This is a genomic window from Micromonospora sp. NPDC049359, assembly GCF_044466585.1.
GTDB lineage: Bacteria > Actinomycetota > Actinomycetes > Mycobacteriales > Micromonosporaceae > Micromonospora.
This window is the reverse complement of sequence record NZ_JBITMW010000004.1, coordinates 1-55,431: the sequence shown is the minus strand read 5'-3', so window position 1 is coordinate 55,431 and position 55,431 is coordinate 1. Positions and strand designations below refer to the sequence as shown.

Sequence of the window (55,431 nt, the reverse complement as noted above, 5' to 3'; positions counted from 1 at the left end):
GACCTCGGTCGAGATGTGCAGGTCGGTGTAGAGGTGCGGGGAGGTGTGGTACGTCTCCGGCGGCTCGGGCATCTCCAGACCGAGGGTCTTGTCGATGATCCGCCAGCGCGGCATGTCGTCCCAGTCGACGAAGGTCACCGCGACGCCGGTCGCCCCGGCCCGACCGGTACGACCGATGCGGTGGGTGTAGGTGTCCTGATCTTCCGGGCAGTCGTAGTTGATGACGTGGGTGACACCGGTGACGTCCAGGCCCCGGGCCGCGACGTCGGTGGCGACCAGGATGTCGATCTTGCCGGCGCGGAAGGCCCGCAGGGCCCGCTCCCGGGCGCCCTGGCCGAGGTCACCGTGCACCGCGGCGACCGCGAACCCACGGAAGTCGAGATCCTCGGCGACCCGGTCGGCGGCCCGCTTGGTACGCGTGAAGATCATGGTCAGCCCACGACCCTCGGCCTGGAGGATGCGGGCCACCACCTCGACCTTGTTCATCGAGTGGGTGCGGTAGACCAGTTGCTGGGTCTGCGGCGACGGCCCGGTCTCGGCGGTGTGCCCGGCGTGGATCGTCATCGGCTGGCGCAGGAAGCGCCGGGACAGGGTGACGATCGGGTCCGGCATGGTCGCCGAGAAGAGCATCGTCTGCCGGTCTTCCGGAAGCATCGCCAGGATCTTCTCGACGTCGTCGAGGAAGCCCAGGTCGAGCATGCGGTCGGCCTCGTCCAGGACGAGCGCGCGTACCCGGTCGAGGCGGAGGTGCTTCTGCTTCTGCAGGTCCATCAGTCGACCCGGCGTGCCGACGAGGATCTCGACGCCCTTGCGCAGCGCGTCGATCTGCGGTTCGTACGCCACGCCGCCGTAGATCGGCAGCACCCGGACGCCGCGCGTCCGGCCGGCGGCGGCCAGGTCCTTGGCGACCTGGATGCCCAGCTCACGGGTCGGGACGACGACAAGCGCCTGGGGGACGCCGTCGCCACCCTCGCTCGGCGCGAAGACCCGCTCCAGCAACGGCACGCCGAAGCCGAGGGTCTTGCCGGTACCGGTGGGCGCCTGGCCGATGAGGTCGACGCCGCGCAGCGCGATCGGGATCGCGTACTCCTGAATGGCGAACGCGCGGGTGATGCCGGCCGCGGCCAGCGCCTCGACGGTCTCGTCGCGGGCGCCGAGGGCGGCGAAGGTGGGTGCCTCCGGTCGGACCGGGGCGGTGGGGGCCAGTTCCTGGCCGTCCATCAGATCTTGAGTCAGCTCGCTCATGTGGATGTGGGGGTGCCCTCTCGTGGGTGCGCCCCGTCATGTCCTCAGGGCGCGGTCGGTATGACGCGGGCCACACGGTCGGGGGCAGACTGCCGAGCCAGACCGGGCCGCACGCGCACCGCAGGCTGGACTTCGATCAGATCGGCGCCCACGGCAACTGCTCTATGCTACCCGAACAGGCAAGCTCACGTCCCGATTCCCGGTCGGCCAGCCGCCACGCGGGGGGATTGAATGTGAACTGCATCACACGCGGTAGCCTGCGCTCGTGTCCACCGCCGGTTCCGCCGTCCCCGACCTGCTCGGCCTGGTCGCCTTCGGTGAACTGCTCGCCTTCGAACGCATGGCCGCCGACGCGCGACTCGCGCCGGACCTGCGCCGGCGCGTCGAGCTGGACCAGATGGCCGCGGCCGAGATCGACAACTACCGCCGGCTCGCCGACCGGCTCGCCGCACTCGGTGTGCAACCGGAGGAGGCGATGGCGCCCTACGTGCGGCCGTTGCAGGCGTACCACGACTCCACCGAGCCGCGGGACTGGGCCGAGGCCGTCACCAAGGCGTACGTGGGCGACACCATCACCGACGACTTCATCAGGGAGATCGGCCACGCGCTGGACGGACCCGACCGGGCGCTGGTGCTCGACGTGCTGCACGACTCCCGGTACGCGGAATTCGCCGCCGCCGAGATCCGGCTGGCCGTCGCCGACGACCCACGGGTGGCCGGCCGGCTCTCCATGTGGGCCCGGCGACTGGTCGGCGAGGCCCTGTCCCAAGCCGGCCGCGTCGCCGCCGAACGCGCCACGCTCACCGTACTCATCATGCGGGCCGAGCGGATCGACGTGCCGGAACTCTTCGCGCGGCTCACCGCCGCGCACACCGCGCGAATGGCCGCCGTCGGACTGAACAACTGAGCGCCACTGGTCGGGCGCGTTCACGCGGTACCGGCCCGCGGCAGGTGGCGCGACGCCGACCTGCCGCGACGGCCGGACCGGTCAGCGGACGGTGAAACCGACCGCCCGGGGCGACGCCTCGGCGATCTCGACGTAGGCGACCTTCTCGACCGGAACGATGACCCGCCGGCCCTTCTCGTCGGTCAGGGAGAGCGTGCCGCCGTTGCCGGCGAAGGCGTCGGTCACGATCTGCTCGATCTCGGCCGGCGACTGCGCGCTGTCCACTACCAGCTCGCGTGGCGCGTACTGCACGCCGATCTTGACCTCCACTGTGCCTCCTCAACTGGGGCGAGAGAACCGCCCTGCGAAGGCTATCCGATCACGGGCCCGGCGGTCAGGCTGACTCACCTTGCAGCGGGAAGCTCGCGATGCCCCGCCACGACAGCGCGGCCACCAACGCCTCAGCTTCGGCCTTCGGCACCTGTCGGCCGCCGGCCAGCCAGAACTGCGCGGCCGTCTCCGCCGCGCCGACCAGCCCGGAGGCGAGCAACTCGGCATGCGACCGGCTCACGCCCGTGTCGGAGATGATGGTGTCGGTGATCGCCGCGATGCAGCCCTGCTCGACCCGCTCCACCCGCTGCCGCACCGCCGGGTCGTTACGCAGGTCCGACTCGAAGACGAGGCGGAACGCCTCGCTCTCGTGATCGACGAAGTCGAAGTACGCCCGGACCGACGCGCTGACCCGTTCCTTGTTGTCGCTGGTCCCCCGCATCGCCTCCTGCACCTGAGCGACGATGGCGTCACAGTGGGTGTCCAACAGCGCCAGGTAGAGGTCCATCTTCCCGGGGAAGTGTTGGTAGAGCACCGGCTTGGAGACCCCGGCCCGCTCGGCGATGTCGTCCATCGCCGCAGCGTGGTAGCCCTGCGCGACGAACACCTCCTGGGCCGCCGCGAGCAGCTGCTTACGACGCGCGGAGCGGGGCAGGCGCGTGGGCCTACCAGCGGTCTGTGCGCCGTTCCCCACAGCCGTCATGGGATCCTCCGAGTTCTTCGTACGAGCCGCCATTTTCCCCCCAGACCGGGGCGGCCCCCGACCGCGTCGTGGAATTGGCCCGCCGCTGTAACTTATCGCCACTCTCCCCACACGGTAGCCTCAGCGAGGGCGACCAAGGAGCGCGCGGTGAGTGAAACAGGGCAACCCGGAGCCGCCACCCCGGGAGAGCACGGTGACGGAGCGGGTCAGCACGACGACCCGGGTCGTTCCGGCAACGGGTGGGCGCCCTCGACGGGCGGGTGGTCACCGTCCGGCGAGAGCGAAGCGGCCGGGGAGCAGGCGCCACGATGGCAGCCCGACCCCGCGTCCGGCTGGCGCAGCACCTCGACGAGGCACGGTGACCTGCCCGCGCCTCTGCCCGGGCTGCCCGGCGCCGCCGAACGGCCGGCCCGGGTCAACGGCCACCACCTGAACGGCGTCCACCAGGCCGAGGCCGAGGGTGACGGCGTGGCCGACGGCGCCAACCACGGGGACGCCGAGATCAACGGCGTGGGTGCGTCGTCCGGTCGGCAGACACCGGTCAGCGCGCCACCCGGACGGACCGCCGAAGACCGGCCCGACCTGGGTGCCGGCCGCCTGGCGGTGCCCGCCCAGCGCCCCGCGCCCCCCGCCGACCAGGGGTCGGGCGAGGCCGACAGCGGTAGTGCCCGGCACCTGACCGCCGACCCCACCGCGCCGCGTGCCGCCCGCTGGGCCGAACCCGGTGTGCCCGGCACCGCGCCCATCCAGGTGCCGCCCGTCGGTACGGCCGCCTCGGGCTTCGAGGTACCACCCGGACTCCACGCGCCGACCGGCGACCGCTCGACCGCCGACGACCGGGAGGCCGGGTCGCGCGCCCGCCGGGAAGCGCTCGCGCCGGAGTCGTCGGCCGGGTCGGGACGCGGCGACGAGTCCGAGCCGGAACGCCCCGCCGCCGACACCCGGCGCGTGGGCGAGCCCTCCTCCGTCGAGCCGGACTGGTCCGGGCCCAGCTGGAACCGCCCGAGCTGGGGCAGCGGGTGGGCGCCACCCTGGTCCCGGCCGGACGGCGAACCCTCCGACCAGCCGACGCGAGACGAGTCCGCGCCGGGTTGGGTCGCCGAGCCCAGCGTGCCGTACGAGCCGGTGCGGGCCGAGCCGACGCGTCCGTATGAGCCACTGGCCGCCGAGCCGCCCCGCGCGTACGACGTCGCCACCGAGGCGGAGGCGGCCTCCGATCGCGGCCGGCCGTCGCGCCCGTCCTGGGCCGGCGAACGTCCGGCCACGACCCCGGCCAGCGTGCCGCCGGAGGCCCCCCGCTCCGAGCCGACCGAGCGCCCGGCCTGGGCCGGCGGGCCCACGTCCGAGCCGGCCGGTACGCCCGCCGTGCCTCGTCCGTCCTGGGCCGCGCCGATATCGAGCAGCGTGTCGACCGACCCGCCACCCCGCGCGAATGCCTCGGACCCCACCCCGACCAGCGGGCCCGGTGCGCCCGCGCCCGCCGCGTCGGCGGCGGCCGAGCGTCCGTCGTGGGGCGGGGGTTCCGTGCCGACCAGCGGTCCGCCGGCTGCCGAGCGTCCGTCGTGGGGTGGCGGTTCCGTGCCGACCAGCGGTCCGCCGGCTGCCGAGCGTCCGTCCTGGGCCGGGGGTTCCGTGCCGACCAGCGCCGCTCATGTGGAGCCGACCAGCGGTCCGCCGGCTGCTGACCGTCCGTCCTGGGCCGGTCCGGCATCGGCCCTCCCGCCGCCGCGTCCCTCGTGGGCCGGCGAGTCGGACCCGGCTCCGACCAGCTTCGGGGCGTCCCGCCCGTCCTGGGCCGGTGCTCAGGCCTCCGACGGCACGCCCGCGCGCCCAACCTGGGCCGGCCCCGCGCCGGTGGACCCGCCAGCGCCGGTCGACCCGCCACCGGCGCCCGCCGGCCCACCGGCGACGGTGGTGGATGCGCCGTCGCAGAGCACGCCGTCACCGGCGACGCCCGTCCGTCCGGCGGCCGAGCGTCCGTCCTGGGCAGGAAACTCGCCGACACCCGTGGCGAACACGGCCGCCGAACGACCGGACTGGTCCGAGGGGCGCATCCCGGCGGCCTCGCCGGGCGATCGTCCGTCCTGGCCGGTTAGCCGGCCGGCGAGCCCCGCTCGTGGCAGCGACGCGGGCGAGGCGGCCCAGCCGGTCCGACCAACCGGGCCGTTCCGGCTTCGGCCGGCGAGCCCCGAGCCACCCGACCCATCGACCGTCGGGCCGGCCCCCACCGCCTCGACGGCAACCGGTCCGGCCGCGGCCACCGCCGGGTCGGGGCGACACGACCGGCCATCCGCGTCCGCCGCTTCCTACGCGGCCCGCCGATCCGCCCCGGAACCGGCGTCGCCGGCCGACGCGGCCGCCAGCGGTCGACGGCCCGACACGCCGGCGGTACTGCCGCAGCGCGTCCCCGCGCAACCGGACGTGCCCGTCGTGCCGGAGCCGCCAGCCGTGGAACCACCCGCCGAAACCCCCGAACTCGCGCGCATCGCCACCCACCTGCGCCGTGACGACGAGCCCGCTCCGTTGCGGGAACGTCCCGAGGGATTCGACGTCAACGCCATCCTGGACGCCGTCCGGGAGGTAGCCGGTGTCCGGGACGCGGCGCTGCGTCGTACCCCGGCGGGTGCGCACAGCCTCCGGCTGGACCTGGCCGACGGCGCGGATCCGGCCGAGGTGAGCCGACAGGTCGCCCGGCTGCTCCAGGAACGGATGGGCCTCGCCGCCGCACCGCAGAACGTGCCCGGCCTGCCCACCACGCCGCCCCCACCGGTACGCCGCCGCGCCGCCGAGACACGACCTGCCGAGCCCCGCTCGGGTGGCGCGAAACCCGCCAACACGCGATCCGCCGAGGCCCGTCCCGCCGAGCCACGCAACAACGGCGCGGAAGCGCGTATCGCCGAGGGCGGCGGCCCGGCGGCGGCCGCGCCGACGAGCCCCGAGCAGCGGACCGGCCCGGACGCCGCGCTCCGGCGGCGGACGGGCGCCCCGCACCGGGGCCGCGCCACGGTCGAGGAGCCCGGCTCGGTCTCGGGTGTGCCCGCCGGCGGAGCCACCGGCAGCCCGGCGACGCTCGGTACGTCGTACTCCGGTGGTCAGGTGACCACGACGGAGTCGGCGCCCTCCCGCCCGCTGGACACCGGCGGCGCGCCGGGGCCGCGCGTGGTCATCGACCACGTGCAGGTCAGCACCTTCGGCCTGGACGCCAATGTGGAGGTACGGCTGCTCGCCGGCGACGGCACCGCGGCCGGGTACGCGACCGGGCCGGCGGTGGACGGCTACGTGCTGCGGCTCTGCGCGGTGGCCGCCGCCGCGGCCGTCGACGAGCTGCTGCGCGGCACCGAGAACGCCGAGCGTGGCCGCTGCTTCGTCGAGCACGCGGCGGTGGTGCCGTTCGGCAACTGCGAGGTGGCCACCGTGGTGGTGCTGCTGGTCTGCGAAGGCTGGGTCGAGCAGCTCGCCGGCTCGGCTCTGGTGGCCGGCGATCCGCGGCAGGCGGTGGTCCGAGCCACGCTGGCGGCGGTCAACCGCCGGCTGGAGGCACTACTCTCCTGAATGGTGCGAGGCAGACTGGAGGGATGAAGCGTGCCACCCTCTGGCCGGACCATCTCCTTGCCGACGCCGGTGTGCCGCCACCGTGGCCGGGCCGGGAGGTGCGCCTCGACGGCCAGGTCATGTACGTGCGGGACACCCCCGCGACGAGCGCGGACGCGGAGCCGGCGCTGTTCGTGCACGGGCTCGGCGGCTCGTCGCAGAACTGGACCGACCTGGCCGGGCTGCTCACCGACCGGTTGGACGGCCAGGCCATCGACCTGCCCGGGTTCGGTCGCAGCGAGCCGGGACGGCGCTACACGATTCCGGCCTTCGCCGACCTGGTCATCAGGTGGATCGAGCACTCCGGTCGGGGACCGGTGCACCTGTTCGGCAACTCGCTGGGCGGCGCGGTCTCGGTCCAGGTGGCGGGGCTGCGGCCGGACCTGGTCCGCACCCTCACCCTGATCTCTCCGGCGCTGCCGTTCCTGGATTTCCGACGGTCGTTGCAGGGCAGGATGCTGCCGGTGCTGGCCATTCCGGGGGGTGAGCGGCTGGTCGCCCGGCGGTTGACCCAGCTCGCCCCGGAGATCATGGCCGAGCAGGTGCTTGAGGCGTGTGTCGCCGATCTGAGCCGCATCTGTGTGCAGCGCCGGGAGGAGGCGTTGGAGGAGATCCGGGTGCGGTACGAGGCGGCGCACTACGCGGCCGCGTACGTCCGGACGTTCCGGGGTCTGGTCTCCAGCTTCCTGCGGGCGTACCTGCCGGGGTCCGGGTCGCTGTGGCGGCTCGCCGGGGCGGTCCGCGCGCCGACGCTCGTGGTGGGGGGTCGGCAGGACCGGCTGGTCGACGTCCGGGTCGCGCCGCAGACCGCCCGGGCCATCCCGGACAGCCGCCTGTTGATGCTCGACGGGGTCGGCCACGTGGCGCAGCTCGAGGTGCCCCGGCTGGTCGCCCGCGCGGTGGTGGGTCTGCTCACCGAAAAGGGGGAGCCCGTCCGGCCGTCCGATCTGGCAGGCTGACCGGGATGTTCAGGTCCGCTCACCGTCATCGACGCTTCGCGCTGATCGCCCAGTTGGTGGCGGTGGTGCTGGCGATCGGCGCGGCAGTGACCGTGGTCGCCGAGGAGCGGGGCGAGCCGTCCGACCGGCTGACCGCCGAGGAGGCCGCCGCCCCGCCGCTGGTGGCGAGGCCGCTGCCGGGGTCGGTGAGCCCGTCGCCGAGCGCCACGGTGGCGGCGTCGCCGAGCGCGTCGCCGGTGCTGCGGATGCCCGGAGCGGTCCCGAGCGCCGGGACGGGCCGCTTCGAACACGACGACCGCTCCGGCCCGGTCCTGGGCCGCGCGGGTGAGCTGCGTCGTTACCGGGTGGCGGTCGAGTCGGGCAGCGACGAGGACGTGGCCGCGTTCGCGCAGGCCGTCCAGGTGGCGCTCACCGGACCGGGCAGCTGGGTCGACAGCGGTCGGCTGCGGTTGCAGCAGGTGCCGGGGGACGCTCCCCGGGACTTCACCGTCTACCTGGCGACGGCCCGTACGGCGGGCCGGATGTGCGCCGCGGGTGGGGTGGACATCCGGATCGACGGGCGGCCGTACACCTCCTGCCGCGCGCCCGGTCAGGTGATCGTCAACCTGGACCGGTGGCGGTTGTCGGTGCCGCACTACGTCTCGGCGCGCGTGCCGCTGTCGGTGTACCGGACGTACGTGGTCAACCACGAGGTCGGTCACCAGCTCGGGCACCATCACGAGCGCTGCCCGGGCTCGGGGCGTCCGGCGCCGGTGATGATGCAGCAGACCCTCTTCCTCAACGGATGCCGGGCCAATCCGTGGCCGTACGTCGACGGTCGGCGCTACGCCGGGCCGGCACTCTGAGACGTATTGCGGCAATAGCAGCCAAAAGCGGAGAATTGCCCGAATAATCTGGCAGGCTTGGCGTCATGACGCCGTCGTCCCCTTACGGCCCGCCCGAGCCGCCCGACCCGCCGGCAGGGTCGGCGTACGAGGGCGCGCGTCCCAGTCTCGTGCGAATGCGCCGTCGCCGACGGCGCACTCTGCTGCTCGGTGTGCTCGTCCTCGCCACCGCCGGCGCCATCGGCGTGACCGTGGCGGGTGGCGGTGAGCCGCCGGCCGACGCGCCGCCCATCCCGACACCGGGCGGCATGGGCGTGGGCGGCGGGGAGGCCCATCCGGCGCCCAGCGACTACCCGTCGGTCGGCGCGGGACGGTTCACCGCCGCCGACTCCGAAACCGCGGTGCACGGCGAGGACGGACCGCTGCGCCGGTACCGCGTCGTGGTCGAGCGCGACAGCGGCCAGGACGCCGGCACGTTCGCGGCGCGGGTCGACGAGGTGCTGGCCGACCCGCGCAGCTGGATCGCCTCCGGCGAGCTGCGCGTGCAGCGGGTCGCCGACGCCCGGGCCGCCGACTTCACCATCTACCTCGCCACCCCGGTCACGTCAGAGCGGATGTGCGCCGAGGGCGGCCTGTCCACCGAGCGCTACACGTCCTGCCGGCTACCCGGCCGGGTGATCATCAACCTGGCCCGCTGGCAGGAGGCGGTGCCCGACTACGGCGCACCGCTGGAGACGTACCGCACCTACGTGATCAACCACGAGGTCGGCCACGAGCTCGGTGCCGAGCACGAGGCGTGCCCCGGTCCGGGCGAGCCCGCCCCGGTGATGCAGCAGCAGACGTACGGGCTGGAGGGCTGCTTGGCCAACGCCTGGCCCTACCTCGACGGCCGTCGCTACGCCGGCGACGCCATCCCCTGAGTTATTCCCGCTCCCGCATCGCGGACCACGTGTCCTCCCTCATGGCCGAGCGGGGCCCCGGCGAGCAACAATGGCGCGGTTCACACCGCCGATCCCGGGGAGTCCACCGTGTCGTTGCCCCCGCTCGTCGAGCCCGCCGGCGAGCTGACCGTTGACGAGATCCGCCGCTACTCACGCCACCTGATCATCCCGGACGTCGGGGTGGCCGGTCAGAAGCGGCTGAAGAACGCCCGGGTGCTCTGTGTCGGCGCCGGTGGCCTCGGCTCGCCGGCCCTGTTGTACCTGGCCGCTGCCGGGGTCGGCACGCTCGGCATCATCGACTTCGACACCGTCGACGAGTCCAACCTCCAGCGCCAGGTCATCCACGGCGTGTCCGATGTCGGCCGCTCGAAGGCCGAGTCCGCCGCCGCGTCGATCCGCGAGATCAACCCGCTGGTCAACGTGGAGATCCACAACACCGCGTTGGACCGGGAGAACGTCCGCGAGATCTTCGCCCAGTACGACCTGATCGTCGACGGCACCGACAACTTCGCCACCCGCTACATGGTCAACGACGCCGCGGTGCTGCTCGGCAAGCCGTACGTCTGGGGTTCGATCTACCGGTTCGACGGGCAGGCGTCGGTGTTCTGGGCCGAGCACGGCCCCTGCTACCGCTGCCTCTACCCGGAGCCGCCGCCGCCCGGCATGGTCCCCTCCTGCGCCGAGGGTGGCGTGCTCGGCGTGCTCTGCGCGTCGATCGGGTCGATCCAGGTGAACGAGGCGATCAAGCTGCTCACCGGCATCGGCGAGCCGCTGGTGGGCCGGCTCATGGTCTACGACGCCCTGGAGATGGAGTACCGCAAAATCAAGGTTCGGAAGGACCCGAACTGCGTGCTCTGCGGCGAGAACCCGACCGTCACCGACCTGCTGGAAGACTACGAGGACTTCTGCGGCGCGGTCTCGGTCGAGGCCCAGGAGGCGACGCTCGACTCGACCATCACCGCCCTGGAGCTCAAGGAGTGGCAGGACGCCGGCAAGGACATCTTCCTCGTCGACGTGCGCGAGCCGGCCGAGTACGAGATCGTGCGGATTCCCGGCGCCACGCTGATCCCCAAGGGCGACATCATCTCCGGTGAGGCCCTCGCGAAGCTGCCGCAGGACAAGCAGATCGTGCTGCACTGCAAGTCCGGCGTCCGCTCCGCGGAGGCGCTGGCCGCGCTCAAGGCCGCCGGCTTCAAGGACGCCGTCCACGTGCAGGGCGGCGTGCTCTCCTGGATCAAGCAGATCGACCCGTCGCTGCCCGCGTACTGACCGGTGAAGCCGGGGCGGCCCTGTCGTCCCGGCTCCGACCCGTCGCGTCAATCGACGCAGATAGCTCCGACCAGACCCGCGCACCGAGCGACGCAGCCATTTCCGGCTGGCCGATTCCCCGAGGCGGGATCGTGTCTGCGCAGGTAGCGTCTCCGCCGTGGTCGACTTGGAAGCCGCGATCGGGTTCGTCGTGGCGCACGGGGACGCGGTGGAACGCGCCCGCCTCTCCTGGCTGCGCAACGGCACGCCCGCCCCGCCGGAGCTGCTGGACGCGGCCGAGGTCGGCCAGTCACCCGACGGCGGCTGGCCGGCGACCTGGGGCGGTGAGGTGGCCTCGGTCGACGCCACCTGTTTCCGGCTCGGCGAGCTGGACGACCTCGGTGCGCTGGGTCGTCCCGCCGCCCGCCGGGCGCTCGACTGGTTGGCGTCCCGGCAGCAGCCCGACGGCGGTTGGGACGAGGACCTCTCCCTGGCCGGCTCGGCGCCCGAGTGGGCCCGACCCGGTGACCCCGAGGCCAAACTCTTCCTCACCGCCAACGCCGGCTTCTGGCTCACCGTCGCCGGCCTGGACGCCCGCGCCTCAGGTCCGCTCGATCACCGGGTCGGTGGGGCGTACGCCGGTGTGGTGCAGGCCGCGGCGCAGTCGATCGTCGCGCGGCTGCGCCCGGACGGGACCTGGCCGTCGTTCCTCGCCGCCGGCTGGCTGAGCGCGGCAGTACTGCACCGCCAGGACATGTTCCAGGAGTCGGCGCGGATCCAGGTGGTGCTCGCCGAACGGATGGCCACGATGTCAGCGGGCGACGTGGCATGGCTGGCGGCCACGCTGCGCCGCGTCGGCATCGACTCCCACGACTGGGTCATGGTGCGCGCCCTGCGGCGGCTCGGCGAGACCCAGCGCAGCGACGGTGGGTGGGAGAGCGACGACGGTCACCAGTTCGACGTGCACTCCACGCTGTCCGCGATCCGGGCCTGCCGGCCGGGCGATCAGCGCACGTGACCGTCGCCGGTGACGACGTACTTGGTGCTGGTCAACTCGGGCAGGCCCATCGGCCCCCGGGCGTGCAGCTTCTGCGTGGAGATGCCGATCTCCGCGCCGAAGCCGAACTCGCCCCCGTCGGTGAACCGGGTCGACGCGTTCACCATCACCGCCGCCGCGTCCACCCGGGCGACGAACTCGCGGGCGGCGGTCGTCGAGTCGGTGATGATCGCCTCGGTGTGTCCGGTGCCGAAGCGGCGGATGTGCGCGACCGCCGCGTCCAGCGAGTCGACCACCGCCACCGAGATGTCGGCCGACAGGTACTCCGTGGCGTGGTCCTCCTCGGTGGCCGGGACGACGGCCGCCGAGTGGGCGACCACCTCGGGGGAGCCGTGCACGGTCACGCCGGCCTCAGCGAACGCGGCCAGCATCGGCGGTAGGAACGCGTCGGCGACGTCCACGTGCACCAGCAGCGACTCGGCGGTGTTGCAGGTGGACAGGCGCTGCGTCTTGGCGTTCAACGTCACCGCGACGGCCTTGCCCAGGTCGGCGGCGGCGTCGACGTAGACGTGGCAGTTGCCCACCCCGGTCTCGATCACCGGCACTGTCGACTCCTCGACCACGGTGCGGATCAGCGACGCGCCACCGCGCGGGATGAGCACGTCGACCAGCCCGCGAGCCCGCATCAGCTCCTTGACCGAGTCGCGCGAACTGGCGTCGAGCAACTGCACCGCGTCCGCCGGCAGACCGGCCCCGGCGACCGCGTCGCGCAGCACCGCTACCAGCGCGGCGTTCGAGTGCGCGGCCGACGACGACCCGCGCAGCAGCGCCGCGTTACCGGACTTGAGGCAGATCCCGGCGGCGTCCACCGTTACGTTGGGCCGCGCCTCGTAGATGATGCCGACCACCCCGAACGGCACCCGGATCTGGCGCAGTTCCAGCCCGTTGGGCAGGGTCGATCCGCGGACCACCTCGCCGACCGGGTCGGGCAGCGCGGCCATCTCACGCAGCGCTCCGGCGATGCCGGCCACCCGGCCCTCGTCGAGGGCGAGCCGGTCCAGCACGGCCGCGCTCAGCCCGGCTTCGCGCCCGGCCGCCAGGTCCGCCTCGTTGGCGGCGAGGATCGCCGGGGTACGCGTCACCAGCGCGTCGGCCATCGCGACCAGCGCGGCATCCTTGACGGTACGGGTGGCCACGGCCAGTTCGGCAGCGGCGTCCCGCGCCCGCTTCGCCTGCTCGACGACGCTCATCGGTCACTCCTCGCGTTAGGAAGGGCCCCTTGTACAACGCTAGGCGTTAACAAGGTGCCCTTGCTTACAGCAGTACGAGGTCGTCGCGGTGGACGACCTCCCGTTCGTACGCCGGGCCGAGCGCCGCGGCGAGTTCGGAGGTGGAACGGCCGAGTAGGCCGGGCAGCTCCACCGCGTCGTAGTTGACCAGGCCACGGGCTACCGGCGCACCGGCGTCGTCGACCAGGTCCACGGGGTCGCCAGCGGTGAAGGTGCCGTCCACGGCGGTGATGCCGGCCGGCAGGAGCGACTTGCGCCGCTCCACGACGGCGGCCACCGCGCCCGGGTCCAGGTGCAGGCGTCCCCGGGGCGAGGTGGCGTGGGCCAGCCAGAACAGCCGGGCCGTCGGCCGTTGCCGCTGCGGGTGGAACAGCGTGCCGACCGGCTCGCCGGCCAGCGCCGGGGCGGCCAGGTCGGCGGAGGTGAGCACCACGGGGATACCGAAGCCGGTGGCGATCCGGGCCGCCTCGACCTTTGTCACCATGCCGCCGGTGCCGACGCCGGACCGGCCGGCGCCGCCGATGGAGATTCCGGCGAGGTCCTCCTCGTTACGGACCTCGGCGATCCGCACCGACTGTGGACGGGTCGGGTCGCCGGTCCAGAGCGCGTCCACGTCGGAGAGGAGCACCAGCAGGTCGGCGTGCACCAGGGCGGCCACCAGGGCGGCCAACCGGTCGTTGTCGCCGAACCGGATCTCCTCGGTGGCGACCGTGTCGTTCTCGTTGACGATCGGCACGGCCCGCAGGTCGAGGAGTTTGCGCAGGGTGCGGTACGCGTTGCGGTAGTGCGCCCGCCGGGTCACGTCGTCGACGGTGAGCAGCACCTGCCCGACGGTGCGGTCGTGCCGGGCGAAGCTGGCCGCGTACCTGCCGATCAGCAGGCCCTGGCCGACGCTGGCGGCGGCCTGCTGGGTGGCCAGGTCGCGCGGACGTCGGGTCAGGCCGAGCGGGGCGAGGCCGGCGGCGATCGCGCCGGAGGAGACCAGCACGACCTCGCGTCCCTCGGCGCCGAGCCGGCCCAGGGTGTCGACGAGCGCGTCGACCCGCTCGTCGGCGAGACCGCCGGTGGCGGTGGTCAACGAGGAGGACCCGATCTTGACGACGATCCGCCGAGCGGCCGTGACTGCGTCGCGCACCCGCCCATTCTGCGTGGTCACGCCCGCGTGGCCCGGTGGCGTTCCCATATGGTGGCGGATTGTGACTCCTGACGAGTACGTCGAGGCCGTGCTGGACCTCGTGGAGCGGATTCCCGAGGGCCGGGTGATGTCGTACGGCGCGGTCGCCGACGCGCTGGCCGAACGCTCGGGTCGCTCCTCCGCGCGCCTGGTGGGCGCCATCATGGCCCGGCACGGTGGCTCGGTGCCCTGGCATCGGGTGGTGACCGCGGGCGGCCGGTTGCCACCGGGGCACGAGCGCGAGGCGCGGGCCCGGCTGCGGGCCGAAGGGACGCCGTTGCGCGGCGCGGGGGTGGACATCGCGGCGGCGGGTTGGTCGCCCGGGGAGGGGATGTGACCCCCGCCATAACGTGAGTAACATTCGGCCCCATGAACCAGCCGCCGGGTGCTGCCGGCCTGCCCGCCACCGGACGGCTGCCCCGACCGGTGCACGTCGGATACGCGCTCGGCTCGCTGGCCACCGGCGCGTTCGGCACCGTGCCCGGCCTGCTGTTGCTGCCCTACCTGACCGACACGCTCGGCGTCGCCGCCGGGGTGGCCGCCCTGCTGGTGCTGCTGCCGAAGGCGTGGGACGTGCTGGTGAACCCGGTCGCCGGCCGGATCTCCGATCGCACCCGGTCACGCTGGGGCGCACGCCGCCCGTACCTGCTCGTCGCCGGTCTCGCGCTCGCCGCGCTCTTCGCGGCCATCTTCGCGGCGCCGTTCGACAAGGGGCCGGCCGCCGCGACGTACGTGGCGCTCGCCTTCCTGGCCACGGCCACCGCGTTCGCCTTCTTCCAGGTGCCGTACATGGCGATGCCCGCCGAGATGACCGACGACCACACCGAACGCACCCGGCTGATGACCTGGCGGATCGCTGTGCTGGCGCTGGCCATCCTGATCTCCGGCGCGGTCGCCCCGTTGGTGGTGACGGCCGGCGGCGACGGCGTGCCCGGACACCGCTGGATGGGCCTGTTCGTGGCGGCGCTCATCGGCGTCGGCGCGCTCGGCGCGTTTCTCGGCACCCGGTCCGCACCCGCTGGTGTGGTCGACGTCAGCGAACCGACGCTGCGTGCGCAGCTCGCCGTGGCCGGGGCCAACCGGCCGTTCCGGGCGCTGCTGATCTGCTTCGTGGTGCAGTCCGTGGGGGTGGCGACCATCCTCGCCGGGGTCAACTACTTCGCGGGGCAGATCCTGCGCGACGACCGGAACGGGCCGACGCTGCTCTTCGCCTGTTTCGTCGGGCCGGCGCTGCTGGTGATGCCGCTCTGGGCCCGGGTCGGCGCCCGGCTGGGCAAGCGGGCCGCCCTGGTCGTCGCCGGGCTGATCCTGGCCGCCGGGGCGTTCGCCCTGGTCGCCGCCCCGGTGCTGCCGCCGGTCGCCGTCTACCTGGTGGTCGCGGTGCTCGGCGTCGGGTACGCCGGGCAACAGGTGTTCGCGCTGGCCATGCTCCCCGACTGCATCGCGTACGAGACGGCACGCACCGGTCGACGGCAGGCGGGCGTCTTCACCGGCCTGTGGACCGCCGGGGAGACCTTCGGCCTGGCGCTCGGCCCCGGCATCTACGGCCTCGTGCTGCAGGTCTCCGGCTACGTCTCCTCCGACACCGGAACCGCCGCCGCCCAGTCCGACACGGCGAGGCTCGGCGTCCTGCTCGGCTTCACCCTGATCCCAGCCCTGCTGATAGCTCCCCCCATCCTCCTGCTCCGCCACTACACCCTCCCCACCCCTGCCCCCACCCTCGGGGTCGATCATGAAGTTGTGGTGGGAGACAAAAGCCGTTAGCCGTTACTAGAAGGGCACCATGACTCCATGATCGACGAGAACACGCTCGGGGCGGGCGCGTTGTCCCGCGACGGGGTCAGCGCGGAACAGGCGCTGGACGAGGTTCGGCGGCTGCGCGCCGGTGACCGGCCCACCCACGGTGGACGGCTGTTCGCCTACGTCTACGACCCGGCGGTGCCGGGACTCGACGACCTCACCGCCGCCGCGCACTCCGAGAGCGCCCACGTCAACGGTCTCGACCCGACCGCGTTCCCGTCCCTGCTGGCCATGGAGAACGCGCTCGTCGGCGCGGCCGGCCGGGTGCTCGGCGGCGGCCCGGGGACGACCGCGCCGGACGTGGTCGGCAGCGTCACCAGCGGCGGCACCGAGTCGCTGATCCTCGCCGTCAAGGCGGCCCGGGACGCGCACCCGGAGATCGCCGCGCCCCGGATCGTGGTGCCGTCGACCGCGCATGCCGCGTTCGCCAAGGCGGCGCACTATCTGCGGGTGGCGCTGGACGTGGTGCCGGTCTCGCCGGACACGCTGCGTCCCGAACCCGCCGCGATGGCCGCCGCGATCGGGCCGGACACGGTACTTGTCGCCTGCTCCGCGCCCTCGTACGCGCACGGGGTGGTGGACCCGGTCGCCGAGATCGCCGCCGTCGCCGCCGAGGCCGGAGTGCGCTGCCACGTCGACGCCTGCTTCGGTGGCTGGTCCCTGCCGTACCTGCGTCGCCTCGGCGAGCCGGTGCCGGCGTTCGACTTCACGGTCCCCGGCGTCACGTCCATCTCGGTCGACCTGCACAAGTACGCGTACGCGCCGAAGGGCGTGTCGGTGCTGCTGCACCGGGACGCCACCGGACGCGCGCCGCAGTACTTCGCGTACGCCGACTGGCCCGGCTACACGATGATCAACCCGGTGATCGCCTCGACCCGCTCGGGCGGGCCGATCGCCGCCGCGTACGCCACCCTGCGACATCTCGGCGACGCCGGCTACCTGCGGTTGGCCGCCACCACCCGGGACGCGGTCGCTGCCCTGGCCGACGCGGTCCGCGCCGTCGACGGGCTACGGCTGATGGCCGAGCCGGAGTCCACGGTGGTCTGCTTCACCGCCGCCGAGGGCGGCCCCGACCTGTTCGTCCTGGTCGACGAGTTGACCGCCCGTGGCTGGCACACCCAGCCCCAGCTGTCGTACGCCGATCTGCCGGCCAGTGTGCACCTCACGGTGACCGCCTCGGTCGCGCCCCGGGTGGCCGAGTTCGGCCCGGATCTGGCCGCCGCGGTGGCAGCGACCCATGCGAGCGGCCCGGTGCGGCTGCCCGCCGAGGTGGCTTCCCTGGTCGGCGTCCTCACCCCCGAGGCGCTGACGCCGGAGGTGGTGGCCGGCCTGGCGGCCGGGCTGGGCCTGGGCGGCGGCGACAGTTCCGGTCCGCTGCCGGATCGGATGGCGGTCGTGAACACGCTGCTCGACGCCGCCCCGTCGGCGCTGCGCGAGAGGTTGCTGGTCGAGTTCGTGGGCCTCCTGCAACGCCCCGACTGGAGTTCGGGCGAGTGAACCCCGGTGCCCCACCCCGACGGGATGGGGCACCGGACATCCTCCTCGTCAGAACACGCCGGGGAGTTGCACCTTGTTGTCCTTCTCGTTGCGGTCGCGCCACTGCCGGTCCTGCGCGTCGTAGTGGGTCACGAAGAAGAACCGGGTGGTCGCATCGGTGCCCGAGCGGCTCGGCACCCGCTGGACGAACGTGTAGCGTCGCGACTCGCCGGCCGGCACCCCCGGCACCAGACACGTCCGGTGGTCGTCGGCCGCCGCGGCCGCCGGGTCACACCTGGACCAGTCACCTGTCGTCGGCGCACCCACGTCGAGGCCCCTGAACTGGACCTGGGCCGCGTCGACCGATCCCGCGTTGGTGACGGTGAGGACGATGGTCAGCTCGCGACCACCGGTGACGTTTACCAGTGTGTGCGTCATGGACAGGCGCAGGTCGGTGAGCCGGGGATCCTTCCCGAACTTCGTGGGGCCGCCTGTCTGCACGAACCGGCCACCCTTGAACCGGTAGGTACGCGTCTGTTCCTGCTTCCAGTACGTCGGGGTGTCGCAGCACGGCTGCAGGTCGGCCACCCGCACGTCGACCGTGCCGGCCGCGGTGAGGGTCACCCCGAGGATGTCCTCGACACCGTCGGTGGTCCGGACGACCCGGCCGAGCGTCACGATGCGCCCGTCGTCATCCCGGTCGAAGGCGACGACCTGCTTCGCCAACGCCTCCCCGTACCGGCAGGCGACGACGGCAACCGTCTCCTGAGCGCCGTCACCGTCCAGGTCGGCGTGGTCCACGGACAGGTCGGTGAGCAACGGGACGAAGCTCTTGTTCGAGGTGGTCGCCAGCCGCACGTTCGTCGTGATGCAGGTGGACGGCGCGGTCTGCGGCCACGTCGGCAGGTCGACACGGGCGGCGAGCAACTGGGCCCGGCTGATCCGGCCGTCCGGGGCGCCCGGGTCGGCAGTGGGTGTGGAATCTGGTGATTGGCTGACCGACGGTGTGGGTGGTGGCGGGGTCGTCGTCGGCGGGGGTGTCGGGTCGACGGACTCCGCCGGTACCGGTGGCGTTCGGTCGCCCTTCAGCGCGGCGTTGGCGACGACCGGCGCCAACACCAGCACGACCGCAGCCGCCGCGACCGCCACGACCCTCGTCCGCCGGCGACGGCGCAGGGTACGTCGGGCCTGGTCGGGACCGGGGCCGACGGCCCGGGCGGTGACGTCCGCACGGTACGCGGTCAACCGTTCGCGCAGCCGCGGGTCGAGATCAGACATCGGACACCCCCTCGGTGTTCTCGTCCAGCAGTCCGGCCAGGGCGGTCCGGCCCCGGTGCAGCCAGGACTTCACGGTGCCCTCGGCCACTCCTTCCTGCAGGGCGATCTGACTGACCGACAGGTCGGCCAGGTAGTGCAGGATGACGGCCCGTCGATGGTTGGGCGGCAGTTGCGTGAGCGCCGCGTCGATGGCCACCCGATCCGGCGTGGGGCCGTCCACCTCGGCTTCGACGTGTCGCTGCCGCAGGAGGTGGTTGCGTGCCGTGCGGAGCCGACGCCAGCGGCTGCGGGCCAGGTTCCAGGCGACCCGGCGGACCCAGGCCACCGGATCGTCGTAGCGGACCAGGCGGTCCCAGCGTGCCAGCGCCCGGCAGAACGCCTCCTGGGCGAGGTCCTGCGCGTGGCCCAGATCCCCGGTGTACGCACACAGTTGGGCCGTGACGCTCCGGAAGTGCGCGTGGTAGAAGTCGTCGAAGGCGATCGCCGCCGCGTTCGACCCTCCGGACGTCAGCACCGCCGGCGGTTCGTTGGCGCGGGCCCCCATCGTTGCTGTCACTGCCCCTCCCCGTTTGCCCGCTGGGCCGGTGCCCCTGGGCGCCGGTAACACTCCGCCGCGAGGCACCTGGTTGCGGTCCGCCCAGCCGCGAATCCGACAGTCGACGAGCGGGCCGCGGCGGACGGGCAGGCCGACGACGGCCGCGCTCGGGTGAGCGCGGCCGCCTCGTCCAGTCGATCCGTGTCCGTGTCCGGGAAGGGTCAGCGATAGCCGAAGGTCGACTCGTTGTCATCGCTGTTGTTGTCCAGCCACGGGTCCATGTCCGGGTCCCGGGACCAGGTCCAGAGTGTCGCTTTTCCCGGGGCCAGGCTGGTACCGGCGGCGACCCGCAGTTCCAGGGTCCGCCGCATCTCGCCGTGCGCAGGCACGGCGCTTATGTGGCAGGACACCAGCACGGTGCTCCCCGTCCCGATGTCGCAGCCCGACCAGCCGTCCCCGACGGGCTGCAGCGCCTTCGGCAGCTCGATGGTGAAGAGCACCCCGGGCGGCGTCCGATCCGCGTCGTTGCGGATCCGCACGGTGACCGTGCCCGATCGGGAGTCGTCCGCCGCAGGGGTCAACACCAGGTCGGTGGCGGTGATCGACAGGTCGGCCGATCGCGGGTTGGGGCCGAAGGTGCTCGGCCCGGACACCTGGTCGAACGCGTCACCGGTCCAGCGGTAGCCGCGCCACTGCCGTTGGGAGTTCTTCATCGGCCAGCCGCCGCCGGGCGCGACGTCGAGCACCTCGACCCGAACCTCGCCGTCGTCGCGTACGTCCAGGGCGGTCACCCAACCCGGCGTGGGCGAAGCGGTGCCGGCCACGCGGCCGAGGGTGACGACCCGGCCGGACGCGTCCCGATCGAAGGCGACCACCTGGAACGGCCCGCGGGTGCCGAACAGGCAGCGCACGAGGGCGACCGTCTCCGTCGCCCCGTCGCCGTCCAGGTCGCCGTAGTCGAGCGCGACCAGCTCGTTGACGCCTTCGCGGGCCGGTTCGGCACCCAGCCGCACCCGCCCAGTGGGGCATTCCGCCGGGGTGGTCCAGGCGGGCAGCGACACCGTCGCGGCGAGCAACTGGGCCCGGCCGATGCGGCCGTTCGGGGCGGCGACGGTCGGGCTGGCGCCGCCGTTCGACGCCGTGGCAGACGGGCTGGCCGTCGCACTGGCGGTCGCGGTCGCCGACGGGCTGGCGGACGGCGCGGACGTGGGATCCACGGGCCCCGGCTCGCGATCGGGGCCGTTCATCGTCGCGTACCCGACGGCGGCCCCGCCGAACAGCGCGAGCACCGTCGCGGTGGTGGTGGCGAACCGGCGACGGCCGCGGCCTCGCGCCGTCCGCCGCACGGCGGCCGGCCCGGGCACCTCGACCTCCTCCAGCACGGTACGGCGGTAGTGGGCGAACTCTTCGGCGAGGTCGAGGATCTCCTGATCAGACATCTCGCACCTCCTCGGTGGTGTCGCGCAGGTGCGTCGCGAGGGCCGCCCGTCCCCGGTGCAGCCAGGACTTGACGGTTCCCTCGGCGACCCGTTCCTGGGCGGCGATCTCGGCGACCGTCAGGTCGGCGAGGTAGTGCAGTACGACAGCCCGGCGCTGCTTCGGCGGCAACTTGGCCAAGGCGGTGTCGAGGGCGACCCGGTCCGGGCTCGGCTCGGCGACGTGTGTCTCCCGTTGCCGCAGCAGCCAGGCCTGCGCGGTCCGCAGCCGCCGCCAGCGGTTGTGGCCGAGGTTCCAGGCGACCCGGCGTACCCAGGCCAGCGGATCGTCGTACCGGGCGAGCCGACCCCAGTGGGCGTACGCCCGGCAGAACGCCTCCTGAACCAGGTCCTGCGCCTGCCCACGGTCACCCGTGTACGCGGTGAGCTGCACCACCAGCGAGCGGAAGTGAGCGTGGTAGAAGTCGTCGAAGACCAGTTCGGCGGTCGCGGGGAGAGGACTTCCCGGCGGGTCGGGGGGCGGTCCGCCCACCCGTACTTCTCCTGTCACAAGCACTCGTCCTCCCCGTGGTGGCCGCAGGCGGCGTGTTCGCCAGCACCGGTCACACACTCTGCTGCGCCCGCCGGTTGCGGTCGGACCCGGTGGGGTTGCCTGTCCGGTCCGTGACAGCCGGCTGTGATTCACTGTGGGGTGAGGAGAGGGGACGTCCGTGCAGCTACCGGCAGTGCTCGGTGAGCCGATCCGGTTCGTGCTGAACTGGGGGCGCCGCTACTCGCTCTGGGTGTTCAACTTCGGCCTGGCCTGCTGTGCGATCGAGTTCATCGCCACCAGCATGGGCCGGCACGACTTCATCCGGCTCGGCGTGATCCCGTTCGCCCACGGCCCCCGACAGGCCGACCTCATGGTGGTCTCCGGCACGGTGACCGACAAGATGGCCCCGGCCATCAAGCGGCTCTACGACCAGATGCCCGAGCCGAAGTACGTCATCTCGTTCGGCGCGTGCTCGAACTGCGGCGGCCCCTACTGGGACTCGTACTCGGTGACCAAGGGCGTCGACCAGCTCATCCCGGTCGACGTCTACGTGCCCGGCTGCCCGCCCCGCCCGGAGGCGCTGCTGCACGGCATCCTGCGCCTTCAGGAGAAGATCGCCGCCGAGCAGTCCGGGATCGGCGGAGTGCCGCAGCGGGACCTGCTCGCCGCGCCCGCCGAGGCTAGCGCCCCACGCTCGGTCGACTCCCTCACCGCCCCACCCGTACGCCCACCCGACGCGGGCTGACGAACGCCGGGGCCGCCGCCCGGACGAGTCCGAGCGACGGCCCTGCCGTGTGGTGATCAGCTGGTGGCCGCGATGGCCAGCGTGGTCTGGGCGGTGTTGTCGCTGGGGTCGGCGTCTGGGCCCGACGGGAACCAGGTGGTCGTCAACGCCAGGGTGATGACGTCCTGAGCGTCGGCCGGGTCGGTCGGCGGGGTGATCACCAATCCGAAGCTACGCACCTCGCCGGGCATCATCCGTTGCCCCGGTACCCAGGAATGGTCCGTCAGGACCGGCCCTTCTGACGGGATGGTGTATTCGATGCGCGACCCGGCGGGCAGCGGACTGGCCTTGATGTCGAGGCCGACGTGCGGCGCGTCCCCCTTGTACCGCACGGTCACCGGCAGGTAGAGGCGGCCGGTGCCCTCCGGGTCGAGGGTCACCGGGCCCACCGAGTCGATGGCGGCGTCCGGCTGGGCGTCCTGGACGTACGGCCGGGGGCGGATCAGCGACCCGGTCGTGGACCGGAACAGCGCGGTGAGCGACCTCTCCGCGATCAGGCCACCGTTGATCGAGGAGACCGCGATCCGGCCTCCGGTCATGCTCATCGGGTACGCCCGCGGGGTGGTCAGCACGTGGAAGTCCAGCGTGACCGTGCGGCTCTCGCCCGGGGCGAGGTAGGCCCAGTTGTTCGAGAGGGAGCAGTCGAACACCCGCCGGTTCTCCTCCATCGCCCCGAACCAGTCGCAGCGGCTGTCCGTGTCCTGGAACGCGCCCGGGACCGGCTCGCGCAGCGTCAGGTAGAAGTAGTCGGTCTCGCTGCCGGTGTTGGTGACGGTCACCGGGAGGCTGTCCAGGTAGCCCCGCTCGGTCGGCTCCAGGATCAGTCTGCCCACCGACACGGTGCCTCCGGCGGCGTCCGCCGGTGCCGCGGCGGCCGGTCCGGCCCCACCGATCGTGGCGGTCAGGCCGAGCAGTGCGGCGGTGAGCAGGGTCCCCGTTTTGCGGAACATGTGTGTCCGGTCCTCCGTGGTCGACGCCCGGCGAGGGACCTGCTGCCGCCCATGGCAGCAGCGATCGGCCGACGTGACCGTGGTGTCCGGGCCCCCGCGCGTGACGCAGACAGCATGATCGATGGGTTCCTGTTCCGCCACCCCGTTCTGCCAGCCCGTGGTGGACCCGGCCGGCTAGCCTGCGGACCATGACCAGCTCAGGGGACCGGCGCTCGGACCACATCACCGAGGTGCTCAGCGCGGAGTTCGGCGCGTCGATGGCGATCGATCCGGCGGCCTTCCGGCGCAAGTTCCGCAAGATGGCCGCGTCGCCGTTCGCCTTCTACCGGGGCAGCGCCGCGCTGTTCTACGCCGACCAGCGCGGCGACTTCGCCGACGACCGTTTCCTCGACGAGCGGACCGGCCGGGTGTGGATCCACGGCGACCTGCACGCGGAGAACTTCGGCACGTACATGAACGCGTCCGGGCAACTGGTGTTCAACGTCAACGACTTCGACGAGGCGTACGTCGGTCCGTTCACCTGGGACCTGCGGCGGTTCGTGGCCAGCGTGGCGCTGCTCGGCTACAGCAAGGCCCTCTCCGACACGGTGATCGACGAGCTGGTGACCGGCTTCGCCCGCGCCTACCTGACCGAGTTGCGGGCGATCGCCGCCGGTGGGGACGACGCGATCGGCTCGATCACCCTGGACAACGCCGACGGGGTGCTGCGTCGGGTGCTCCAGCAGGCCCGCCTCAACACGAGGGTCGACCTGCTCGCCGCGCAGACCACCGTCGACAACTACGAGCGGCGGTTCTCCGTCACCGACGGCGTCTTCGAGGTCGACGCCACGACCCGGGACCGGGTGCTCGCCGCCTTCGAGGACTACCTGGAGACCCTGCCCGCGGCCACCGCCCGGCTGCGTCCAGGGGCCGCCCGGATCAAGGACGTGGTGCTGCGCAAGGGCGTGGGCATCGGCTCGGCCGGGCTGCCGTCGTACAACCTGCTGCTGGAGGGGCACACGCAGGCGCTGGAGAACGACGTGCTGATCTACATGAAGCAGGCGCAGGTCCCGGCGGTGGCCCGCTACAGCACCGACGAGTCGGTGGCCGGCTACTTCCGGCACCAGGGCCACCGGACCGCCGAGTCGCAGCGAGCGTTGCAGGCGCACGCCGACCCGTGGCTGGGCTACACCGAGCTGGACGGGGCGGGTCAACTGGTCGCCGAGGTCTCCCCGTACGCCGGCGATCTGGACTGGGCCGACGTGAACGAGCCGGACGAGCTGACCGGGGTGCTGGCCGACCTCGGCCGGGCGGTGGCCCGGATGCACTCGGTCGCCGACGACGAGTCCAGCCACGACCTCGTGGACTACTCCACCGAGGAGGCGATCGTCGCTGCCGTGGACGCCGACGAGTCGGGGTTCGTCACCCATCTGGTGGACTTCGCGCACGCGTACGGGGTGCGCGCCCGGCAGGACCACCAACTCTTCGTGGACCTGTTCCGCAACGGCCGGCTACCGGGGATCTGACCGGTTCACGAGGCGAACTCGAGCACGACCTTGATGTCGTCCGGCCCGGCGGTGTACGCGTCGGCGTACCTGTTCACCGGCACCCGCCGGGTGATCAGGGAGGAGAGCCAGACCTGGTCGGCGCGCGAAAGAGCCTGCGCTGCCGAGTTCCAGTGCCGCCGGTTGGCGTTCACCGAGCCGAACACCACGTTGTTCTCCAGCACCAGCGCCCGGTTGAGCGCCCCGGCGTCGAAGTCGATGCTCCGGCCGCCGCTGGACACCCCGGCCAGGCAGACGATCCCGTTCGGCGCGGCCTTGCACATGACGTCCAGGACCACCGTGGGCGCGCCGGTGCACTCGATCACCACGTCCGGCTCGAAGGGCAGGTCGTTGACCGGCACCGCGTGGTAGGTGGCGCCCAGCCCGGCGACCAACTCCGGCTTCGGCCCGTCGGTGGCCCGGTCCAGCACGTGGACGGTGAGCCCGCGCTGGGCGCCGAGCAGCGCCGCCAGCAGCCCGATCGGCCCGGCCCCGGTCACCAGCACGGTCTGCGGCTGCCACTCGGCCCGGTGCCCGATCCGTTCGATGTGGTCCCATGCCTTGGCCACCACGCTGGTCGGCTCCAACAGCACGCCGACCTGGGCCAGCGCGGGGTCGAGCTTGACCGCGAACTCCGGTTCGATCCGCCAACGGTCCCGGGCGAAACCGGGCAGCGCCTTGATGCCGTGCTCGGTGTACTGACCGTTGCGGCACATGTCCCACTCGCCGACCGCGCAGTTGGGGCAGGGCACCGGGTCGGGATGCCGGACGATGCCGGCCACCAGGTCGCCGGCTTGCAGGGTGCCGGTCGGGTCGTCGAGCACCCGGCCGAGCGACTCGTGCCCGATCACGAGCCGATCGGCGCCCGGCGGCGCCTCACCGTAGTCGCCCGCGATGATCTCGTGGTCGGTGCCGCAGATGCCCACGGCCAGGGCCTCGACCAGGACAGCGCCCTCCTCGGACGCCGGCTCCGGCTGATCCTCGACGAGGCTCAGCGAGTTGGCTTGCCCGGGTTTCACCGTCACAGCGCGCACGCCCTCATCTTTCCCCGTGGGCGGGACAACCGCCGGTAAAGCCACCAGATCACCGGAGGCCGGTCGCCGCCCGGACCTCGCCTCGGCTCGACCGCCCTCCTGAAACAGACCCTAGGATCAGCGGCATGACGTCAGAAGAGGTCGGCGCTCGGCTGGTCGCGTTGCTCGCGCCGGTCGAGGCGACCGCGTCGGTCTCCGGCGGGCAGCGGTTCGCCCGGGCCACCGTCGACGTACCGCCGGCGAGCTGGTCGGCCGCCGTCCGCGCCGCCCGCGACGACACCGAGCTGGCCTGCGACTTCTTCGACTGGCTGTCGGCGGTCGACGAGTTGACCGGGGGCTTCGACGTGGTCGCGCACCTCTGGTCGACGCGACTGCGGCACGGCGTGCTGCTGCGTACCCGGGTGCCCCGCGACGCGCCCTCGGTGGCCTCGGTGGTGGACCTCTACCCCGGTGCGGCCTGGCACGAGCGGGAGACCCACGAGATGTTCGGCATCGACTTCGCCGGGCACGGTGAGCTGCGACCGCTGCTGTTGCCCCCGGAGTTCGAGGGAAACCCGCTGCGCAAGGAGTTCGTGCTCGCATCGAGGGTGGCGAAGCCCTGGCCGGGCGCGAAGGAACCGGGTGAGTCGGAGGCCGGCGGTGGCCGCCGGCCGATCCGCCCGCCGGGCGTGCCCGCTCCGGGCGAGTGGGGGACGACGCCCACCCCGGCCGGCGCGGGTGGTGTGGGGGAGGGGCCGCGCGGCGGCACCCCGGCCCGACCGGCCGGTGACCGTCCGGCGCGGCCCGCGCCGGGGGCCCGTCCGGCGCGTACTCCCCGGGTTGCCGGCGCCGCCGACGGCCCGGCGGGGTCCGCGCGGCCCGAGCCGGTCGCGGACCCGGCGGCGCGCGACGACGGCGACGACGACGGGGGTACGCGCTGATGCCGCTCTGGGTGGAGCTGGTGCTCCGGATCGGCGGCGTGGTGGTCGCGTTCCTCACCCTGCCGCTGCTGGTCGGTCAGGCCGAGCACAAGGTGATGGCGCACATGCAGGGCCGGCTCGGCCCGATGTACGCGGGCGGCTTCCACGGTTGGGCGCAGCTCGTGGCGGACGGTGTGAAGTTTGTGCAGAAGGAGGACATCACCCCGCGCGAGGCGGACCGGGCGGTGTTCCGGCTGGCCCCCGCTGTGGCGCTGGTGCCCTACCTGCTGGTGCTGCTGGTCATTCCGCTCGGCCCGAACGACCTGGTCGGGCAGCCGTTGGACATCGGCCTGTTCTTCGTGCTGGCCGTCGTCGGCATCGGTGTGGTGGCGGTGCTCATGTCGGCGTGGGCGTCGGCCAACAAGTACAGCCTGCTCGGCGGGCTGCGCGGGGCCGCCCAGCTCCTCGGCTACGAGCTGCCGCTGGTGTTGGCCGCCGCGTCGGTGGCGATGGCGGCGGGCACGCTCAGCCTGTCCGGCATCGTCGAGGCGTGGCAGCCCTGGTGGCTGCTCTGGCAGGCGCCCGCGATGATCATCTTTTTCGTCGCCGGGCTGGCCGAGATCCGCCGCCCGCCGTTCGACATGCCGGTGGCCGACTCGGAGCTGGTGTTCGGTTACATGACCGAGTACACGGGTCTGCGGTTCGCGTTCTTCCTGCTGGCCGAGTACGTCGGCATCGTGGTCATCGCCGCGCTGACCACGGTGCTGTTCCTGGGCGGCTGGCAGGGACCGTTCGCCGACGACCAGCTCGGCTGGCTCTGGACCCTGCTCAAGATCGCCGCCGTGGCCTTCGTGATCATCTGGCTTCGGGTCTCCTACCCCCGCCTGCGCGAGGACCAACTCCAACGCCTCTGCTGGCTGGTCCTGGTCCCCGCCTCCCTGGCCCAACTGGTCCTGACCGCAGCAGTCCGAGTAGCCCTCTAACCCCGCCTCTGCCCCGCCCCGCCCCGCCCCCGCCTCTGCCCTGGCCTGCCCCCGCCCTGCCCGCCCTCGCCCCGCCTCGCCCCGCCTTGCCCTCGCCCCGGCCCCGCCCTCGCCCTCGCCCCGCCCTCGCCCCGCCCCCGCCCGTCGATCATGGAGCTGTGGTGGGTGACAAAGCGCCCGACAATCCCCAAAACCGGCACCACAACTCCATGATCGACGAGGCCGGGCGATGGTCACCCGCGATCTTGCACTTACTGCGGCGGCATAAGGGGCATCCCACTCACATCGACGACAGAAAGTGCAAGATCGGCGGGGCGCGGGGCGCGGGGCGCGGGCGCGGGGCGCGGGCGCGGGCGGGCGGGGGGTTAGCGGAGGGGGGTGTGGGTGGGGTCTACTGGTTCGGCCGGGGGTGGGGGTGGGGTGCCGTCGCCGAAGGGGCGGCCGCCCAGGGCGTCCCGGCCGTGCGGGGTGAGCCAGTTCGACAGGTCGGGGCCGAGCGGAACGATCCCCGTCGGGTTGATGTCGCGGTGCACCTGGTAGTAGTGCCGCTTGATGTGGTCGAAGTCGATGGTGTCGCCGAACCCGGGGGTCTGGAACAGATCCCGGGTGTACGCCCACAGCACCGGCATCTCGCTCAGCTTCTGCCGGTTGCACTTGAAGTGTCCGTGGTAGACGGGGTCGAAACGGGCCAGGGTGGTGAACAGCCGCACGTCGGCCTCGGTGATGGTGTCGCCGACCAGGTACCGCTGATTGGTCAGCCGCTCGGTCAACCAGTCCAGCCGGTCGAACAGCCGGTGGTACGCCTTGTCGTACGCCTCCTGGCTGCCGGCGAACCCGCACCGGTACACGCCGTTGTTGACGTCGCGGAACACCACGTCGTTGACCTCGTCGATCTGCTGGCGTAGGTGTTCGGGGTAGAGCTGCGGGGCGCCCTCGCGGTGGTACGGCTTCCACTCGGTGGACAGGTCCAGGCTCATCTGCGCGTAGTCGTTGGTCACCACCTGCCCGGTGGGCACGTCCACCATCGCCGGCACGGTGATGCCCCGCTCGTAGTCGGGGAAGCGCGCGAAGAACGCCTCCTGGAGGCGCTCGATGCCGAGCACCGGGTCGCGCCCACCCGGATCGAGGTCGAAGGTCCAGCTCCGGGCGTCGTGCGTCGGGCCGGCGATCGCCATCGAGATGGCGTCCTCCAGGCCGAGCAGCCGTCGCACGATGACGAGGCGGTTGGCCCACGGGCAGGCTCGGCTGACCGCCAGCCGGTACCGGCCGGGCTCCACCGGGTAACCGTCCCGCCCGTCCGCGGTGATCCGCGTGGCGATGTACCGCTGATCCCGGGTGAACTCGCCACCCGGCTCGACGTACTTCCCGCCTGTCTGCGCCACGTCGTCCGCCCTCCGGCTCCGGTTGCCCTCACCGCCCATCCTCGCCGAAATCCGGGCCCTCGGCGCGGTACGGGCCAACCTCGGCTGCTCCCGGCGCTGGGCCGCATCTTTTCTGGCTACCCTGCCGTCATGACGGATGTGGAGACGGCGGCCCGGCGGCTCATCGCCGACGTGTGGAACGCGCGTCGGGAGGAGTCGGCGTACGAGCTGATCGCCGGGGAGTGTCCGGGGCTGGGCGGGACGGGGCCGGATGCGACGCTGGCCTGGCACCGCGAGCGCCGGGAGGCCTTCCCGGACCTCCGCTACAAGATCGTCGACGTGGTCGCCGCGGGTGGGCGGGTGGCCGTGCACTGGCGGGCGGCGGGCACCCACGCCGGGCAGTTCGGGCCGGTGCCGCCGACCGGGCAGGTGGTCAGCTACTCGGGGGCGACGTTCCTGCGCTTCGACACCGCCGGCCGGATCATCGACGTGTGGAGCTGCAACGAGCTGCTCCAGCTCCTTCAGCAGCTCGGCGTCGAGATGGTGCCGCCGGCCGGCGGCCTCAGCGGCTCCGCGGCGTGATCCGGCTGATCGGCAGGTTGATCGGGAACGGCTCGCCGGTGTCGACGAACTTCGTCCACCGCCCGGTCTCGGCGTAGACCTCGTTCACCGCGTCGATCCGGTACGTCACGACCTCCAGGTCGCCATCCAGGGTCTCGATCCGCCAGTAGTAGGGGATGCCGGCCTGGGCGTACAGCGCCGGCTTGAGTACCCGGTCGATCGAACGGGTACTCGGCGAGACGATCTCGATGGCGACGACCACCTCGTGCGGCTCGTACCTCGACGGCTCGCGAGCTGCCGCGGCAGCCGTGGTGATCAGCACGTCGGGGATGAAGGAGCGGGTGCGGTTGATCCGTACCTCGACCGCCTGGGTCACGTCGTAGCCGTCGGGGCAGTCCTCGTCGAGCGCGGCCATGAGCCGGCCGGCGATGCTCTGGTGGGTGCGGGTGGGGTGAGGGGACATCAGTAGCATTCCATCGAGCAGTTCCCGGCGACGGCCATCCTCGGGCAGCGCGTCCAGATCGTCAGTCGTCCATCCGCTCTCGGGCGGGTAGTCGAACTGCAGCGCGGCGGTCATGGCGGGTCCTTCCAGGTGCGGTCGTCCTCCCCGCGGCCACGGTACCGCCGCGGACCTGTGGGTGGTGGTCGCGCGCGCCGGGGCCACAGGGCAGGATGGTCCACATGACCGATTTCAGCGAGCGCGGCGATCCGGCCGGCGGCGCCAGCGAGCGCGGCCTGCCCGGCGCCGGTCTGGTGAAGGGGCTGGCGGTCACCCTCAAGACGATGACCAGCCGCTCGACCACGCAGCAGTACCCGGACGTCGCTCCCGAGCTGCCGCCGCGCTCGCGTGGCGTGATCGCGCTGTCCGAGGAGAACTGCACGGTCTGCATGCTCTGCGCCCGCGAGTGCCCGGACTGGTGCATCTACATCGACTCGCACAAGGAGGAGGTGGCGGTGCCCGGCGCCGCCCGTCCCCGCCAGCGCAACGTGCTCGACCGGTTCGACATCGACTTCTCGCTCTGCATGTACTGCGGCATCTGCATCGAGGTCTGCCCCTTCGACGCGCTCTACTGGTCGCCGGAGTTCGAGTACGCCGAGTACGACATCAAGGACCTGCTGCACGACAAGGACCACCTGGGCCAGTGGATGGCGACGGTGCCGCCGCCGCCCGCGCACGATCCCAACGGCGAGCCGGCCAAGGAGGAGACCGCCGCCGCCCGCAAGGCCGCGCGGTCGATCGCACCGGCGGTACGCCCCGGCGACGAGGGCCCGACGTCGTGACCGCCCGAGCCGTGGGGACGGCCCGGTGACCGGCGCGGACCTGCTGCTGCTCGCGCTGGGCGCGGTGGCGGTCGGCGCCGGTGTGCTGGTGGTGACCACCAAGCATCTGGTCCGGGCGGGGCTCTACCTGGTGGTCTGCCTGGGCGCGCTGGCCGGCGACTATCTGGTGCTCGGCGCGGAGCTGGTCGCCTGGGTCCAGGTGCTGATCTACGTGGGCGCGGTGGTGGTGCTGCTGCTGTTCGCGGTGATGTTGACGCGGGCCCCGATCGGGGCGTCCGACGATCTGGACCGGCCCGGCTGGCCCGCCGCGCTGATCGGTGGCGGCGCCGGGCTGGGGCTGAGTGTGCTGTTGGTCGACGCCTACCGGTGGAGCGCCGTCGCGCTGCCCGGCGCGGGTACGGCGGAGCGGCTGGGGGAGCAGATCTTCTCCTCCTGGGTGCTGCCATTCGAGGTGCTCTCCGTCCTGTTGCTGTCCGCCCTGGTCGGCGCGGTCGTGCTGTCCCGGCCCGACATCGGCCGCCGTACCGAGGACAAGCCCGCGCCGGCAGCGGAACTGGCCTCCGGGGGGCGTCGGTGAGGCCGGTCATCCCGTACGTCACCGCCGCGCTGCTGTTCGGCCTCGGCGGGTACGGCGTGCTGCGTCGACGCAACGCCGTGCTGGTGCTCATGTCGGTCGAGTTGATGCTCAACGCGGTGAACCTGATCCTGGTCACCGCGGACGCCACGGTGCGCGCGGTTCTGCCGCACTCCGGGCAGGTGTTCGCGCTGTTCGTCATCGTGCTCGCCGCCGCCGAGATCGGGGTGGGGTTGGCGATCGTGCTCCAGATCTACCGCCTGCGGTCCACGGTGGCGGTGGACGACGTGGCGTTGACCGAACCGGCCGGGGCCGTCGGGCGGGACGCGGAGGCGACCCGGTGACCGGGCTGCTCGGGGCGGCGCTGCCCGCCGTACCGCTGCTCGCCGGTCTGGCCGGTCTGCTGCTGCCGCCTGCCCCACGGCATCCCGGGGGCGCGGTCGGCGGTGGCCGGGCCCGAACGGCGGCCGTGACGATCGGTGTGGCCGGCGCCGCCGGCGCGCTGGCGCTGGCCGTGGCCCTGTTGGTGACTGTCGACGGTCCGACGGAGACGTCGACGACGTGGGTCGACTTCGGCGGGTTGGCGGTGACCCTGGGGGTACGCCTGGACGGCGCCGCCGCGCTGGTCGCGGTGGCGGTCGCCGCGGTGGCCCTGGCCGTGCAGGTCTACTCGGTCGGCTACCTGCGGCGCGGCCCGCACGACGACGTCGACGGCGACCACCGCTATCCGCCGTACGCCGCCCAGATCAGTCTCTTTACGGGGGCGATGCTGCTGGTGGTGGTCGCCGGCGACCTGATCATGCTGCTGGTGGGGTGGGAGGTGATGGGCCTCTGCTCGTACCTGCTCATCGCCCATGACCGCCGGCTCGCGGGCGCGCCGGCCGCCGCCATGAAGGCGTTCCTGGTGACCCGGGTCGGTGACGTCGGCTTCCTGCTCGGCATCGCGTTGCTCGGGGTGTCGACGGGCAGTTTCCGGATCGCCGACGTGCTCGCGCACGATCATTCCGGCGCGACCCTGACCGCCGCCGGTCTGCTGCTGCTCGCCGGTGTGGCCGGTAAGAGCGCGCAGTTCCCGCTGCACACCTGGTTGCCGGACGCCATGGCCGGCCCGACGCCGATCTCCGCGCTGATCCACGCCGCGACGATGGTCGCCGCCGGGGTGTACGCGGTGACCCGGCTCTACCCGCTGTTCACTGCCGCTCCGGTGACGTTGACGGTGCTCGGGGTGCTCGCCGCGATCACCCTGCTGCTCGGGGCGCTCGCCGCCACCGCGCAGGACGACATCAAGCGGGTGCTGGCCTGGTCGACCGTCTCCCAACTGGGTTACATGACCGGCGCGCTGGCCGTCGGCTCGCCGTCGGCGGCGCTGTTCCACCTGCTCACCCACGCCGCGTTCAAGGCGCTGTTGTTCCTCGCCGCCGGTGCGGTGATCCACGCGGTGGGCACCACGCTGATGTCGGAGATGGGTGGGCTGCGCCGGGCCATGCCGGTGACGTTCTGGTGCACGGTGATCGGCCTCGGCGCGCTGGCCGGGGTGCCTCCGCTGGCCGGCTTCTGGAGCAAGGACGGCGTGCTGACGGTCGCCGAGTCGGCCGCGCTGGAGGGTACCGGCCCCGCGCCGTCGTGGGTGGGCTGGCTGGTCTGGCTGGCGGGGCTGCTCGGTGTGGCGATCACCGCCTGGTACGCCGGGCGACTGCTGCTGCGGGCCTTCTTCGGCGAGCCCCGGCTGCCGCTGGTCCACCCGCACGACCCGCCGGCGGTGTTGCGCTGGCCGGTGCTGCTGCTGGCCGTGCCGGCCGCGCTGCTGGGCCTGGCCGGGTTCGTCGGCGCGTTCGCCGACCGGCTGCGGTTCGCCACCGTGCCGGTCGCGGGCGCGGAGGACGGCCTGGTCCACGTGGGTCCGGGGCTGCTGCTGCCGCTGGCGTTGCTGCTGGTGGGGGCGGGGCTGGTGTGGGCGCGCTGGCGTCGGGACGCGGCCGCCGATCCGGCGACCGCGCTGGGTCCGCTGCGGCCGGTCTTCGCCCGCGCGTTCCGGCTCGACGACGTTCAGCACACCCTTGTCGTACGCCCCGTCCGGGCGCTGGCCCGCCTCGCGCGTACCGGCGACGAGGTGGTGGTGGACGGGGTCGTGGAGGGCAGCGGCCGGGCCGCCACGGGCCTGGGGGTCGGGCTGGCCGCGTTGCACCGGGCGGCGCTGCCCCGGGCCGCCGCCGGTGTGCTGGCCGGCGCGCTGCTGATCGGGCTGGCGGCGGCCGTCCTGGAGGCGGTCCGGTGAGCGCGAGGAGTGAGCCGGTTTTGCGAGCCCCGCAGTCGCGAAGAGAGGCGGTCCGATGACGTTCGGACAGGTGCTGCTCGTCGCCGTGCTGGTGGTGCCGGCGCTCGGCGCGGTCGCGGTGGCGGCGACACCCCGGGACCGGGTGGCGCGGATCGTCGGTACGGTCGCGGCGGCGCTGACCCTGCTGGCCGCCGTGGCGTTGGTGTCCGGTGGACGGGGCTGGTTCGCCTGGTCGGCCGGCACGCCGGCGGTGCGCCCCTGGCACGACGTGGACCTGCCCTGGGCGTCCGGCCTGGATCTGCGTTTCCACCTCGGCGTCGACGGCATCTCCTGGCCGCTGGTGGTGCTGACGGCGCTGCTCACGCTGCTCTGCTGCGCGTACTCGCTGTGGCGGGTGCCCGAGGGCGGAAGCGGCCGGGCGTTGGTGGCGCTGCTGCTGGTCGTCGAGGTGGGCATCCTCGGCACGTTCCTCGCGCTGAATCTGGTGCTGTTCTTCCTGTTCTTCGAGGTCGTCCTGCTGCCGATGTACGCGATCATCGCCGGCTGGGGCGGCGTCGACCGGCGTCGGGCGGCCCGCAAGTTCGTGCTGTACACCCTCGTCGGCTCGGTGCTGCTGCTGGTCGGCGTGTACGTCGTGGTCGCCGCCGCGGGCACCGCCGACATCGTGGCCCTGACCGGCGGGGCCGGGCTGTCCCGGAGCACCCAGTTGGCCGCGTTCACGCTGTTCGCGCTCGCGTTCGCGGTGAAGAGTCCACTCTGGCCGCTGCACTCCTGGCTACCCGACGCGCACACGCAGGCCCCGACGGTGGGCAGCGTGGTGCTGGCGGGGGTGCTGCTCAAGATGGGCACGTACGGGCTGATCCGGGTCGCGGTGGGGGTGGCCCCGGAGGGCGCCCGCTGGGCCGCCCCGGTGCTCGGGGTGCTGGCGGTCGCCGCGATCCTGGTCGGCTCGCTGGTCTGCCTGGCCCAGGTCGAGGTGAAGCGGCTCATCGCGTACTCGAGCGTGGGGCACATGGGCTTCGTCCTGCTGGGCGTCGCCACGTTGACCGCCACCGGCGTCCAGGCGGCCCTGATCGGCAACGTGGCCCACGGGGTGATCACCGGCCTGCTGTTCTTCCTGGCCGGGGCCGTGAAGGACCGCACCGGCACGGGCGCGCTCGCCGAGCTGTCCGGGCTTCGGGAGACCGCGCCCCGCCTCGCCGGTCTGCTGGCGTTCGCGGCCGTCGCGTCGCTGGGCCTACCCGGGCTGGCCGGCTTCTGGGGGGAGGCGTTCGCGGTGGTCGCGGCGATTCAGGTGGGCGGCCCGCTGTGGCTGACCCTCGGGGTGCTCGCGGCGGTCGGTGGCGCGCTCACGGCCGCGTACTTCCTGCGGTTGTTGCGCCAGGTCACCCACGGCCGGCCGAGCCCCGCGGTGGGCGGCGTCGGCGCGGGTCTGGCCGGCGCGGAGCTGACCGCGTGGGCGCCGCTGGTGCTGCTCGCGTTGGCGATCGGTCTGGTTCCGGCGCTGGTCCTCGGCGTCGCCGAGGCGCCCGTCGACGCCCTCATCGAGGTGATCCACAGGTGAGTACGAGAAGCGCGCCGCGACCGGAGGCGGCCCGATGAGCGTCGTGCAGAGCGTGGACAGCATCGCGTTGCTCCCGGCGTACCTGGCCGCCGGCACCGCCGTACTCGTGTTGGTGGTCGACCTCGTGCTGGCGCGGCCCCGCGCCACGGTCGCGGTGGCCGCGCTCGGGGCGCTCGGCACGGCCGTCTTCTCGGCGCTGGTGGGCGCGGGCGGCGAGCGGCGGACGTTCTGTGTCGGCGCGGACTGCTCGTGGGTCTTCGGTGGCCGGGCGGCCCTGGTCGGCGCGGTGGTGGCGTTGCTCACCCTGGGCGTGCTCGGGCTGTCCGTGCCGGCGCTGCGGGACGGTCGGTCACCGGTGGGGGAGTACGCCTTCCTGCTCGCCTGTTCGATGACCGGCGGCGTGGTGCTCGGCGCGGCCGGCGACCTGATCACCCTGATCGTGGCGTTGGAGACGCTGACCCTGCCGCTGTACGTGCTGGTGGGCCTGCGCCGGGGCAGCCTGGCCAGCGCCGAGGCGGCGGTGACGTTCTTCGTGGTCAGCGTGGTCGCCACCACGCTGACGCTGCTCGGCGCGGCGTTGCTGTACGCGGTGACCGGCGGGCTGCACCTCGATCGGGTGGGCGCGCTGCTGGCCGAGCGACCGGAGTTGCGCGACCTGCCGCTGACCACCGCCGCCGTGACGCTGCTGCTGCTCGGGCTGGCCTTCAAGGTGGCGGCGGTGCCGTTCCACGCCTGGGCGCCGGCCACCTACGACGGCGCTCCGCTGCCGGTGGCCGCGTACCTGTCGACGGCGTCGAAGCTGGGCGGCCTGGTGGCGGTGCTGGCCGTGGTGCAGCGGGCGCTGCCGGCGGACCGGACCGGACCGGTGCTCGCCCTGTTGGCGGTGCTCACGATGACCGTCGGCAATCTGGTGGCGCTGCGTCAGCGGCGTACCGTCCGCCTGCTCGCCTGGTCGTCGGTCGCGCAGGCCGGATACATCCTCGCCCCGCTGGGCGCGCTTGCGTTGGCCGCCGGCCGCACGGGCGAGGCGCGGTCGGCCGCGTACGCCGCCGCCGTGGCGTACGCCGTGTTCTTCGTGGTGCTGGAGTTGGCGGCGTTCGCCGGGGTGACCGCGCTGCGCCCGGCGGGGGCGGACGGCGGCACGCTTGACGACCTGCGCGGGGCCGCGCGCCGGCACCCGTGGCGCGGCGCCGCCCTCGGCCTCGCGCTGGTGGGTCTCGCGGGACTGCCACCGGGCCTGGCCGGGTTGTTCGCGAAGGTGACGGTGGTCCGGTCGCTGCTGGACGGCGGCGCGGCCTGGTTGGCGCTGGTGGTGGCGCTGAACGCGGTACTCGGGCTCGCCTACTACCTGCGGGTGACGGCCGGCCTGTGGACGCCGCGCCCCGCGCCGGGCGGAGACGGCGTGGTGGCCGTACCCCTGGTGGGTGTGGTGGCGGTGGTGCTGGCGGTGGCCACGGTGGCCGCCGTGGTGCTCGGCGTCGCCCCGCAGCTCGTGCTGGATCTCGCCGCCCGCTGAGCGGGTCTCAGTCAACTCTCAGCGTTCCGACGGATGGTTGACGGGTATCGGGTTGTTGTACCGGTCAGCGGATCGAGGCGATCCGCGCACCGAAGGAGAGATCGTGCACCACAACCGTCTGAAGACCGCCGCGCTGCTCGGCCTGCTCACCGCGCTGATCCTCGCGGTGGGCTACGGGTTCGGTGGCAGTGGCGGCCTGGTCATCGCCGTCCTCATCTCACTGGTCATGAACGGCATTTCCTACTTCTACTCCGACAAGATCGCGCTGCGTTCGATGCGGGCGCAACCGGTCAGCGAGGCACAGTTCCCCGAGCTGTACCGAATGGTGCGCGAACTGGCGACCGAGGCCCAACAGCCGATGCCGCGCCTGTACGTCAGCCCGACCGCCCAGCCGAACGCGTTCGCGACCGGGCGTAACCCGCAGCACGCGGCGGTCTGCGTGACCCAGGGCATCACCGAGATCCTGGACTACCGGGAGCTGCGCGGTGTGATCGGGCACGAGCTGTCCCACGTCTACAACCGGGACATCCTGATCTCCAGCGTCGCGGCCGGCCTGGCCGGCATCATCACGTTCCTGGCGAACATCGCCTGGTTCATCCCGCTGGGTGGCGGGGACGACGAGGACTCGCCGAACCCGGCCGTCCTGCTGCTGACCCTGATCCTCGGCCCGATCGCGGCCACCGTGATCCAGTTGGCGATCAGCCGCAGCCGCGAGTTCCAGGCGGACCAGTCCGGCGCCGAGCTGAGCCGCGACCCGCTGGCCCTGGCCAGCGCCCTGCGCAAGATCGATGCCGTGGCCCGGCGACGTCCGCTGCCGGCTCAGGGCACGCTCACCAGCAGCGCCCACCTGATGATCGCCAACCCGTTCGCCGGTGGCGCGGTGGCCGCCCTCTTCTCCACCCACCCGAAGATGGAGGACCGGGTCGCCCGCCTGGAGCGGATGGCCGCCAACTCGGGGCCGGTGCAGTTCCAGCGCTGACCCGCCGAACCCCGTACTCCGCCCGCGTCCGCTCACGGACGCGGGCGGAGTCGTTTCCAGGTCACTCCGGTGCGGGCGGCCGATCCAGACGGGTCAGCAGCACGACGGCGAGCAGGACGACGCCCGCCGTCAGGTACGACGCGCCGGGCGAGAGCACGGCGGCCACGCCACCCAGCAGGAAGATGCCGATCCCCGAGGTGACGATGTTCGCCGCGACGATCGTCGCCTCGACCTGCCCCATCCGTTCCGGTGGGGCCAACCGGGCGAACGTGGCCTGCGCCCCGATCAACCAACCGCCGCCCGCGCCGATCAACGCGTTGCCGACCGTCAGCGCCCCCAGCGGCGCGTCGACGGCGACCAGGACACCGGTCAGCAACAGCGCGCCGGCCAGCGCCGCGGCGACGGCCACCTGACCGGCCAACCGGCCCAACCACCGGGACCGGCCCACCACCAGCACGAAGATGGCACCTCCCAACGCCGACGCCGCCAGCACGGCGGGACGCCAGGCCCCGCCGGCCAGATCCGGGGCGAGGGTCTCCGGGAGCGCGCCGGACAGCACCGTGGCCAGGGTGAGCAGGGCGACGCCCCGCAGCACCGGATGGCGGGCGATGATGCGCACGCCTGCGGTCGCCGGTGGACGCGGCCCGCGTACCTGGTGGGGGCGCTTCGGCAGTCCGGCCAGGACGACCGCGGCGATCAGGAACGACCCGAGGTCGATCAGGAGCGCCACCCGGGAGCCGAGGGCCACCGTCAGACTGGCCCCCGCGAGCAGGCCGACCACCTGGCCCGCCTGGTTGGCGAAGGCGCTGAGGCCGAACAGCGGCAGCCGCAGCGGAGCGTCCACCGCCTCGGCGGCGACGGCCACGTTGACGCTCGCGTAGGCGGCCCGTACCGCGCCCAGCAGGCCCGCCGCCACGATCGCCGGCAGCGGCTCGGGGACCGCCGCGGGGACGGCGATCAGCGCGGCGCCGGCCACCGACAGCCAGACCAGCAGGGTGCGGCGGGCCGGCACGTCCAGCCAGCCGCTGAACACCGTGGCGACCAGCAGGGCCGGCAGGGTACGCGCGGCGTAGACCGCGGCCGGGCCGAGGACGGAGTTCGTCTGGTCGTACGCGAGCAGCAGCAGAGCGGCCAGGCCCACGAAGTCACCCAGCTCCGAGATGCCCCGGGCGATGACCAGACGGGAAGCGACCGGATGCCGGAACAGCGCTCGGTAACCGGGCGACGGCGTGAGCTGTGCGTCGGTGTCGGGCATCAGGTCGGCTGGTCCGCTTCCGCTACCCCGATCGGCTGGTAGGCGGCGTTCTCCCGGACCCGGCGGGCCTGTTCCCGGCGGTAGCTGCTGCGGATCTCCGGATCCTGGCGGCGGCGGCGCAGCGCCACGAAGTCCGACCAGACGTCCTCCGGCCACGCCGGCAGCCCTTCCCCGGTGACCAGTTCGGCCTGCCGGAAGGCCTCCAGTGTCGACCGGTGCACCGGTTGCAGGCACATGAGAGGGATGTTCCGGTAGAAGCGCACCACCTGCCCCACCTCGGTGAGCCGCAGGATGGTGGGCAGCAACGAGGTGTACCAGTCGGTCTCGACCACGCCCTCGTAAAGCTGCACGCCGCGCTGAGCGGGCCAGTTCGGCACGCCCCGGGCCATCAGGCACCAGCCGGGGGACGTACGCGCCACCACGCCGGCGACCAGCTCGATCGTGTTGGCGGCGCGCGGGTCGGCGTCGAGGAACGGGATGCTCGCGCCGTACCTGTCGAAGATGTCCAGGTCACCGTGGAACTGCTCGGGCGCCGCCTGCAACTGGCCGGCCGCGTCCGGCAGCTTGCCGTCGTAGCCACCGGCGAGCGAACGCCACTGGGCCGGCTCGTTCTCCGCCAGCAGCGTCCACTCGGTGTCCTGCCCGTCCCAGCGCAGCGCGAAGTCGGTTGGCGGGTAGACGTACCAGCCGAACCCCGAGGCGATGGCGACCGGCGGGCACTGTTGGACGGCCCGGGCGGGCAGGGAGCCGCGCAGGCTGGGCGAGGCGGCCTCACTGGGCTTCGCGTCGCCGTACAGCGAATAGATCTCGACTCGCAGAGGTGCGGTGGTAGTCCCGGACATCGGACCTCCTGCCTCATCGTGCGGTGCCGGCGTATGGACCCAATTCGATCAGCAACCTACCCCCTTTGTGACCGCTCGGTCAGTCCCGGCCTCCGCGCTGCTGTGAGCGGATCGACCATCCATGGCCTGACCTCGGACGTTAGGGTCGACAGGGCTTCTACCCGTTACCTGTCCCAGCGGAGGTACACCTCGTGGCCGCACTGCGCCAGTACCTGGGGGTCTGGCGGATCCCCGGTGCGCCGATCCTGCTGGTCACCGGCATCATCGGCCGGCTCGGCATCGGCATGACGCCGCTGGCGCTGCTGCTGGTGGTCGAGCAGGTGACCGGGCGCTACTCCCTGGCCGCCATCGCGGGCGGCATCTACGCCGTCGCCGGCGCCGCGCTCAGCCCGGTGGCCGGACGCATCGCCGACCGGGTCGGTCCGAGCCCGGTGCTGCTGGTCACCGCCGTGGCCCACCCGTTGGCGCTCACCGGGCTGCTGCTGGCCAGCCGCTCCGGCGACGACGCCCTCGCCGCCATCTACCTGACGGCCGGCGTCGCCGGCGCGACGTACCCGCCGCTGACCGCCGCCATCCGCGGCGCCTGGAACGAACTGACCAGCCCCGCCTCCGGCCGGTACGCCCTGCGCAACACCGCCCTCGCGGCGGAGACCTCGCTGTTCGAGATCGTGTTCGTGCTGGGCCCGCTGCTCGTGGCAGGGTTCGTGCTGGTCGCCGACGCGGCGGCCGCGCTGATCGGGGCGGCGGTCGTCACCCTGGTCGGCACCACCGCCGTCGCCCTCGGCCGGGTGATGCGCGACTGGCGGCCCCACCCGCGCGAACACCACGCCCGGGGACTCGGTCCGCTACGGGTCGCCGGCTTCCCGGCACTGCTGCTCTGCGTCGCCGGACTGGGCATCGCGTTCGGCGCCGCCGGTGTCATCGTCCCCGCGTACGCCGGCAACGCCACCACCGACGACCCGGAGAGCCTCGCCGGGCTGCTGCTGGCGGTCTGGGGGGTCGGCAGCGCCATCGGCGGCTTCTGGTTCGGCGTCCGCCGCCCCCCGCCGAACATGACCCGCCAGTTCGCCCTGCTGCTCGCCGCGCTGGCCGGCACGTTCGTGGTGTTCGCGCTCATGCCCACGCCGCTGGCGTTGGGCGTCGCGCTGGTCGTCGGTGGGGCCGTCATCGCTCCGGCGCTGACCCTGGAGAACACCCTGGTCGGCCGGATCGCCCCGGCGGGCATGCTGAACGAGGCGTACACCTGGGTGGTCACGGTGGCCGTGGCGGCGAGCGCCGCCGGCGGCGCGGTGGCCGGCCTGATCGTGGACCACGCCGGCGGCGTGCCGTGGGCCTTCGTCTTCGCGGGCGCGGCGGTGGCCGTCGCGGCCGCGGTCGCCGCGCTGCCCGCCGGGCCCATCGCCCGAGCGGAAAACCAGGCGGTACGCGCCGACGCGCCCGTCCCGATCTGACCTTCTCCGACGGTTTCCGGCGATGTCGGTGGGGTGCGCCAGACTGAGCGTCGACGAGAGGGGAACCATGGCCAAGCTGCTCTACTCGGCAACCGCGTCACTCGACGGCTACATCGCCGGCCCCGGCGGTGACATGTCCTGGCTCACCGAACACCTCAGCGGCGACAACCCGACCGCCGACCGTCTGCTGGCCAACATCGGCGCGATCCTCGCCGGCAACCGCACCTTCGGCGGCGACGACCCGAACCGTGGCACCGACAGCGAAGGCGCCTTCGGCGGCCGGTACCACGGGCCGGTGATCGTCCTGACCCACCGTCCACCCACCGAGCCGCCCGAAGGCGTCACCTTCGCCGACGACCTACACGTTGCCGTCGCGCAGGCCAAGGAGGCCGCCGGCGACAAGTACGTCAACGTGCTCGGCGCGGACGTCGCCAAGCAGTGCCTGCGGGCCGGTCTGCTCGACGAGATTCTGATCTTCTTCGCGCCGGTGCTGCTCGGCGACGGCGTACCCATCCTCGACGACCCGGGCGGCACCCGCGTCCGGCTGACGCCGATTCCCGGTGAGACCGCCCACTGGTACCGCGTCGACCGCTGACGGATCGACGCGGGTACGGGCGTTGCGGCCTCGCCACCGACCTTCGGTCGGTCACGGCCGACGTCGAGGGCTACGGCCTTCGGTCGGTGATCGCCGCCTCGATCCGTAGGCCGATGCCGGTCAGCACGAGGAGGAACGCGACGAAGTGCGGCGCCCGGCCGTCGTAGCCCGCTGACAGGGTGAGTAGCGAGGTCAGAAAGCCAACGACGAGCGACAGCGTGCCCAGTATTCGTCCGGTGTCCGCGCGCCGAGATCGAGGATCCACGATGCGACCGTAGCGGATGCGGCCAGGCCACCGCCCGCCCGTCGGGCGCTGAACAGCAGCGACCAAGGACGACCGTTGGCGACGACGTCCACCGAGGTCACAACAAGTGATCCACGATGGCACCGGCAGACGTGATCGGGTCTTACCGGTAGTTCGTGAACTGAAGGGCGACGCCGAAGTCCTCACCCTTGAGCAGCGAGATGACCGCCTGGAGGTCGTCCCGCTTCTTGCCGGTGACGCGCAGCTGGTCGCCCTGGATCTGCGCCTGAACGCCCTTCGGGCCCTCGTCGCGGATCTTCTTGCTGATCGCCTTGGCCTTGTCCGTCTCGATGCCCTGGATCACCTTGCAGTCGATCTTGAACACTTTGCCGGACGAGCGCGCCTCACCCGCGTCCAACGACTTCAACGAGATGTTCCGCTTGACCAACTTCTCCTTGAAGACGTCCAGAGCGGCGCGGACCCGCTCCTCGGTCTCCGCCTGAAGGCCGATCGCCTCCTCACCCGACCAGGAGATCTCCGCGCCCGTACCGCGGAAGTCGAACCGCGTCGCGAGCTCCTTCTCCGCCTGCCGGAGGGCGTTGTCGACCTCCTGGCGGTCGACCTTGCTCACGATGTCGAAAGACGGGTTCGCTGGCATGCTTCTGCTCCTGCTGTCCGGCGGTCTGGGACGTGCAGTCGGCCGCCCACCAGCGGCACGACCCCCTGACCGTACCCGGTTGCACCGGCCCCGGGGTGAGCCGCTATCCTTGCTTCCGCCGCCGCGTTGCGACGCGGTGGGGTGCCCTGGCGGGTTGCCCGAGCGGCCAATGGGAGCGGACTGTAAATCCGTCGCGAAAGCTACAGAGGTTCGAATCCTCTACCCGCCACCAGGTGCAGACACGGCCCCTGACCAGCAGAGATGCTGATCGGGGGCCGCTGTCGTTTGTCCGGCCGAGTCCGGGTGAGTCCAGGCGTTGACGACTGGTTGTGGGCAGATGGTGCGCAGGTCGATCTTGCCCGCTGAGGGTCCTCCTGGGGCTCTAAACGCTGCGGCTGGCGTCTGGTCCTCGCCTGGCGGAGTCCGTGCATGTGGCGATCGGCTGAGGGGTCTGCGGTGAGGTGTCGCCGGCGGCGGGAGAGGGACCGGGGGCAAGCCAGTCCCGGGGTTGGGCTGGCGCGGCAGTCGGAAGCCCTGATCTTCGACGAGGCCGACCCGCTCGGCTTCCGTACCGCCTGGCCGTGATCGTGTCGTCGGGCGGATCGACAGACTCGGGGCGGCGGTCCGGCGGCAGTCGGTGGCTCTCCGCCCCGGCGCCGGAGGCGGCCGGGGCGGCTTGCCGCCGGCCGGGTTACCGCCCCCGCGCCGCGCGGAGCGCGGCGCCTTGATCCAATACAGAAGGAATCGGTAGCAGCGTTGGGGGGCGGATCACACGCGGGACGAGACATCTCGCTTAGTCAAGTGTCAGCCGGTCGGCGCATCGATGCGCCAGGCCAGAGCAGGCCGATCAAGGTGCCGACCAGAGCGCCCCACGCTCGCCCAGTATCACTCCCAAACCAAGAAACTGACCTCTAAAACGCATATATCTCCCGCGAAGCGCTCGCGGTCCTTCTCCGACTCGAGGAATTTCTCGCACATGCTCAACTTCGTTACCACTAGCTTGCCGTGGCGGCCCTCGCTGCTGCGTACGCAGAATGAGGAGCCTGCTCGTAGCTGCGATGCCGTAGCTAGCGATGACCATGCGTTGTTGTCGATTTGAGCGCATTCTTGCAATGTCGGTTGCCGACTCGGCGGTGATGCGAAGATGGTTCCGTTGACTCCACCAAGGGAGCCTTCGTTAAGCGCGAGATCCGTGGTGCCGGCTGCGTTGTAGCGAATCTCGTTATCGTCCATATCCCAGTAGTCGGCATTCTGGAAATCATCATCTCCGTACTCGTTAAGGGTCTGGAGGCGGGGGCTGCCGCTGCTATGCACCACCTCTCGTTTCGGCTCCCCCGTTGAAGTGGGCGATGCATCACCGCTGCCCAGAGTCGCAGAAGACGTGGGTGTTCCCGTATTCGTGCTATGAGTGGAGGAGGGGCTCAGGCTGTTGGTTGGCATGGCGGATGGATTGGGAAGCGATGAGGCTCTCGGGTCATCCTTCACGGGGAACAGCCATGCAAGCAGGGCGACAAGAGCGCTAAGAAGCCCAACGACAGCTCCGATCCCGGCCCATTCCCCTCTGCCGAGATGCTGACGAAGGCGGTCCTGGGACGGCTTCTCACGATCGCTCACGTTCAACCTCACTCCACACGCGACAGATCACACAACTTAGCGTCGCGCGGCCGTTACCGGCGCCCCTCGCGGACCGGGTTCGAGTCGGACCGACGCATGAACCTGTTGGGTGCTGATCCTGCTCGCCATCGGGATCATGGCTGGTGCTGCGGCCTTCACCCATGTCCATGGCCTGACCGTCGCTCACGGCCAACCTGACTGGATCGGCTGGGCCAACGCCCGTAGCCGTCGAGCTGATGGCTATCTACCTCGGCCTGGAGATCCGCGCCCGCCGCCAAGACAGCCGACCCGTCGGCCTGGTCGGCGTACTCCTGATCGCGTTCGCGCTGCTCTCCCTCGCCGCCCAGGTCGCCGAAGCCGAGCCCTCCCTCTGGGGCTGGATCGTCGCGGCCGTGCCGTCGCTCGCCTTCCTCGCCCTGGTCAAGGTCGTCCTGTCCAGCGCACCCACCACCCCGCCGGCAACCGAGCCCGATCAGCCGCAGGGCGATTGATACGACGAGCCGCAGCCGCTCGAACCCGCGCCGCAAGCTCCGGTGATGCCGCCGGCATCAGTTGCGGTGCTGCCTCCAGCCGCTGTCGTCCAGCCCAATCGGCCCCAAGTCGTCGGGATCATCCGATGACGGCCACCCTCGCCGCCGGGTGGCGGCTACCGGAACTCGTGCACGACCTCGATCAGTCCGACGATGTGAGCGTTGAACTCGTCCAGATCCTCGGCCGGCACCCACAGCTCCAGAATGGTCTTTCCGCCGGCCTGGCGGATCGGGTACCGACTCAGGAACTCCGACTCGACCCGGAAGCGGGTCACGTAGCCGACGCCGGACGCGGGCACGTTCCAGTCCCGGGCGATCATTACCGCGTAGTCCTCGTTCAGGACCGGGTAGAAGATCGGCTGATCCGGCAGGCGCGGTGGCCATGCCTGCCATCCGGACTCGCGGACGAGATCCAGCTCTTCCGGCCCGGTTGGGCGCCACAGCACCGTCGTACCGTCATCGCTGTTCATCTCGACCTCGCCGTTCGGATTCTTGGTGAGCCCGGGACAGTACCGGCGGACCTGCGCCCGGGACCACCGCATTCGCCTCGCTGTGGGGGTGGGCCGATGACGGCTCCCACCCTGCCCGGTCTCGAATCCGCCCCGACCCCGGCTGCTCCTCGGCCGGGGTTGCCGTAGCCGGCGGTTCATCTTGGCGCACGGCGGGCACTTGTCTTCGCGGGTCGCCGAACGGGCAGCTTCGGGTCGGCCGCTCGGCGCTCGGTCGGTGGCTCGGTGACCTGGAGCAGGACGCCGCGTGAAGAGCTACGAGGTCCAGATCTGGGAGATCGCCAAGCGCCGACCGGAAGGCTCGGCCCTGGCGGGTCCGCTGGGCGGTGAGCGGCCAACGCTTCGAGGACATGTTCCGTACCAAAGCCCTGGCGCACTCGTTCCGCGCCGAGCTGGTCCAGGCGGCCAACGCGGGGGAGCCCTTCGACCCGGCCACCGGCCGCCCGGTCCCCGAGGCCAGAACCAAGAACCCCACTACCTGGTACGCGCACAGCCGCGCGTACGTCGAGATGAAGTGGCCCCGGGCGGCGGCCAAGACCCGGCGCTCGATCGTCGAAGCGCTGACCTCGATCACGGTGACCCTGACCCGCCCGACCAAGCGGGGTCGACCGACTGACGCTCTGCTCCGCGAGGCGCTGTACCTCTACGGCCTCAACCCGCGCCGCTGGTCCGACGAGATCCCGGCCGACCACGCGGCGGCGCTGGCCTGGCTGGAAACCGCGTCGCTCCCGGTCGTCGAGCTGGACTCGCCCGCCATGGTCCGCCGAGTCCTGGACAGCCTGTGCGTACGCCTCGACGGCAAGCCCGCGGCTGCCTCCACCGTCCAGCGGAAGCGGGCCACCTTCTACAACGTCCTTGGGTACGCCGTCGAGCTGGAGCTGATCGCCTCCAACCCGGTCGACCGGGTCCAGTGGACCGCCCCCGAGGTCGCGCAGTCCATCGACCGGCGGGTGGTGGCGAACCCGGCCCAGGTCGCCACGCTGCTGGAGGCGGTGAAATCTCTCGGCAAACGCGCCGACAAGGTCACCGCCTTCTTCGGCTGCCTCTACTACGCGGGGATGCGTCCATCGGAAGCCGCGGACCTACGACGGGAAGACTGTGACCTTGCCGGCCCGGTGCGCCGACTGCGGGGCCGACTTCGACGACCTGGCGGCGGTCAAGCCTTCCCGGTCCTGCGACCACGAGAAGATCGAATACCGCTGGGGCCGCCTGGTGCTCGCCGGCACCTCCCCGCGGGCCGGCTCGCACTGAACGATGACGGCGGCTCCCACGAGCGGCGCGGACTCAAGCACCGGGGGAGGGCGGAGACTCGGACGGTCCCGATCCCGCCTCGGCTCGTCGAGCTGCTGTGCGCGCACGTCGAGAATCACGGGGTTGGCCCGGACGGTCGGTTCTTCCGGGGCCTGCACGGTGGGCCGCTCTCCGAGTCGGTCTACGACCGGTGGTGGAAGCTCGCCCGCGAGAAGGCGCTGACCGAATCGCAGGTGGCCTCGCCGCTCGTCCGGCGTCCCTACGACCTGCGGCACGCGGCGGCCTCGCTCTGGCTGAATGCCGGCGTCCCGCCGACCGAGGTAGCCCGGCGCCTGGTTCACGGCGTCGCCGTCCTGCTCCGCGTCTACGCCAACTGCATCGACGGCGGCGACGACACCATGAACGATAAGATCGGCCATGCGCTCGAATGAGCGCTTCGAATATGAGCTTCCACTTCCTGCCTCGCCAATAATTCAATGGCCGTTACTCGACTTCTGTTCGATGCTCCACTCGCAAGACTTGATGCTGCGAGATTCTGATTACAGATTTACGAGGCTCGGGTTGCAGGGGCGTCATTGCTTCTGCAGGATCGCCTGCATCAAGATTGGCGGCGTTCCGCAAAACTTCATCGGCCTCTTGGCTAGTCATGGAGCGGGCGGAGAGGGCCAGGTCGTGCCGGTGGCTCTGCCACTCCATGATGAGCCGGACCACGCGCTCCAGCATGGCTAGGCCTGCCATGCCGTAGGCGAGAGGCGCATAGTTGGTCGCTGCCGTAGTGAGTGCTACCTCCAGTGGGCTATTGAGGCTAATTGAACGAACCAGGAGTTCTGGCCGGCCCCTCAAGCTTGACGACTGCGGACCCTTCTGACTGGAGGGCAACTCCAATAAGCCTTCTCGGAACTCCCATTTCCAAATTTCACCTACAGCGAAGAAGTATTCCTGGACCGTAGATAGTGAATCTTGGGTTAGGTGTGAGATCAGCAGTAACTCCGGCGCGGCGGTGGAAGTGAGCGATCTTTCTGCCATGTGGTGTATGGAACCACGAGCAAACATAGCTGGTCCAGATCTTGCCGCGAATAACCTGCTATCGTCGCAAGTGGATCATATTATTCAAAGCGTATCAAGGCAGGCTATGGAATTCCTGCGGATGCGACGCGACACGAGCCGGAGTCGAGCCCGGTTGGGGGTAGGCGAGTGCTACCACGGGTGGGCGGATGGTGGGCGGGAGCTCACTTCGTCTCCGATCAGAGTCGAGATTTAGCAGCTCATGGGCACGGAGGCGGTCAAGATCACGGGGCCCTGTAAATCCGTCGCGAAAGCTACAGAGGTTCGAATCCTCTACCCGCCACCAGGTGCAGACACGGCCCCTGACCAGCAGAGATGCTGATCAGGGGCCGTTGTCGTTGATCTAGCCGAGTCCGGCTGAGTCCAGCCATGTCGACAACGACAGGGTCGGCCCGGATGCGCGCTTCTTCCGGGGGCCTGCACGGCGGGCCGCCCTCCGAGTCGGTCTACGACCGGTGGAGGAAGCTCGCCCGAGAGAAGGCGCTGACCGAATCGCAGGTAGCCCCGCCGCCCGTCCGCCGTCTTTACGACCTGCGCCTCGCGATGGCGTCGCTCTGGCTGCATGCCGGCGCTCCGCCGACCGAGGTCGCCGGCGTCTGAGCCACGGCGTCGCCGTTCTGCTCCGCGTCTACGCCAACTGCGTCGACGAGGAGGCGACACCAGGAACGACAAGATCAGCCACGGTGCCCGTCGTGGCGCTCGGCTGGTCAGAATGTTCGAGTGATGACAGGAATGGTCGGCCTCGTGCTGCTGTTGGCGCTGGTCGCCGCTGCGCTCTTCGCCCTGGTGTACGTGGCGGCGCTGCTGTGGCGGGCGTTGAGGCGTGGGGTTACCTCTCTGCCGCGTGCTCTGAAGTCCCTGACGGTCGAGCCACCTCCGGGAGGGGCCCTGAACGACTCCCGGGATGTGTGGCCGATGCCGAAGGACGACTGATCGGAGACGCTGCCAAGCCTGGCGTCGCCTTTCGAGATACCGGCTCGTCGGGCGGAGGTGCCCGGTGGTTCGCCGACCGAGTTCGTCCGGCGGTGGTGTGTGGTGGGAGCGCCACCCTTCCAGAGAATGATGCGGGCGTGTCCTCGCCAGCACCGGACCGTGACCCACCTGCCGGAGACCACCTCATCAAGGTCTGGTTCAGGTTCGTGCCGCGGGAGGGCCGCCGGCGGCCGCGGATTTCCCGGCCATCAAGGCGACCCTGCGACGCGGCGCGGCGGAGGGTTGGTGGAGCTTCGAGGTCGGTTGCGCGAGCGACAAGTGGGATGCGGCCTGAACCCGCGGAGCCCGCGACTCCCCACGTCCTTTCTCTCGGACGTGCAGGACCCCTGGTTGTTGCTTCCTGGCCGGCTTGAGCTGCGGAAACGCGTCGCTTGAGGCGCTCGGACGTGCGTCGGGTCACCAGGATGGAATCCGACTCGGGGGCTGGCCTATTGGCGAAGACCCGGTATGGTGGTCGATGGCTGGACGCCGAACGCACGACGCGAACGCATCTCCTGGAGGCGTCACTCACAGTGACCAAGATGTCGGATCTGGTGCTCTGACGCGACAGCGCCGAATTTGTGGTGAAGGTCGTATTCGACGCTGTGTGAAGCGCTGACCTGCCCTGCACGGCCGTGATCTGCTCCGGTGCGGTGGGGGCGGTGGGCCGAACGGCGGGAAGTTACAGACGGTGGGGCCCATCGGGCTGTCCACCACTTCTCTGGCTGCCCGCACTGTGGCACGATCGTGGAACCTCCACCACCCCCACGACATTTTCCGACAGGAGCAATCATGTCTGGTCTTAGGTTGGGCCGGCTGCTTGGCTCACTTCTCACCCTCGCCGCACTCGTGAGCGGCATCGCCAGTGTTGATCTCGGCAGCAGCTCAGGGGGCGGCGCTCAGGCTGGCGACATCGTTTGGCAGACCGTGTCCACCGCCGACAAGCCCGTGCCGACGGCGCAGGCAGCTGACATCGTCTGGCAGTGAGGCGGTTGCCTCGGGGTGATCATCCTGTTTGCCCGTTCGGGTGGAAGGCACCATCGACGTAGTGACGGTATCGTGACCGCTCGGCGTCAATCCGAAGGAGCGCCATGAGCGGTCATGGTCAACCCCGGCGACGGTCATCCGAGGACGCGTGGATCATCACCGCGCCCCTCGCGCTGATCGCGGTCGTCTGTGCCACCGCCACCGGGTTGATCGCGAAGGAGCCCTTCGGCGACTGGCCCGAGGCAATGCTCCTTCTCGTCATCATGATCGTGGCGGGGTTGCCGCTGCTCAGTCTGGTGGTGCGGCGGCAGACGATCGGTGTCACGCTCACCGAGCTGCCGATGGTTCTCGCGCTGTACTTTCTGCCACCGCTGACGGTGGTGGTCATCTACACGTTGAGCTCCCTGATCACCCACACCAGGCAGCGGTTCTCGGCGCCGAAGGTGTGGTTCAACGTGGCGCGCGCCGCCGCGGGAACGTCGCTGGCTGTCCTGGTCCTCCAGGCGTTCCCTCCCATGGAGGGCGTCGGTCCGAGCACCTGGGGCAGCATCTTCGCCGCCGTGAGCATGGTGATCCTGATCAGCTACGCCAGCGTGGCGGCGGTACACACGTTGCTGCACGGTTGGCAGACCGGGCGCGGGACGTTGCGTACCGCCACGCCGGCGGTGCTCACCGCGGCGATCAACGTGTCGGTCGGCCTGATCGTGCTGATTCTGGTCCGTAGCACGTGGTGGTCGCTGCTCCTACTGGCAGCCCTCGGTGCCGGCCTTGCTCTGGTCTACCGGGCCTACGCCCAGTTCTTCCGCCAGCACCGCACCCTGACCGACCTGTACGACCTGACCCGCGCCGTGGTCGGCAGCGGGCACAGCGGCACGCTCGCCGACGCGCTGCTCGGCCGGGTCCGCGCGCTGATGCAGGTGGAGTACGCGACGCTGTGGCTGCCCGCCCAGGGAAGGCACCCCGAGACCCTGTTGACCGCGCGGGTGGACGACCCGGGCCTGCTCGACCTGGCGCTCACGCCGGCGATGATCCGCGAACGGGTCCAGGAGACCGGACGTACCGTTGCGGTGGGCCGTGGGGTGACGACCGACGGAGAGTTCCGCGCGGAGCTGGCCGAGCGGCGGATCAAGGACGCGGTGGTGGTGCCGCTGCGGTCGGGTGAGGTCGTCATCGGGACCCTTGAGGTTGCCAACCGGCTCGGCGACGGCAACAACTTCAGTTCTGCGGATATCGCGGTTTTCGAGACGGTGGCCGCGCATGCCGCAGTGGCGCTCGAGAATTCGCGTCTTGTCGACCGCCTGCGGCACGACGCGTACCACGACACCCTGACGCGGCTGCCCAACCGGCGGCGCATCACCGCCGCCCTGGACGAGTCAGTCAAGATCGGCGCGCCCGACGAGGTGGTGGCGTTGCTGCTGTTCGACGTCGACGGGTTGCAGCAGGTCAACGAGTCCCTCGGCCACGCTGCGGGGGACAAGGTGCTCGTCGAGGTCGCCAACCGACTGCGGGCGAGCGCTCCGTCGTCGGCTCTGGTCGGTCGTGCGGGCGGCGACGAGTTCCTGGTGACCCTTCGGTTGGAGAGCGCCGAGGCGGCACTCGAACTGGCCGAACAGCTGCGCGACCAGATCCGTGACGAGATGGTCTTCGACGCGCTCACCCTCGACGTGAACACCGCCGTGGGTGTGGCCGTACACCCGGAACATGGCAGCGATGCCGCGACCCTGCTGCTCCGGGTCGACCTGGCGGCGAACGCCGCCAAGTCGGTGCCGGGCAGCGTGCAGTTGTTCAACCCGGGCCTGGAGTCCCGGTCGTTGCGCCGGCTGGGTCTCGCCGGTGACCTGCGCCAGGCGTTGGACCAGGGCGAGCTGGAGGTCTACTTCCAGCCGAAGGTGACCTTGCGGGACCGGCGTCTGGTCGGTGTCGAGTGTCTGGCCCGCTGGGAGCATCCGACGCACGGCACCGTCGCTCCCGAGGACTTCGTGGCGGTGGCCGCGCACACCGGCCAGTTGAGTCGGCTCACCGAGGTGGTGCTCCGCGAAGGGCTGCGGCGCAGCCGGGACTGGGCCGAGGCGGACCAGCCGCTGCCCATCGCCGTGAACCTCGCCGCCCGCACGCTCACCGACCAGCACTTCCCGGACCGGGTGCAGGAGCTGCTGACCGAGTACCGGGTCCCGGCCCAACGCCTCACCCTGGAGATCACCGAGTCGGGGGTGCTGGACGGCACGGACCGGCCCATCCCGACGCTGCGTCGGCTCCGCGACCTCGGCGTCCGGCTGTCGGTGGACGACTTCGGCACCGGCGACTCCTCGCTGGCCCACCTGCGCCGGTTGCCGGTGCACGAGGTGAAGGTGGACCGCTCCTTCGTGCAGGGCATGGCCACCGACCCGGGGGACCTGGCGATCGTCAACGCGGTGGTGACGCTCTCCCAGCAGTTCGGTCTGGCCGTGGTCGCCGAGGGTGTGGAGAGCGAACTGACCCTGGAGCTTCTTCAGGACATCGGGTGCGAGATCGGTCAGGGCTTCCTGTTCAGTCGGCCGCTGCCGTACGAGCGACTGGCCGCCTGGTTCGGCGCTCAGGTGGACCCGGAGACGATCTCCGGCGGAGAGCTTCCACGCCTGCGTGTGGTGCCCTGAGCTGCGCAGATCCGGCCGCCGGGGATCCGATTTCACCTGCCGACCCCTGCCGTGTATTCTACTTCTGCGCGCCCCACGGGGAGATCGCGCAGGCCCCCTTAGCTCAGTCGGCAGAGCGTCTCCATGGTAAGGAGAAGGTCTACGGTTCGATTCCGTAAGGGGGCTCGAGGGTTCAGCTGGACCCACCGCGGCGGTGTAGCTCAGATGGCAGAGCAAGCGGCTCATAATCGCTGTGTCGCCGGTTCAAGTCCGGCCACCGCTACTCTCGTCTTCCGGGCTGGTTCCCGGTGGTCGTTGAGATGGGCGCCACTGGCGCCCACTTTGCATGTCCGCGCAGTCAGCGTCTAGGCTGACGCGTCGTAGTTGTTTCCGTTAGCGAGGAAGGCACTCCGCCGTGGCGAAGGCTACCGATGTCCGGCCGAAGATCACTTTGGCGTGTGTGGAGTGCAAGGAGCGCAACTACATCACGCGCAAGAATCGCCGGAACGACCCCGACCGCATCGAGATGAAGAAGTTCTGCCCGCGCGACGGCCGGCACACGGTTCACCGCGAGACCCGCTGACCGCCGGCCGGCACCGCCGGCCGTCGTCGAAGCCTTTCCAACCGCCGATCTGACCGGTCGGGCGCGGCATCGCCGCAGCCTGCCGACCAGATCGGCGGTTGTGCTTTCCGTGTAGGTTCGCGGCATGTCCCTGGACCCTTCCTTCGTCGGCCGCACGTACCCGCCGACCGCCCCCTACCAGGTGGGCCGAGAAAAGATCCGTGAGTTCGCCACGGCCATCGGCGCCACGGACGCGGCTCACCACGACCCGGCCGCGGCGCAGGCCCTGGGCCACCCGGACGTGGTCGCCCCGCCGACCTTCCCGGTGATCGTCACCATGGCCGCGACCCGTCAGATCATCGAGGACCCGGACCTGGGCGTCGACTACAGCCGGCTGGTCCACGGCGACCAGCGGTTCGCGTACAACCGGCCGGTGGTCGCGGGCGACGAGCTGGTCTGCGTCAACACCATCGAAGAGGTCAGCAACCGGGGCGGGCACGGCCTGCTCACCACCCGCACGGACGTGAGCACCGTCGCCGGGGAGCAGGTGGTCGCCGTCTGGGCCCGGTACGTCATCCGTGGAGAGGCCTGAGATGGAACTGCCAACCAAGACGTTCCGGGTGACCCGGGCGGACCTGATCCGCTACGCCGGCGCCTCGGGCGACTTCAACCCGATCCACTGGAGCGACCGGGTCGCCACGAAGGTGGGACTGCCCGGGGTCATCGCGCACGGCATGTTCACGATGGCGCTGGTCGGTCGGGCGGTCACCGAGTGGGCCGGCGCGCCCGACGCGGTGGTCGAGTACGGCGTCCGGTTCACCCGGCCGGTGGTGGTCCCCGACGACGACCAGGGGACCGAGATCGAGGTGACCGCGCGGGTCCGCGAGGTGACCGAGGACGGCCTCACCCGGCTGGACGTGACCGCGACCTGCCTGGGCGACAAAGTGCTGTCGCAGGCGCGCGCGCTCATCCGCACAGCGCGCTGAACCGAGGCCGGACGCACGCGAAATCACGGCGGCCCGGCCCGCTGAACCGGCGGCCGCGCGGCACGCTGGATCGGCTTCGCCACGCGTGGCGGGGAGACCGGTTGGGAAAGTCGGGCACCTACCCGTACACTGGTCCGCCGTGGGGCAAGTGACCCCTGCACGGTCGTCTGTGACCGCGTGGGGCGAGTGTTGCCGCACAGGGGTGTAGCTCAATTGGCAGAGCAGCGGTCTCCAAAACCGCAGGCTGCAGGTTCAAGTCCTGTCACCCCTGCGCCTCAGGCCTGACCGTTCCCGTGGGTCGCGCCGCCGACAAGGCGGCGTCCGGCCCGTGGTGGTGGCATCGGCGGGGTGGTTCCGAGGCAATCGGGGCTCCCGGTCGGACCACCGGCCGCGGCCCGTCGCGGGACGGTTGGGTTCGGCCGGCGTGACCAGCGCCGCGTACGCCGCCCGGCGTGCGACCCGAGATTCCGCGACGGAGGGCGAAGTGGCCGACAACAAGCGGCGCGGCGAGGACGCCGGCGACGATCGTCTCGACGATGAGATCGTCGACGACGTAGCCGACGACGACGCCACCGGCGCGGACGAGCCGGTCTCCCGGGGCGGCACCGCGACGCGGGCCCGCGCCCGGGCGGAATCGGCCGACAGCCGGCCGACCACGAGGTCGGAAACCGGTCGGGTGGGCGTGTTCGGCCGCATCGCCCGGTTCTTCCGCGAGGTCGTAGCCGAACTGCGTAAGGTCATCTGGCCGACCCGCAAGGAGTTGCTGACGTACACCGCCGTGGTGGTCACGTTCGTCGCGGTGATGCTGACGATCGTGGGCGTGCTGGACTACGGCTTCGCCAAGGCCGTGTTGTTCGTCTTCGGCAACTCGGACTGACCGGCTGTCTCCAGCCGATAGTGACGGAAGTGAGCGAGCGTGCCTGAGTACGACGAGACCGCCGGAGAAGTGGACGAGCAGTCCACGGTCGCGACGGCGGCTGGTGACGAGTCGGTTGAGGCCGCCAGCGAGCCGGAGTTCCCCACCACCGAGCCCGCGCCGGACGAGGACTACGACCCGGTCGCCGAGCTGCGGCAGAAGCTGCGTTACGCGCCGGGCGACTGGTACGTGGTGCACTCGTACGCCGGTTACGAGAACAAGGTGAAGACCAACCTCGAGACCCGGATCACGAGCCTCGACATGGAGGACTTCATCTACCAGGTCGAGGTGCCGACCCGGGAAGAGGTCGAGGTCAAGAACGGTAAGCGTTCGCAGGTCCAGGCCAAGGTCTTCCCCGGCTACATCCTGGTCCGGATGGAGCTGACCGCCGAGTCCTACTCGTGTGTCCGCAACACCCCGGGTGTGACCGGCTTCGTCGGTGCGACCGACCGGGCCGACCGGCCCGCGCCGCTGTCGCTCGACGAGGTGCTGAAGTGGCTGGCGCCGGCCGTCGAGACCGAGCAGAAGAAGGCGAAGCCGGAGATCAAGGTCCTCGACTTCGAGGTCGGCGACTCCGTTACCGTCACCGACGGCGCGTTCGCCTCGCTGCCGGCCACGATCAGTGAGATCAACGCCGACCAGCAGAAGCTCAAGGTGCTGGTGTCGATCTTCGGCCGGGAGACCCCGGTGGAGCTCAACTTCAACCAGGTCGCCAAGATCTGATGGTCGTGGGGGGGGGGGGCCGCCCCCCCCCCCCCGCGGCGGCCCCCCCCCCCCCCCCCCCCGGCGGCCCCCCGGGGGGGGGCGGGGGGGCCCGCCGAACCTAGCCCCCGGGGCCTCCCCCGGACCGGGCG

The 55,431-nt window shown here is 71.7% G+C and carries 55 protein-coding genes and 4 tRNA genes (1 of these 59 only partly in view); 39 read left to right on the top strand and 20 right to left on the bottom strand.

Translation table 11 applies throughout. The features are described from left to right. Window positions 1–1,245 carry the 5' portion of a DEAD/DEAH box helicase gene (locus ACIBTX_RS11425; RefSeq protein WP_357134149.1) on the bottom strand. Its footprint begins 441 nt before the window's first position, so the window shows 1,245 of its 1,686 coding nt (coding positions 1–1,245); its start codon is at window positions 1,243–1,245; the stop codon falls past the left edge of the window. A 265-nt stretch (window positions 1,246–1,510) separates the two neighbouring features. Between ACIBTX_RS11425 and ACIBTX_RS11420 the strand changes: the two genes are divergently transcribed. Beyond that, a complete protein-coding gene (locus tag ACIBTX_RS11420; protein WP_357174292.1) occupies window positions 1,511–2,152 on the top strand; it encodes a ferritin-like fold-containing protein in 642 nt (213 codons plus the stop codon). Between the two features lie 81 nt (window positions 2,153–2,233). Here the strand turns inward: ACIBTX_RS11420 and ACIBTX_RS11415 are convergent, their stop codons facing one another. Continuing rightward, complete coding sequence (locus tag ACIBTX_RS11415; protein WP_179781071.1) at window positions 2,234–2,461, bottom strand: DUF3107 domain-containing protein; 228 nt, start codon at window positions 2,459–2,461, stop codon at window positions 2,234–2,236. A 64-nt stretch (window positions 2,462–2,525) separates the two neighbouring features. Then, window positions 2,526–3,164, bottom strand: coding sequence for a TetR/AcrR family transcriptional regulator (locus ACIBTX_RS11410; protein WP_355053367.1), 639 nt, complete (start codon window positions 3,162–3,164; stop codon window positions 2,526–2,528). Between the two features lie 1,524 nt (window positions 3,165–4,688). Here ACIBTX_RS11410 and ACIBTX_RS11405 point away from each other — a divergent pair. From ACIBTX_RS11405 to ACIBTX_RS11380, 6 genes are all read left to right on the top strand, one after another. Beyond that, window positions 4,689–6,716 carry a hypothetical protein gene (locus tag ACIBTX_RS11405; RefSeq protein WP_396832502.1) on the top strand — a complete coding sequence of 676 codons (2,028 nt, stop codon included), beginning with the start codon at window positions 4,689–4,691 and terminating at the stop codon, window positions 6,714–6,716. A gap of 23 nt (window positions 6,717–6,739) precedes the next feature. Next, a complete protein-coding gene (locus ACIBTX_RS11400) occupies window positions 6,740–7,714 on the top strand; it encodes an alpha/beta fold hydrolase (protein ID WP_396832412.1) in 975 nt (324 codons plus the stop codon). Between the two features lie 5 nt (window positions 7,715–7,719). Then, complete coding sequence (locus tag ACIBTX_RS11395; protein WP_357174301.1) at window positions 7,720–8,559, top strand: DUF3152 domain-containing protein; 840 nt, start codon at window positions 7,720–7,722, stop codon at window positions 8,557–8,559. A 65-nt stretch (window positions 8,560–8,624) separates the two neighbouring features. After that, window positions 8,625–9,458: a DUF3152 domain-containing protein gene (locus ACIBTX_RS11390; RefSeq protein WP_396832411.1), complete on the top strand. Its 834-nt coding sequence runs from the start codon at window positions 8,625–8,627 to the stop codon at window positions 9,456–9,458. Between the two features lie 108 nt (window positions 9,459–9,566). Next, entirely contained in the window at window positions 9,567–10,748 is a 1,182-nt protein-coding gene (moeZ, locus tag ACIBTX_RS11385) for an adenylyltransferase/sulfurtransferase MoeZ (protein WP_396832410.1), read from the top strand. A 106-nt stretch (window positions 10,749–10,854) separates the two neighbouring features. After that, entirely contained in the window at window positions 10,855–11,745 is an 891-nt protein-coding gene (locus ACIBTX_RS11380; protein WP_357134165.1) for a prenyltransferase/squalene oxidase repeat-containing protein, read from the top strand. Here ACIBTX_RS11380 and ACIBTX_RS11375 read toward each other — a convergent pair. Both ACIBTX_RS11375 and proB read right to left on the bottom strand, forming a co-directional pair. Continuing rightward, window positions 11,733–12,974 (bottom strand): glutamate-5-semialdehyde dehydrogenase, encoded by a 1,242-nt coding sequence (locus ACIBTX_RS11375; protein ID WP_396832409.1) that lies wholly within the window; start codon window positions 12,972–12,974, stop codon window positions 11,733–11,735. The genes ACIBTX_RS11380 and ACIBTX_RS11375 overlap by 13 nt on opposite strands. 64 nt (window positions 12,975–13,038) lie before the next feature. Next, entirely contained in the window at window positions 13,039–14,196 is a 1,158-nt protein-coding gene (proB, locus tag ACIBTX_RS11370) for a glutamate 5-kinase (protein WP_357134138.1), read from the bottom strand. Window positions 14,197–14,209: 13 nt separating this feature from the next. Here proB and ACIBTX_RS11365 point away from each other — a divergent pair, with 13 nt between their 5' ends. From ACIBTX_RS11365 to ACIBTX_RS11355, 3 genes are read left to right on the top strand one after another with little or no spacing between them, the layout of a single operon-like run. Next, entirely contained in the window at window positions 14,210–14,524 is a 315-nt protein-coding gene (locus ACIBTX_RS11365; RefSeq protein WP_357134136.1) for an MGMT family protein, read from the top strand. A gap of 32 nt (window positions 14,525–14,556) precedes the next feature. After that, window positions 14,557–15,951 (top strand): MFS transporter, encoded by a 1,395-nt coding sequence (locus ACIBTX_RS11360; RefSeq protein ID WP_357174305.1) that lies wholly within the window; start codon window positions 14,557–14,559, stop codon window positions 15,949–15,951. Window positions 15,952–15,978: 27 nt separating this feature from the next. Further along, on the top strand, window positions 15,979–17,484 hold the full coding sequence (locus tag ACIBTX_RS11355; RefSeq protein WP_396832408.1) for a pyridoxal phosphate-dependent decarboxylase family protein: 1,506 nt from the start codon (window positions 15,979–15,981) through the stop codon (window positions 17,482–17,484). Between the two features lie 48 nt (window positions 17,485–17,532). Here ACIBTX_RS11355 and ACIBTX_RS11350 read toward each other — a convergent pair whose 3' ends face one another. The 4 genes from ACIBTX_RS11350 to ACIBTX_RS11335 all read right to left on the bottom strand — a co-directional run bounded on the left by ACIBTX_RS11350 (window position 17,533) and on the right by ACIBTX_RS11335 (window position 21,244). Further along, window positions 17,533–18,741, bottom strand: a complete 1,209-nt coding sequence (locus tag ACIBTX_RS11350) for a hypothetical protein (RefSeq protein ID WP_357174308.1) — start codon at window positions 18,739–18,741, stop codon at window positions 17,533–17,535. After that, a complete protein-coding gene (locus ACIBTX_RS11345; RefSeq protein WP_396832407.1) occupies window positions 18,734–19,297 on the bottom strand; it encodes a SigE family RNA polymerase sigma factor in 564 nt (187 codons plus the stop codon). The genes ACIBTX_RS11350 and ACIBTX_RS11345 overlap by 8 nt, the downstream gene beginning before the upstream one ends. Window positions 19,298–19,497: 200 nt before the next feature. Next, window positions 19,498–20,715 carry a hypothetical protein gene (locus ACIBTX_RS11340; protein ID WP_357134128.1) on the bottom strand — a complete coding sequence of 406 codons (1,218 nt, stop codon included), beginning with the start codon at window positions 20,713–20,715 and terminating at the stop codon, window positions 19,498–19,500. After that, window positions 20,708–21,244: a SigE family RNA polymerase sigma factor gene (locus tag ACIBTX_RS11335; protein ID WP_357134126.1), complete on the bottom strand. Its 537-nt coding sequence runs from the start codon at window positions 21,242–21,244 to the stop codon at window positions 20,708–20,710. Before ACIBTX_RS11335 ends, ACIBTX_RS11340 begins: the two co-directional genes overlap by 8 nt. 178 nt (window positions 21,245–21,422) lie before the next feature. Between ACIBTX_RS11335 and ACIBTX_RS11330 the strand changes: the two genes are divergently transcribed. Further along, complete coding sequence (locus tag ACIBTX_RS11330) at window positions 21,423–21,989, top strand: NADH-quinone oxidoreductase subunit B family protein (RefSeq protein WP_355053355.1); 567 nt, start codon at window positions 21,423–21,425, stop codon at window positions 21,987–21,989. Window positions 21,990–22,045: 56 nt separating this feature from the next. Here the strand turns inward: ACIBTX_RS11330 and ACIBTX_RS11325 are convergent, their stop codons facing one another. Continuing rightward, window positions 22,046–22,978 carry a hypothetical protein gene (locus ACIBTX_RS11325; RefSeq protein WP_357134123.1) on the bottom strand — a complete coding sequence of 311 codons (933 nt, stop codon included), beginning with the start codon at window positions 22,976–22,978 and terminating at the stop codon, window positions 22,046–22,048. A gap of 188 nt (window positions 22,979–23,166) precedes the next feature. Here ACIBTX_RS11325 and ACIBTX_RS11320 point away from each other — a divergent pair, with 188 nt between their 5' ends. Next, on the top strand, window positions 23,167–24,483 hold the full coding sequence (locus ACIBTX_RS11320; RefSeq protein WP_357134122.1) for a DUF2252 domain-containing protein: 1,317 nt from the start codon (window positions 23,167–23,169) through the stop codon (window positions 24,481–24,483). 5 nt (window positions 24,484–24,488) lie between these two features. Here the strand turns inward: ACIBTX_RS11320 and ACIBTX_RS11315 are convergent, their stop codons facing one another. Further along, the gene (locus ACIBTX_RS11315; RefSeq protein WP_357174318.1) at window positions 24,489–25,535 is read right to left on the bottom strand and encodes a glucose 1-dehydrogenase; all 1,047 of its coding nucleotides are present in this window, start codon (window positions 25,533–25,535) and stop codon (window positions 24,489–24,491) included. A gap of 125 nt (window positions 25,536–25,660) precedes the next feature. Here ACIBTX_RS11315 and ACIBTX_RS11310 point away from each other — a divergent pair, with 125 nt between their 5' ends. Both ACIBTX_RS11310 and ACIBTX_RS11305 read left to right on the top strand, forming a co-directional pair. Next, window positions 25,661–26,455, top strand: coding sequence for an NADH-quinone oxidoreductase subunit C (locus tag ACIBTX_RS11310; RefSeq protein ID WP_396832406.1), 795 nt, complete (start codon window positions 25,661–25,663; stop codon window positions 26,453–26,455). Continuing rightward, window positions 26,455–27,417, top strand: a complete 963-nt coding sequence (locus tag ACIBTX_RS11305; RefSeq protein ID WP_355053351.1) for a complex I subunit 1 family protein — start codon at window positions 26,455–26,457, stop codon at window positions 27,415–27,417. Before ACIBTX_RS11310 ends, ACIBTX_RS11305 begins: the two co-directional genes overlap by 1 nt. 365 nt (window positions 27,418–27,782) lie before the next feature. On the opposite strand, the gene ACIBTX_RS11300 is transcribed toward ACIBTX_RS11305, so the two are convergent. Beyond that, window positions 27,783–28,799 carry a glutathione S-transferase family protein gene (locus tag ACIBTX_RS11300; protein ID WP_396832405.1) on the bottom strand — a complete coding sequence of 339 codons (1,017 nt, stop codon included), beginning with the start codon at window positions 28,797–28,799 and terminating at the stop codon, window positions 27,783–27,785. 129 nt (window positions 28,800–28,928) lie between these two features. Here ACIBTX_RS11300 and ACIBTX_RS11295 point away from each other — a divergent pair, with 129 nt between their 5' ends. Then, the gene (locus tag ACIBTX_RS11295; RefSeq protein WP_357134114.1) at window positions 28,929–29,360 is read left to right on the top strand and encodes an ester cyclase; all 432 of its coding nucleotides are present in this window, start codon (window positions 28,929–28,931) and stop codon (window positions 29,358–29,360) included. Here ACIBTX_RS11295 and ACIBTX_RS11290 read toward each other — a convergent pair. Continuing rightward, on the bottom strand, window positions 29,341–29,916 hold the full coding sequence (locus tag ACIBTX_RS11290; protein ID WP_357174324.1) for a Uma2 family endonuclease: 576 nt from the start codon (window positions 29,914–29,916) through the stop codon (window positions 29,341–29,343). The genes ACIBTX_RS11295 and ACIBTX_RS11290 overlap by 20 nt on opposite strands. A 95-nt stretch (window positions 29,917–30,011) precedes the next feature. Between ACIBTX_RS11290 and ACIBTX_RS11285 the strand changes: the two genes are divergently transcribed. The 7 genes from ACIBTX_RS11285 to htpX all read left to right on the top strand — a co-directional run bounded on the left by ACIBTX_RS11285 (window position 30,012) and on the right by htpX (window position 37,528). Then, entirely contained in the window at window positions 30,012–30,620 is a 609-nt protein-coding gene (locus ACIBTX_RS11285; protein ID WP_396832404.1) for a NuoI/complex I 23 kDa subunit family protein, read from the top strand. A 25-nt stretch (window positions 30,621–30,645) separates the two neighbouring features. Then, on the top strand, window positions 30,646–31,197 hold the full coding sequence (locus tag ACIBTX_RS11280; RefSeq protein ID WP_357134110.1) for an NADH-quinone oxidoreductase subunit J: 552 nt from the start codon (window positions 30,646–30,648) through the stop codon (window positions 31,195–31,197). Beyond that, on the top strand, window positions 31,194–31,538 hold the full coding sequence (nuoK, locus tag ACIBTX_RS11275) for an NADH-quinone oxidoreductase subunit NuoK (protein ID WP_396832403.1): 345 nt from the start codon (window positions 31,194–31,196) through the stop codon (window positions 31,536–31,538). The genes ACIBTX_RS11280 and nuoK overlap by 4 nt, the downstream gene beginning before the upstream one ends. Beyond that, the gene (locus ACIBTX_RS11270; RefSeq protein WP_396832402.1) at window positions 31,535–33,469 is read left to right on the top strand and encodes an NADH-quinone oxidoreductase subunit L; all 1,935 of its coding nucleotides are present in this window, start codon (window positions 31,535–31,537) and stop codon (window positions 33,467–33,469) included. The genes nuoK and ACIBTX_RS11270 overlap by 4 nt, the downstream gene beginning before the upstream one ends. 55 nt (window positions 33,470–33,524) lie before the next feature. Beyond that, entirely contained in the window at window positions 33,525–35,033 is a 1,509-nt protein-coding gene (locus tag ACIBTX_RS11265) for a NuoM family protein (protein WP_396832401.1), read from the top strand. 34 nt (window positions 35,034–35,067) lie between these two features. Further along, window positions 35,068–36,549 carry a proton-conducting transporter membrane subunit gene (locus ACIBTX_RS11260; RefSeq protein WP_357174330.1) on the top strand — a complete coding sequence of 494 codons (1,482 nt, stop codon included), beginning with the start codon at window positions 35,068–35,070 and terminating at the stop codon, window positions 36,547–36,549. 103 nt (window positions 36,550–36,652) lie between these two features. Next, window positions 36,653–37,528, top strand: coding sequence for a zinc metalloprotease HtpX (gene htpX / locus ACIBTX_RS11255; RefSeq protein WP_357134095.1), 876 nt, complete (start codon window positions 36,653–36,655; stop codon window positions 37,526–37,528). A 61-nt stretch (window positions 37,529–37,589) separates the two neighbouring features. Here the strand turns inward: htpX and ACIBTX_RS11250 are convergent, their stop codons facing one another. Then, entirely contained in the window at window positions 37,590–38,783 is a 1,194-nt protein-coding gene (locus tag ACIBTX_RS11250; RefSeq protein ID WP_357134092.1) for an MFS transporter, read from the bottom strand. Then, window positions 38,783–39,625, bottom strand: a complete 843-nt coding sequence (locus ACIBTX_RS11245; protein WP_357174335.1) for a DUF6065 family protein — start codon at window positions 39,623–39,625, stop codon at window positions 38,783–38,785. The genes ACIBTX_RS11250 and ACIBTX_RS11245 overlap by 1 nt, the downstream gene beginning before the upstream one ends. Before the next feature lie 191 nt (window positions 39,626–39,816). Here ACIBTX_RS11245 and ACIBTX_RS11240 point away from each other — a divergent pair, with 191 nt between their 5' ends. Both ACIBTX_RS11240 and ACIBTX_RS11235 read left to right on the top strand, forming a co-directional pair. Next, window positions 39,817–41,076: an MFS transporter gene (locus tag ACIBTX_RS11240; protein WP_357134086.1), complete on the top strand. Its 1,260-nt coding sequence runs from the start codon at window positions 39,817–39,819 to the stop codon at window positions 41,074–41,076. A gap of 67 nt (window positions 41,077–41,143) precedes the next feature. Beyond that, window positions 41,144–41,671 (top strand): dihydrofolate reductase family protein, encoded by a 528-nt coding sequence (locus ACIBTX_RS11235; RefSeq protein ID WP_396832400.1) that lies wholly within the window; start codon window positions 41,144–41,146, stop codon window positions 41,669–41,671. Window positions 41,672–41,741: 70 nt separating this feature from the next. On the opposite strand, the gene ACIBTX_RS11230 is transcribed toward ACIBTX_RS11235, so the two are convergent. Together ACIBTX_RS11230 and ACIBTX_RS11225 are read right to left on the bottom strand one after the other, a co-directional pair. Continuing rightward, on the bottom strand, window positions 41,742–41,936 hold the full coding sequence (locus ACIBTX_RS11230) for a hypothetical protein (RefSeq protein ID WP_396832399.1): 195 nt from the start codon (window positions 41,934–41,936) through the stop codon (window positions 41,742–41,744). Window positions 41,937–42,078: 142 nt separating this feature from the next. Then, a complete protein-coding gene (locus tag ACIBTX_RS11225) occupies window positions 42,079–42,573 on the bottom strand; it encodes a YajQ family cyclic di-GMP-binding protein (RefSeq protein WP_396832398.1) in 495 nt (164 codons plus the stop codon). Window positions 42,574–42,721: 148 nt separating this feature from the next. Between ACIBTX_RS11225 and ACIBTX_RS11220 the strand changes: the two genes are divergently transcribed. Beyond that, a tRNA-Tyr gene (locus tag ACIBTX_RS11220) sits at window positions 42,722–42,805 on the top strand. A gap of 653 nt (window positions 42,806–43,458) precedes the next feature. Here ACIBTX_RS11220 and ACIBTX_RS11215 read toward each other — a convergent pair. Next, window positions 43,459–44,187, bottom strand: a complete 729-nt coding sequence (locus ACIBTX_RS11215; protein ID WP_357174341.1) for a hypothetical protein — start codon at window positions 44,185–44,187, stop codon at window positions 43,459–43,461. A gap of 236 nt (window positions 44,188–44,423) precedes the next feature. On the opposite strand from ACIBTX_RS11215, the gene ACIBTX_RS11210 reads away from it, so the two are divergent. Continuing rightward, window positions 44,424–44,678, top strand: coding sequence for a hypothetical protein (locus ACIBTX_RS11210; RefSeq protein ID WP_357174344.1), 255 nt, complete (start codon window positions 44,424–44,426; stop codon window positions 44,676–44,678). A gap of 155 nt (window positions 44,679–44,833) precedes the next feature. Here the strand turns inward: ACIBTX_RS11210 and ACIBTX_RS11205 are convergent, their stop codons facing one another. Next, a complete protein-coding gene (locus ACIBTX_RS11205) occupies window positions 44,834–45,187 on the bottom strand; it encodes a hypothetical protein (protein WP_357174346.1) in 354 nt (117 codons plus the stop codon). A 389-nt stretch (window positions 45,188–45,576) separates the two neighbouring features. On the opposite strand from ACIBTX_RS11205, the gene ACIBTX_RS11200 reads away from it, so the two are divergent. After that, complete coding sequence (locus ACIBTX_RS11200; protein WP_396832397.1) at window positions 45,577–46,908, top strand: tyrosine-type recombinase/integrase; 1,332 nt, start codon at window positions 45,577–45,579, stop codon at window positions 46,906–46,908. Window positions 46,909–46,960: 52 nt separating this feature from the next. Here ACIBTX_RS11200 and ACIBTX_RS11195 read toward each other — a convergent pair whose 3' ends face one another. Beyond that, a complete protein-coding gene (locus ACIBTX_RS11195; RefSeq protein ID WP_396832396.1) occupies window positions 46,961–47,503 on the bottom strand; it encodes a hypothetical protein in 543 nt (180 codons plus the stop codon). Window positions 47,504–47,938: 435 nt separating this feature from the next. On the opposite strand from ACIBTX_RS11195, the gene ACIBTX_RS11190 reads away from it, so the two are divergent. The 12 genes from ACIBTX_RS11190 (at window position 47,939) to nusG (ending at window position 55,300) form a co-directional block, all read left to right on the top strand. After that, window positions 47,939–48,142, top strand: coding sequence for a hypothetical protein (locus tag ACIBTX_RS11190; protein ID WP_357174352.1), 204 nt, complete (start codon window positions 47,939–47,941; stop codon window positions 48,140–48,142). 123 nt (window positions 48,143–48,265) lie between these two features. Continuing rightward, window positions 48,266–48,475 carry a hypothetical protein gene (locus ACIBTX_RS11185; RefSeq protein ID WP_357134054.1) on the top strand — a complete coding sequence of 70 codons (210 nt, stop codon included), beginning with the start codon at window positions 48,266–48,268 and terminating at the stop codon, window positions 48,473–48,475. Window positions 48,476–49,363: 888 nt separating this feature from the next. Further along, the gene (locus ACIBTX_RS11180; RefSeq protein ID WP_357134051.1) at window positions 49,364–49,501 is read left to right on the top strand and encodes a hypothetical protein; all 138 of its coding nucleotides are present in this window, start codon (window positions 49,364–49,366) and stop codon (window positions 49,499–49,501) included. 104 nt (window positions 49,502–49,605) lie between these two features. After that, complete coding sequence (locus tag ACIBTX_RS11175; protein ID WP_357134049.1) at window positions 49,606–52,134, top strand: bifunctional diguanylate cyclase/phosphodiesterase; 2,529 nt, start codon at window positions 49,606–49,608, stop codon at window positions 52,132–52,134. 92 nt (window positions 52,135–52,226) lie between these two features. Next, window positions 52,227–52,299 (top strand) — tRNA-Thr (locus tag ACIBTX_RS11170). Window positions 52,300–52,323: 24 nt separating this feature from the next. Next, window positions 52,324–52,396: transfer RNA gene (locus ACIBTX_RS11165), tRNA-Met, on the top strand. Window positions 52,397–52,528: 132 nt separating this feature from the next. Further along, entirely contained in the window at window positions 52,529–52,696 is a 168-nt protein-coding gene (gene rpmG, locus ACIBTX_RS11160) for a 50S ribosomal protein L33 (RefSeq protein WP_341717669.1), read from the top strand. Between the two features lie 124 nt (window positions 52,697–52,820). Next, entirely contained in the window at window positions 52,821–53,267 is a 447-nt protein-coding gene (locus ACIBTX_RS11155) for a MaoC family dehydratase N-terminal domain-containing protein (RefSeq protein WP_357134045.1), read from the top strand. 1 nt (window position 53,268) lies between these two features. Then, the gene (locus ACIBTX_RS11150) at window positions 53,269–53,661 is read left to right on the top strand and encodes a MaoC family dehydratase (protein ID WP_357174358.1); all 393 of its coding nucleotides are present in this window, start codon (window positions 53,269–53,271) and stop codon (window positions 53,659–53,661) included. A 198-nt stretch (window positions 53,662–53,859) separates the two neighbouring features. After that, window positions 53,860–53,932, top strand: a tRNA-Trp gene (locus ACIBTX_RS11145). A 213-nt stretch (window positions 53,933–54,145) separates the two neighbouring features. Then, window positions 54,146–54,538, top strand: coding sequence for a preprotein translocase subunit SecE (gene secE, locus ACIBTX_RS11140; protein ID WP_357134040.1), 393 nt, complete (start codon window positions 54,146–54,148; stop codon window positions 54,536–54,538). A gap of 39 nt (window positions 54,539–54,577) precedes the next feature. Continuing rightward, on the top strand, window positions 54,578–55,300 hold the full coding sequence (gene nusG / locus ACIBTX_RS11135) for a transcription termination/antitermination protein NusG (RefSeq protein WP_355053308.1): 723 nt from the start codon (window positions 54,578–54,580) through the stop codon (window positions 55,298–55,300). The last annotated feature ends 131 nt before the right edge of the window (window positions 55,301–55,431 follow it).

Excerpts from the sequence above, each read along its gene's own strand:
- ACIBTX_RS11210 (WP_357174344.1), top strand. The coding sequence starts at position 44,424 with ATGGCTATCTACCTCGGCCTGGAGATCCGCGCCCGCCGCCAAGACAGC.
- ACIBTX_RS11355 (WP_396832408.1), top strand. The coding sequence starts at position 15,979 with ATGATCGACGAGAACACGCTCGGGGCGGGCGCGTTGTCCCGCGACGGG.
- ACIBTX_RS11245 (WP_357174335.1), bottom strand. The coding sequence starts at position 39,625 with ATGTCCGGGACTACCACCGCACCTCTGCGAGTCGAGATCTATTCGCTG.
- ACIBTX_RS11320 (WP_357134122.1), top strand. The coding sequence starts at position 23,167 with ATGACCAGCTCAGGGGACCGGCGCTCGGACCACATCACCGAGGTGCTC.
- ACIBTX_RS11260 (WP_357174330.1), top strand. The coding sequence starts at position 35,068 with ATGAGCGTCGTGCAGAGCGTGGACAGCATCGCGTTGCTCCCGGCGTAC.
- ACIBTX_RS11205 (WP_357174346.1), bottom strand. The coding sequence starts at position 45,187 with ATGAACAGCGATGACGGTACGACGGTGCTGTGGCGCCCAACCGGGCCG.
- ACIBTX_RS11250 (WP_357134092.1), bottom strand. The coding sequence starts at position 38,783 with ATGCCCGACACCGACGCACAGCTCACGCCGTCGCCCGGTTACCGAGCG.
- ACIBTX_RS11350 (WP_357174308.1), bottom strand. The coding sequence starts at position 18,741 with ATGTCTGATCTCGACCCGCGGCTGCGCGAACGGTTGACCGCGTACCGT.
- ACIBTX_RS11150 (WP_357174358.1), top strand. The coding sequence starts at position 53,269 with ATGGAACTGCCAACCAAGACGTTCCGGGTGACCCGGGCGGACCTGATC.
- ACIBTX_RS11225 (WP_396832398.1), bottom strand. The coding sequence starts at position 42,573 with ATGCCAGCGAACCCGTCTTTCGACATCGTGAGCAAGGTCGACCGCCAG.
- ACIBTX_RS11265 (WP_396832401.1), top strand. The coding sequence starts at position 33,525 with ATGACGTTCGGACAGGTGCTGCTCGTCGCCGTGCTGGTGGTGCCGGCG.
- ACIBTX_RS11190 (WP_357174352.1), top strand. The coding sequence starts at position 47,939 with ATGCGCGCTTCTTCCGGGGGCCTGCACGGCGGGCCGCCCTCCGAGTCG.
- ACIBTX_RS11310 (WP_396832406.1), top strand. The coding sequence starts at position 25,661 with ATGACGTCAGAAGAGGTCGGCGCTCGGCTGGTCGCGTTGCTCGCGCCG.
- ACIBTX_RS11325 (WP_357134123.1), bottom strand. The coding sequence starts at position 22,978 with ATGTTCCGCAAAACGGGGACCCTGCTCACCGCCGCACTGCTCGGCCTG.
- ACIBTX_RS11175 (WP_357134049.1), top strand. The coding sequence starts at position 49,606 with ATGAGCGGTCATGGTCAACCCCGGCGACGGTCATCCGAGGACGCGTGG.
- ACIBTX_RS11375 (WP_396832409.1), bottom strand. The coding sequence starts at position 12,974 with ATGAGCGTCGTCGAGCAGGCGAAGCGGGCGCGGGACGCCGCTGCCGAA.
- ACIBTX_RS11340 (WP_357134128.1), bottom strand. The coding sequence starts at position 20,715 with ATGTCTGATCAGGAGATCCTCGACCTCGCCGAAGAGTTCGCCCACTAC.
- ACIBTX_RS11235 (WP_396832400.1), top strand. The coding sequence starts at position 41,144 with ATGGCCAAGCTGCTCTACTCGGCAACCGCGTCACTCGACGGCTACATC.
- ACIBTX_RS11200 (WP_396832397.1), top strand. The coding sequence starts at position 45,577 with ATGTTCCGTACCAAAGCCCTGGCGCACTCGTTCCGCGCCGAGCTGGTC.
- ACIBTX_RS11390 (WP_396832411.1), top strand. The coding sequence starts at position 8,625 with ATGACGCCGTCGTCCCCTTACGGCCCGCCCGAGCCGCCCGACCCGCCG.
- ACIBTX_RS11360 (WP_357174305.1), top strand. The coding sequence starts at position 14,557 with ATGAACCAGCCGCCGGGTGCTGCCGGCCTGCCCGCCACCGGACGGCTG.
- ACIBTX_RS11395 (WP_357174301.1), top strand. The coding sequence starts at position 7,720 with ATGTTCAGGTCCGCTCACCGTCATCGACGCTTCGCGCTGATCGCCCAG.
- proB (WP_357134138.1), bottom strand. The coding sequence starts at position 14,196 with ATGGGAACGCCACCGGGCCACGCGGGCGTGACCACGCAGAATGGGCGG.
- ACIBTX_RS11195 (WP_396832396.1), bottom strand. The coding sequence starts at position 47,503 with ATGGCAGAAAGATCGCTCACTTCCACCGCCGCGCCGGAGTTACTGCTG.
- ACIBTX_RS11400 (WP_396832412.1), top strand. The coding sequence starts at position 6,740 with ATGAAGCGTGCCACCCTCTGGCCGGACCATCTCCTTGCCGACGCCGGT.
- ACIBTX_RS11155 (WP_357134045.1), top strand. The coding sequence starts at position 52,821 with ATGTCCCTGGACCCTTCCTTCGTCGGCCGCACGTACCCGCCGACCGCC.
- ACIBTX_RS11285 (WP_396832404.1), top strand. The coding sequence starts at position 30,012 with ATGGTCCACATGACCGATTTCAGCGAGCGCGGCGATCCGGCCGGCGGC.
- ACIBTX_RS11185 (WP_357134054.1), top strand. The coding sequence starts at position 48,266 with ATGACAGGAATGGTCGGCCTCGTGCTGCTGTTGGCGCTGGTCGCCGCT.
- ACIBTX_RS11410 (WP_355053367.1), bottom strand. The coding sequence starts at position 3,164 with ATGACGGCTGTGGGGAACGGCGCACAGACCGCTGGTAGGCCCACGCGC.
- ACIBTX_RS11295 (WP_357134114.1), top strand. The coding sequence starts at position 28,929 with ATGACGGATGTGGAGACGGCGGCCCGGCGGCTCATCGCCGACGTGTGG.
- ACIBTX_RS11305 (WP_355053351.1), top strand. The coding sequence starts at position 26,455 with ATGCCGCTCTGGGTGGAGCTGGTGCTCCGGATCGGCGGCGTGGTGGTC.
- ACIBTX_RS11290 (WP_357174324.1), bottom strand. The coding sequence starts at position 29,916 with ATGACCGCCGCGCTGCAGTTCGACTACCCGCCCGAGAGCGGATGGACG.